The organism is Puniceibacterium confluentis (assembly GCF_007923445.1).
Lineage (GTDB): Bacteria > Pseudomonadota > Alphaproteobacteria > Rhodobacterales > Rhodobacteraceae > Puniceibacterium > Puniceibacterium confluentis.
In genome coordinates this window covers 1-55,628 of sequence record NZ_VOJI01000017.1, presented here as the reverse complement: position 1 = coordinate 55,628, position 55,628 = coordinate 1, and the positions used below count along the sequence as shown (strand labels likewise).

Below are 55,628 nucleotides of genomic sequence, written 5' to 3'. Positions count from 1 at the left end.
AGCGCGGCAAACATGCACCCGAACGGCAGCCAGACCTTGCGCGAGACCTGTTCGATCCGCCGACCCGCCACTGACGCGGCGACGTAAAGGCAGATGCCATAGGGCGGCGTGATCAGCCCGATGGACAGGTTCAGCGCGGCAATCACGCCGAACTGCACCGGGTCGATGTCGTAGCTCCGCGCCAAAGGCAGCAGGATCGGCAGCAGGATCAGGATGGCCGAGATGCTTTCCATGAACATCCCCACCACCAGCAGCAGCAGGTTGACGATCAGCAGAAAGACCACCGGGTTGTCGGTGAAGCCGGTCAGCCAGCCGCGCAGCATCGCCGGAAAGCCCTGTGTTGCGATGATCCAGGTGAACACCGAAGCCGTGGCGATGATGATGAGCACCGTGGCCGATAGGCTGATGGCGCGCAGCAGGATCGCGGGAAGGTCCGACAGCCTGAGTTCGCGATAGATGAAAAGCGTGACCATCAGCGTGGTGAACAGCGCCACGCAGGCGGCCTCGGTCGCGGTAAAGATGCCGCCGGTGATGCCGCCGATGATGACGGCCGGCACCAGCAAGCCCGGCGCCGCATCCAGAAAACCGGCGCGCAGCCGCGCCAGGGTGAATGCCTCCCGGTCGCGATAGGCCACGCCTCCCTGCCGGGAATAAATCCAGCACCCCAGCATCAGTCCCGTCATGACCAGCAGCCCCGGCACCACGCCGCCCAGGAACATCGCGCCGATGGACTGGTTTGCCGTGATGGCGATCACGATCATCACGATCGACGGAGGAATAATCGAGGCGAGCGAGCCGGATGCGGCTATGACGGCCGCCGCGAGGTCGATGTTGTAGTTCCGCCGCTTCATCTCGGGCGTCATCACGGCGCTGATGGCGGCCGTATCGGCCGACCCCGAGCCCGAGATCGCGGCAAGTCCGGTGCCGGTGACAATTGCGACAAGGTAGAGGCTGCCGGTGATCCAGCCCACCAGCGCCGTGGCCAGGTTGACAAAGCGGCGGGCGATGCCGCCGGCCTCCATCAACAGGCCGGAGGCCACGAAGAACGGGATCGCCATGAGGGTGAAGGAGTTGATGCCGCCATAGACCCGCTGTGCCACGATGGAGATCGGGGCCGTTGTCGTCATCTCGATCGCCACCAGCGCAGCAATGCCAAGCGCCAGCACGATGGGAATGCCCGAGATCAGGAGAAGCAGGAAACCGCCTGCTGCCCAGATCATGCCGCCGCCTCGCCCGGATCATTGGGGCCACCAGGTCGCAGGATGCGCGGCAGGCCGGACAGCGCAAATTCCAGCAGAAAATAGCCAAATCCGACCGGCAGCGCCATGTAGGGTACCGCCATGGGGATCCGCAGCGCCGGCGATTTCACCATGAACCCGATCGCCACCAGCGACAGCGACCCGATCACCACCACGCTCAGGAACCACGCCCCCAGAGCAAAGCTCGCCGCCGAGCACAACCGCTGCACCGGCGGTGGCGCCTTGCGGATCAGGAAGTCGACGCCGACATGCTGGTTGCTGCGCATGGCGATGCCCGCCCCCAGCAACGTCAACCAGACCTGCGCAAAGGTCGCGGTCTCCTCGCTCCAGGCGATGGAATAGTTGAAGACGTAGCGCCCGGTGATCTGCGCGAGGATCGCCAGCGCCATGTACCCAAGCAGCAGCAGCGCCACCCCATCCACCAGCCGCCGCAGCCCCCACAGACCAAGGGTCAGGACCCGGACCAGCCTGCTGTCTTTCCACGTTCGCGGGGCCGACACCGGGTCGGCGGAACGGGTCGTAGCATTTGTCATTGATGCGCCTTCCTGTTGAGCGGCGCGGGGTATGGCGGAGCCTTGCAACTGTCCATCCCGGGCCGTGTTGCGCTCAGGTTACCGGCAATGGCGGGCGGTTGAAGAACCGCGACTATAAGAAGACTGATACCAACTATTTATCCCGCACTTTTCCTGAATATTTCCGCGGAATCTGCATTACCTTCAAAACAGACGCATAAGGCCAATGACCGCAAAGTGAGCAATACCTGGTGAACCGAACAATTCTTGAGCACACGACAAATCCGGCCGCGCATCTCTGCGGCCTCGCCTTCTGTCTTCTTGGCCGCGCAGAGGCCGTTCTGCTGGCGCGCGGGGCGGGATTCGATTTCGTCGTCATCGACATGGAGCATGGGCCGCTGGGCCTCGGAGACCTGGGTCAGACGGCCGCGGCAGGGATCGCGGCGGGCATTCCGGTCTGGGGCCGGGTCACCGGACCGGGATCGGGCGACGTGGCGCGGGTGCTGGACTGCGGCGCCACCGCCGTCGTCGTGCCGCATGTGGACAGCGTCGCGGATGCGACCCGGATCGCCCGCGCCTGCCGGTTCTCACCGCGCGGCGCCCGCGCCCTGCCGGGACCGCTTCCGGGGCTGGACTACGCGCTGATCCCTGCGGCCGACCTGTGCGCCCGGACCGAAGTCGGCACACAGGTGATCGCGATGATCGAAAGCGCCGAAGGACTGGCAGAGGTCGAAGGGATCGCCGCGACCGATGGCATCGACATGCTGATGATCGGTTCCAACGACCTCGCCGACGGGCTGGGCCTGCGCGGACAACTGGATCATCCCCGCGTGCTGGCGGCCTTTGTGACGATCGCCGAGGCCGCCCGGCGCAATGGCTGCGGTTTCGGGGTCATGGGGCTGCCGGCGCACCTGTTGCAAAGCCATGCGCTCGCCCTCGGCGCCACCGCCATCGTGGCCACGAACGAGACAAACCTGATCGTCGAGGGCGGCGCCGCATTGCTGGCGCGGCTGCGGGAACGGCAGGTCAGTCCGGAAACCCGGGTCGATGCGTCGCGGCCCTGACTTCCGCGATCCGCAGCGCCGCGCGTTCGGTAAATGCCGCGATAAAGCGCCGGGTCTGCCGCGACGCGGTCTTGGCTCTGGGGACGGCCGCCGACAGCGCAAACCTCAGTTCCGGCGCATAGGGGCGCACGACAAGACCCGGCTTCAGTGCGGAAAAGGCCGAGAGTTCATCAACCAGCGTCACACCCCAGCCGTCTCGCACGATCCGCGCGGCGGCATTCATGAAGCGGGTTTCGATGGTGGGGCGGTAATCGTAGCCGTCGGCGCGAAAGCTTTCGGCGATCATCAGCCCGATGCGGTTGGCGACCTGCGGACCGACCAGCGGCCGTGTCGTCAGATCCTTTGGGGTGACCTGGTCAAGCTTTGCCAGCGGATCGTTCTCTGAACACAGGCAGACGGCGCGCAATTCATCGACCAGCTCGTATTCCAGCGCCTGACGTTCGTATCCGGCGATGATAAAGGCCACATCGGCCAGCCCATTTTCCACAACCTGCAACACGCTGTCGAGCGGGCGCGTCTCCAGGGATATCTGGATCTGCGGATATTCATTCGCGTAATCCGCAATCACGCGCGGCAGCACGGCCTCTGACAACTCGGCCGTAGAGGCCACGCGAATGCGCCCGATACGGCCCATGCGCAGATCCGTCGCACGCTGATTCACCGCGTCGCGCAGCAGGAACAGCGGTTCGGATTCCTCAAGCAGGATCAACGCTTCTTCGGTCGGCGTCAGACGGTTGCTGACCCGTTCGAACAACGGAAAGCCAAGCACGCTCTCGATATGGCGGATGGTGTTGGAAATCGACGGCTGAGACATGCCCAGACGTTCCGCCGCGCCGACCGTCGTGCGGTATTGCACCACGGCGCGGAGAATTTCGAGTTGCCTGAGATTGAGCATGTCGCGGCCCCGATCCATCCTGGCCGGTGCCTTCAACTCCGCGTCAGCCTGATGCGACGGAAGTTGCGGATCTTGTCCGTGAACGGCCCGAAGCCCTTGATAGCATTGAACTCCGGGGTTTCATAGGCTTCTGGCCCGCTGATCGTGTAAATTGCAACATGACGCGGCCCGCCTTCTAGGCACTTTTCCCGCCGCGCCGCCAGCCAGCCGGGGCAGGCCAGGATATCCGGCAGATGCCGGTTGTCGTACCATTCGTCAAAGGCGGCTTCGTGCGCGGGGTCGATGTCGACGAAAACGATGTGGGTCTGCGGCATCACGCAGCCTCCAGGCACGGGCGCAGCGCGGCCAGCAGGCGGTCGGCTTCCGCCGGTTCGATGCGTGGCGTCGGCGCGCGGCAGGCCGGCGTGTCGATGCGACCCAGCGCGGCAAGGCAGGCCTTGAGCCTGGCGGCCGCCAGGTGGCCAGGCGCGGCATAGACCAGCTTGGCAAGACCGAACAGCTTTTCATGGATCGCCAGCGCGGCGGCATGGTCACCGTTCAGCACATGGGCGTCCAGCGCCGAGATCGACTCTGGCACCAGCGCGGACAGGCTCACGGCGCTGCCGTCGCTGCCCAGCACGAAACAGGTGTAGAGATGCTCGTCGCCCGAGGCCATGACAGCCACTTCGGGGCGCAGTGCGCGGGCAATCCGGCGGGTTGTCTCAAAGGATTTCACTTCCCACGACCCCTCCTTGATACCGGCGACGGCGTCGATTTCGAGCAGGGCCTTCAGCACCTCAGGCTTGTAGCCAAGCCCGGATCCGACCGAGCCCTGAAACAGGTAGAGCGGCGCGCCGCCAACCGCCGCGGCAATGCCGCGATGATGGGCGACGATGGAACGGGCATCCGCCCCAAGCGCCCAGGAAAAGGGTGCAAACACCATCACCCCGTCCGCCCCGGCGCTGATGGCCGCCTGCGCGTCGGCGGCGGCGATGGCAGTGGCCTCGGCGCTGACAGCGGCCAGAATACGCTTTCCGCCCGCCGTCTGCCGCGCAATCCGCACCACCTCGGCCTGCTCGGCGCGCGACAGGAAGATCCCTTCACCGGCGTGACCGTTCAGCAGCAGCCCGCGCTGCCCGGGATCCGCCAGGACCGCAGCGACATGGCGTTCGAGACTGGCGTGATCCAGAGCACCGTTGTCCCGCATCGGGCAGATGGTGGCGGCGTAGAGACCGCCGTGGCTCTCGCGCGGGGTCATCACAGCACCTCTGCCGTGATCAGCGCCCTGCGGAGACCTTCGACGATCTCGGCCGATTGCGGCAACAAAGGAAGCCGCGGGTCGGCATTTTCGATGATCCCCAGCATCTGCAGGCCGTCCTTCATCCGGGTGTGCATATCAATCACCGGCGCGGGCCCGTAGACTGCGCGCACCACCGGGTACAGCCGGTCATTGGCCGCGCGCATCGCGGCGAGGTCCATGGCCTCGGACGCTTTCCAGAGATTCGCGAGCAGACCCGGCACAAGCGAGGCAAGGCCCGACAGGATGCCGTCGCCCCCCAGGGCAACCTGGGCAAAGAACCAGTGAAAGTTCGACGGCAGGATCGCGACATCGGGCGCCGCCGCCCTTATGGCCCGGCGGTTTTCGTCATAGGCCAGCAGTGTTGCGCTGCCTTCCTTCACGGCGATGACCTCGGGGATTCGTGCAATCTCGGCCAGAACCGGCGTGGAAAAGCCAAAGCCCGAGGCGATGGGAAACTGGAACACCGACAGCGGCATTTGCAGCGTACGGGCAAGCTTTTCCATCATTGCGACGGGCGCGCCGGTCGCGGCATTGCCACCCCCCAGGGCTTCCGCCGGAAAGATCACCGCAACGTCGGCCCCCGCCTCGCGCGCGGCCTCGGCCTGGGTCGTCGCATCGGGCAGACCGGTCGGCACGACCCCGGCGAGCAGCGGCCGACCCGCGCCGATATGGTCGCGGGTGAACCGGATGACCTCGGTGCGTTCGTGCGGAGTCAGCGCCGTCGCCTCGCCCGCGTGACCGTTGACAAAGACGCAGTCGGTCGTCTCGGGGCGTGCGCAATGTTCGAGCACGGCGGCATAGCCGTCCCAGTCGATGGCGCCCTCTGAGTCAAAGGGGAGCACGGTAGCGACGGTGATGCCGCGCAGATCCTTGCCGGTGAGGCTCATGTCGTGACCTTCTTTCTGGGAAATTTCAGGGTAGCGTCGGCCTTGAGCACTTCGGTGCCCGTTTCGTTTCGGGCAGAGGCCTGCCAGTCGACGGTGCGGTTGGCTTCGTCCTTGGAGGAAATCCAGATCTCGAACGTGATCGTGTCGCCGTAGCGCACCGCCCCGGTGAACCAGAAGCAATCGCGGATCGACACGCCCAAAGTGCCCACCAGCTCCGCCGTCAGGACCGAAGTGCAGATTCCCGCGACCAGAATGCCGGGCGCGAGCCGTTCGCCGAACCGGGTGTCGGCGGCATAATGCGCGTCCACATGGACCGGCCCGAAATCGCCGGTGGCGGCGATGTACATGGCGCAGTCCGCCTCGGTGATGGTCTTTGAGACCGACACACGGTCACCGACCTTCAGGGCGTCGATCTGGCGGATGTCATACATCGGCGGTCACGGGCACCAGCCGCGCCTCGCCCTCGATCACCTGTTCGCCATTCACGTCGCCCGTCAGCACACAGCCGAGCGCGCCGCTGGTCGCGCCGACCGTCGCAGTGGCGGCCAGTGTCTCGCCGAGGGTCAGCGCCCGCGCAAAGCGGAAAGAGATCGCCCCGATGCGCCAGCCCGGTCCGGCGAGGCGGCCAAGCGCGGTGGTGAACAGCGCGCCCGCGGCCAGTTCGAACACCACCATGTCGGGCAGGCCCTCTGCCTGCGCAGCACGCCGGTCGACGTAAAGCGGGCCAAGGTTGCCGGAAATCCCGGTAAAGAACCCCTGCTCGGCCACCGTCATGGTCTTGCGGAAGGTGATGGACTGGCCGGGCGCGGGAAGGTCTGGTGTCATCTGGATCTCTTCGTGTCTGGTGTAGCTGACTGGCGGAAAAGCGTCGGTGCGGCTTAACGCAAACTGCCCGGAGTTCCCGGCCGGGTTGCTGGGCGAGCGGTGGTCAGAGGGTCAGGCCGCGCTTGATCACCGATCGGGCGATCAGCATGCGGTGCACCTCGGAGGTGCCGTCGTAGATGCGGGTGACGCGGGCGTCGCGGTAGATGCGTTCGAGCGGGAGTTCCTTGGTGAAACCGTAGCCGCCAAAGACCTGGAGCCCCCGGTCGGCGACCCGTCCCAGCATTTCAGAAGCCTGTACCTTGACCATCGAAACCTTGTCGCGCGGGTCCATGCCGTGGTCGACCTCCCAGGCGGTGTTGAGCACCATCATGCGGGTGGCAAAGATCTCCATCGCGCTGTCGGCGATCATCTGCTGCACCATCTGGAAGTCGCCGATGGGCTGCCCGAACTGCTGGCGCGTCGCGGCATGGTCCCGCATCAATTCGAGCACCCGTGACGCCATGCCCACGGCCCGCGCGCCGATATGGCCCAGACGGATGCCGCCGACATTGGCCATCATGACCCGGAACCCCTCGCCGACAGGGCCAAGGACATTTCCCTTGGGGATGCGCACCTCATCGAAGGTCAGTTCGGCATGGCCATAGCCACGGTGCCCCATCATCTTCTGGTTGCGCACCACCCTGAAACCGGGGGTGTCGCTGTCCACAATCAGCAGCGTGATGCCGCCGCGGGCGCGTTTTTCGGCGTCGGTCACGGCCATGACGATGATGTAATCCGCAATGTCGCCATCCGAGATGAAGTGCTTGGTCCCGTTCAGCACCCATTCGTCGCCTTCAAGGCGGGCATGCGTCCGGATCGCGGCGGCGTCCGAGCCTGCGCCCGGCTCGGTGATCGCCATGGCGCAGATCTTGTCGCCCTTGACGGTGGGATAGAGATACCTGTCGCGGAGCGGACCCTCGAATGCCTCGAGCATCGGGTAGACCTGCCCGAAGATTCGCCGGATGAGCGCGTCCGAGGTCTGGCCCAGCTTTTCCTCGACCAGGCACATATCGAGAACACCGAGACCGCCGCCGCCGACCTCCTCGCTCATGTTCAGCGCGTAAAAGCCAAGAGCCTGTGCCTCGGCCCTGACCGTGGCGAGCCTGTCTGCCGGGATGGCTGCGGCCTCTTCGGTCTCGACCTCCAGCGGCTGCACCTTTTCGCGCACGAAGCGGCCCACCGCCTCGGTCACCATCTTCATCTCGTCAGAGATCGTGAAATCCATCTGCTCAGTCCTTTCGGCGGCTCAGCCGCGCATCCTGTCGGTCTCGACAACGGCGCCCGCTGCCAGAAGCGCGTCGATTTCGCCGTTGCTGAACCCTGCTTCGGCCAGCACCTCGCGGGTCTGCCGCCCCAGCGGTTGCGGTGTCAGACGCACCGGCGGGGTTTCACCGTCGTAACGGACAGGGTGCGACAGCAGGATCATCGGCGAACCACCCTGCGTGGTCGCCTCGGTGAAGGCTTTCAGGTGCTGCGCCTGCGGATTCTGACGCAGCGCGTCGTAGTCCTGCACGACCTCGTGCCAGACTCCCGCTGCTTGCAGTTTGCGGCTCGCCTCCTGCGTGGAATGGCGCTGCATGCCGAAGGCCACGGCGCGGGACACCTCGCCGCGGCGCTCAAAGCCATCCGTCGCGGTGAACCCGGCGACGTCGGGCAGGTCAAGGGCACGGGCCAGATCGGCGGGCGTGGACATCGAGATCATCACGTGCCCGTCCGTCGTGGCATAGATGCCATAGGGGGCCGGGCTGAACCAGTTCGCCATGCCGTCGCTGCCCCTGGGGCCCGCCCGGTCAGCACCGTTCATCCAGGCGGTGATCGACTCGCCCTGCAAATCCATCGCCGCCTGCAGCATGTTGACTTCGACCCGGCGGGCCTTGCCGGTGCGCTCGCGTTCGAACAGCGCCGCGACGATGCCCGCGACGGTCAGCGCCGCCGCGTGGTGGTCGATGGGAACCGAGCCTACCGCGACCGGCCCGTGCTCCATGCTGCCGGTATGGGCGGCAAGGCCCGACATCGCCTGCAGCAGCACATCCTGACCGGGGCGCTTGGCATAGGGTCCGTCCGCGCCGAACCCCGTTGTCGCGGCGTAGATGATTGCCGGATTGACGCCGCGCATGTCCGCCTCGGAAAGGCCCAGCTTGTCGAGCGTACCGGGGCGGAAGTTTTCCATCACCACATCGGCGGTGGCGATCAGCCGCTTGACGGCGGCGAGGCCCGCGGGTGCCTTCAGGTCCACGGCGATGGAGCGCTTGTTGCGCCCGGTCGTCATGTGGTTGACCGAAGTGTCGTCGACGAACCGGTTGCCCACGGCCCAGTTGCGCTGGAAGGCGCCGTTCAGAGGCTCCACGGCGATCACATCCGCCCCGAGGTCGCCGAGATGCTGCGCCGCGGCGGGCCCGGACAGAAAGTGATTGAAGCTCAGAACCCTGATGCCGTCGAGTGCGCCCATGATCATTCCCTTGCTGTGCTGCAGCAAGACTAGAGCGGGGACGGGCAGCTTGGAATATAGGCAACTATGCTAATTTGCCCGCCAAGCATTTGATAAACCTATAGTCTGGCTGTCTGTAACGGGCGTCGGCCAAGACTTGTAGTTGCCGCGGGGGAAGGCCTCAGGTCACGACATGCGGTTCGAACAGCGCGAACTGTTGCGCATCGGGTTCCCCGCGGGGAACCCTCGGGCAGGCGGGCCGCATTTGGGCAGGGATCGCAAGCCCCCTGCCCCCCTGATGCAGAGCCTATTCTTCGAGCCGATCAAGAAATGCGCTCAGGGCCTGTTCCAATACCCGGCGGTCCTTGGCGGAGAAATCCGTATCGAGACGCAGCTCCAGGCGGCCGGCAGAGGCCGTGACCCTGGCAGCCCCCCCTGCCCTTTCGATGCGGAACGTGGTGCGTGCCGGGCGCGGTTGTTGTGGGTTGCGCGGCAGTTGCCCGGCGGCCTCAGCCGTGCCGGACCCGGAGTGGCGCGCCAACGCCGAGAGTTCCGCTTCGGGCGTGCGCGGCGTCGGCAACGCAGCGAGGTCCCGCAGGATGGTTTCGGCCAGTCCCGGCTTGTCCTGCAGCCTCTTGCGCAGTTCCAGGCCCAAAGCCCGGGGGATTGCCTGGGGAAAATGCAGGCCGGAACCGATCTCTTCGAGCATCTGCGCAAAGGCCCGGACATAACTCCGCTTTTGCTTGTTCGCGGAGCGGTACAATTCCAGCACAGCCGCATCGACATCGTTGATCGCCGTGGCCGGATCGCCCGCATAATCCCGCGCCAACATTGCCATCTCGGCGAACGAGATGTCCTTGCGCACGAGGTTTTCGTCGACCATGCGACGATACAGTGTTTCGAGTGTTTCGCCCCGCGCCAGGATGGTGGCAGGCACCCGGCCCCACATCTGCGCATCGCCGGTTTCGGCGAGCAAAGCACGCCAGGCCGAAAGCCTCCGAAACCCCTGAATGAGTTCGTACTGGCCCTCACCCACCTGCTCGATCTGAATTGGGTTCGACAGACCGATGGCGCGAATGGACTCCTTGAGTTCCGCCAGATCGTCACGTCCGTCCTGGGCGCGGTCACGGATCAGCTTGGTGCTGGCGATGGACTCGACCGGCACCAGATCGGTGATCAGTCCGGCCTTCTTCAAACGGACATGCTCGTGTGCCAGGCGGTCGTTTTCGGCCCGGATCTGTGCCTCGATGTCCGCCCGCGAGGTCAGCGCTTCGGCGTTTTCGCGTACCGCCGACGCCATGGGACCGCGCCGGGCATCGGCGCTGGGTGTCGCGGCGGCTTGTTCCGGCTCATCATCGGGCAGGTCTATATCAAATATACGGCGCTTCTTGCTCATGCGGCGTCCTCCAGCTGGTCCCATGTGGCCAGGATGCTGTCACGGAACTCTTCGTAGGCCTGGTCAAAGGTGGCACGCGCCCGGCGCCAGGTTTCACGGGTCATATCGCGATAGTCGATCTCGTAAACCGACGACAGAAAGCGGCCCGATTGCTCGACAGCGCGGGTCATCTCGATCGGGTGTTCGGCAACGTGGCCCTCGAAGACCTTGCGAAAGGCTTCGAACATGGCGCGATGCAAATCGTTCCCCGGCTCGTATCGCGTCATCAGAAAGCGGATGTCCTGAAAGACCTTCGGGAGCGGCAGGTTCCCCGCGGGGAACCCCGCAGAAAGATCACCCAGAGCCTCGGACAACTGACCAATGAACGAGGTGGTGGAGTCGTATTCCCAATACCCGGGTCCGGAGGGAACATAGAGCATGTCAGCGGCGAACACCGCATTCATGCTCTGGTATCCGATGGCGGGCGGGCAATCAAAGATCACGAGGTCATAGGCATCCGCCGCGATACCGTCGAGAAAACGTGATACAGCCGCAAAGAACGACCAGTCGGGATTGAGGTGGCGGTACTGCGCCGAGGCAAATTCCACGAAGGCGGCATTGGCGCAGGAGGGCACGATGTCGATCGACGGCCAGGCGGTCGGGCGGATGAAGTCCGTGTTGCGCAGGCCGCCCAGCCCCATGTCGCGGATCGAGGCCGGCAACTGCCGCGTCGGCACCCGGGCCCCGGTTTCGGCAGCGACGGGGGCGGCGTTCATGCGGTCGGTCTCGCGGATCAGATCGCGGGCCATGATGCCCCAGACGGTGAAATCCTCGGCCACGTCCGACAGGCCCATGGAATGCGACAGGGTTGCCTGCGGGTCAAAGTCGACCACAAGCACGCGGTAGCCATCAAGCGCCGCCGCATGGGCAAAGTGCAGCGCGACGGTGGACTTGCCGGCGCCGCCTTTGAAATTGGCGATGGCGGCGCGAAAGGCACGTTTGTTCGCCGGACGCTTTGGCAGCAGCGAGCGGCGGTTGATCTTCATGCGGCGGCGGATCTCGTTGATCTCTTCGAGCGTGTACCAGCGCTGGCGGCCGTCTTCCTCGACCAGACCGTCGGGCAGCGAGGGATCGGCGGCCAGGCGCCCGCGAAAGGTCGACTGGTTCACCTTGAGGATCAGCTCGGAGACCTCCCAACTGGAAAAGCGGCGCAGTGTTTTTTCGTTCTCGGGAGAAAAGGTCTGCTTGCGGATGTGACTCTGCATCTTGAGCGATTTTGCCTGGAGTGCCGCCAGGTCTTCGTGGGTATATGGCAACGGCCTGTTTCCTGTCTTTATGGACGCTTAATCCTGCTGAACATTTATTTACGCTGATTTGATTGATTTGGCAAAAGCTAATACCGTGGAAGTCGGTGAACTATGGCAGCGGTAAAATGCGCTTAAACCCTGCGGTTCCCGTGCCTGGAGCGATTCGCAGCGACGGCGCGCAATCGCTCGGTCGCAGCGCCGGGTTTAGGGGACACCTCTGTGGGTGACCACCACCCATGGGGGGACAAAAACACCCGATAGGGGGACGCTCTGGGTGTCCCCCTATACCATTGAAACCGGATTTTCATTTTAGATATTGAGACAGCGAACGACCCAAGCCGGAATTGGCTTGACAGAATCGGTGATGCGGACGCTAATTAGGCCAAGCTGGCGAAGAGCGTTGGGTACCACCAACCGACAGACCGGCAACAGGCGCAGCAGACTGCGCCAAGAGGCAGTCAAGCGTTTCCGCGCTTCGAAGACAAGGACCGGACGAATGATCGTCACACAGCCTGTGGGTCGCAATGCGGCTTCGCGCAAATATGATGTGCTGACGGCTCTTGGTGCATATGCGCTGGCTCAGGAAAAGGGCACACAGCGACTGGTTTTGCGATTGCTGACGCTGATCACCGCGCGATACAACTGGAAATCCGATGAACTGGTCGTCGGGCGCCGCGAGATGGCCAGACTCTGGTGTGTGGACGAACGCACAGTCAAGCGCGAGACCGCCAAGTTGCGCGCCATGGGCTGGCTCGAAGTGCGTAGACCCGGCGCGCGCGGACGGATTACCGCCTATGGGTTGCGGATTGACCGAGTGCTCGAGGACACGCGTCCGGCCTGGGCCAATGTCGGCGAGGATTTTCAAGCACGCATGGGCATGAGTCTCGGAGAGGCACCACAACAGGGGGCCGTGGTCGCATTTCCGGGCCGGACACCTTCTGCGCCGCCGGATCTGAGCCGTGGTGACGTCTGGTCACTTGCGCAGGGGCTGCTCTATGCCGAGGATACACAAAGTTATGGTGCCTGGCTCGGTGCGCTGTCGGTGCACCGCCAGACCGGCGACCGGCTGTTGCTGATGGCGCCGAGCCGGTTTCATGCCCACTACGTGCAGACCCATCTTCTGGATCGGGTCACCCGGGCTGTCCGTTCGGTCGAGTCCGGAGTCGATCGGGTCGCGCTGCTTTATCCCGGGTCCGAGACCTGACACCAGAGAATTTCCTCGGGACATCTGCCACGCCCGTACTAGGTTGCTCGGCACTGGCAGGGAGCTCCTGGAATGTCCCGTTTACTATCACTGCTGGCGGTACTCTGGTTCACCGTTGCACCACAGGCAGGTGCCGCGCCATCTCCTGCGGACCGCGCCGCCTTTCTCAAGCTGGCGAAAAAAGGCTGGGTCTACGAACTGCGCACCGCGATCTGGAAAAGCGATCCGCTGATACCGCCCATTGTCATTAACGGGCGTGACCTGGCCGGCGCCTCTTTATGTGTCGTCGGCGAACTGCCGCATCCACAGACGCAGGCTGTCCTCAACACGTTCCGCGCACTGATGGCGGAAGTCTTTGGCAAACCGCTGCCGCTGCGCTACGCGGGGCAGGGGCTGGAGTTCTGCGGGACGGGGCGCAGTGTTTATCTGCGGCTGTATTCCGAACGACCGCCGCATGTGGCGTTCAACGAGGATCTGCGTCGGATGGACGAGGTGTTCCGGTTTGGCCTGCCATCGGGGCGCGAGCAGTTCGTCGCATCCCCGGCCCAGGCCCAGACGTTTTTCGGCCGTCGCGGGCGGACCACACATGTCATGGTCATGCAGCCCCCACCGGGCGAGACGACAGAGCTGGAGGCCGCGTTTTACGCCTCGATCCTGATCGAAGAACTGTACCAGAGTTTTTCCTTTGGCATGGACATCCTGCATTTTGACCGCGAGGCGGCGTTCCTGTCCAAGCTCGAAGAATTCCCGGTGAACCTGCGGCATCTGCCCTGGGGCTCCGCAGGATATATGCAGGCACTGCTGGGATCCAATCCTGCGGGGTTGTGCCAGTTCGATGTGTTCATGCTTCACGCGCTGGCCCAGGCGCCGGTTGAGCGAACCAATTCCGACGCCTTTCTCGAATTCATCAACTCGGATTTCGACCGACTTGAGGCGGTCAGCGATGCGACGCTGGCCAATCCGAACTATGCGCCAATTCTGGACGGAGCCTGCACGGTCAAGCTTCGATAACTCAGGGGCCGCGCCGCCCTGACTGATACCTTGGAACAGGTTTGTGCCTGGCGCGGGCTGCGCTACCTTCGAATGCAAAGCACGCCGGACACCGGCGACAGGGAGGAGACATGGACGCATCGACGGATCGGGAGCCCGGCGCGGTTGCCGCCCTTGCCGGACATCTGGCCGAAGGACTGATCGGCCACGAAGTGCTGATCGAACGGTTGCTGATCGGTGTGCTGGCAGGAGGACATATCCTGATCGAGGGCGCGCCGGGCCTGGCCAAGACCCGCGCCGTCAAGCGGCTGGCCGAGGCGATGGACGGCGGCTTTGCCCGGATCCAGTGTACGCCCGATCTCATGCCTTCGGATCTGACGGGTACGCCGGTGTTCCGCCCGCAGACCGGCAGCTTTGAATTCGTGCCCGGTCCGGTATTCCACAACCTCGTGCTGGTGGATGAAATCAACCGCGCTCCGCCCAAGGTGCAGTCCGCCCTGCTCGAGGCGATGGCAGAAGGTCAGGTGACGAGCGGCAACGAGACCATGCCGCTGCCGGACCCGTTTCTGGTGGTTGCGACCCAGAACCCCATTGAACACGATGGCACCTTCCCGCTGCCCGAGGCGCAACTTGACCGGTTTCTGATGCATGTTGTTCTGCAACTGCCAGATCCCGCGACCGAGCGGCGCATTCTGGATCTGGTCGAAGCGGAAGGGCAGGGGGTGCGCACCGCGCCGATGCAGCTGTCGCTTGCGGACATGCGTGCCGCGCGGCAGGTGGCGATGTCGGTGCATTTGTCGTCACCGCTGCGGGATTATATCGTCCGTCTGGTCACCGCGACGCGGGCGGATCCCTTTGCCCGCGACATTGATCATGCCGTGTCGCCTCGTGGGTCGCTGGCACTGGCGGCCGCAGCCAAGGCGCGGGCCTTTCTGCACGGGCGCGATTTTGCCCTGCCGGAAGACGTGGCAGAGGTGGCGGGCGATGCGCTGGCGCACCGCATGGTGATGACCTGGCGGGCCGTCGCCGAGGGCCGCACCGCCCGGGCATTGATCGCGGACGTGGTCGCGTCGGTGGAGCCGCTGTGAACCCGGCGCTGGAAGCCCCCGGCATTGCCCTGCGCGCCGGGGCGCTCATTGCGCTGCGGGGTTTTCTGGGGCAGGGCGGCGACCCGGCTCAGCTTTCGGCACTGCCCGGCGGGTTCGTGACCAAACGGCGCGGGCACGGTCAAGAGGTTGCCGACGTGCGCGAATATGTGGCCGGGGACGACATCCGGCACCTTGACCGCGGCGCAACAGCGCGCACCGGCACGCTGCATGTGCGTCGCTTTCAGGAAGAGCGCGACCGCGTCACGGTGCTGGTCGCAGATTTCCGGCCGTCGATGCTGTGGGGCACCCGGCGCGCCTTTCGTTCGGTGGCGGCTGCCGAGGCTCTGGCGCTGATCGGCTGGCAGGTGATCGAGGAAGGTGGCCGGGTCGGCCTGCTGGCCGTCGGTGCCGGAGAACCGGTTGCGGTGACGGTGCGAGGCCGTGCGCGCGGGATGTTGGCCGTGATTGGCGGTCTGGTGCGGGCCCATGAGGCAGCGCTGGAACTGGCACTGGCCGGGGTGCAGGAGGATCCGCCGCTGGATCAGAGCCTGTCCGGCCTTGGGCGTGTGGCGCCGGTGGGTGCGGAATTGGTCATCGCTTCGGGGTTTGACGTTCCGGGTGACGGTCTGCCTGACCGGCTCACCGAACTTGCGCGGCGGCGCAGCCCCAGGCTGATCTGGCTGCACGACGCATTGGCGGACAATTTGCCGCCGGGATCCTACCCGATCCGGCTGGCGGGGGGCGGGCGGACGCGGGCGCGGATTTCCGGCGACGGGCCGGCATTCGCGGCCACGCAGGACCGGCACATCGCGGGTTTCCCGGCGCTGGCGATCGACGCCGGTGCCGCGCCGGAAGTCTCTGCGCGGCGGCTGAGCGCCGCATTTCCGCCGGATCGGGAGCCCTGAGCCATGTCCGATCACGGCCTGAGCGAAGAGGCGATGCTGATCGGTCTGCGCGACATTCGCCTGCCGACCGAGGCACCGGGCGGCCTGTTTGCCGAGTTGCTGGTGGCCCTGTTCCTGGGGTTGCTGCTGGCGGTGGTGCTTGGCCTTGGCCTGCGGCTGGTGACGCGTCTCCGACCTGTTCCCGCTGACAGCAAGATGGACTGGCAGGCAATTCAGGCTCTGCCCGACGAGGCACAGCGCCTGGCGATGTTGCGCCTGCTCAAGAGCCGTGCGCCAGAGCGTTTTGCGGCGCTGACCCAGGCCCTGTACCAGCCTGACGGCCTGCCGGACATCGGGGTGCTGCGTGCCGAGGTGCAGCGGTGTGATTGAGCTGGCCACCCCCCTGGCCCTGTTGCTTTGGCCGCTGCCCCTGCTGATCCTGCGCCTTCTGCCGGCGGCGCCGTCGGGGGGGGCCGCGCTGGCGGTGCCGGACCGGATCGGCCAGGGCATTCTGGCCGGGGCAGGGCAGGGGGCCACGCCGGGCGCGCGGCGGCGCATCGCACCTTGGGCGGTCTGGCTGTTGCTGGTGCTGGCGCTGGCGGGGCCACGGCAGCTCGAGCCCATTCCCGCGCTCAAGGTGTCCGGTCGGGACCTGGCGATCGTGCTGGATCTGTCCGGCTCGATGGTGCGCGACGACTTTTTTCTTGATGGTGCGCGGATCACCCGGCTGGAAGCGGTGCAAGGGGTCGGCGCCGCCTTTGCACGCCGCCGCGCAGGTGATCGGGTGGCACTGATCGTGTTTGGTTCGGAAGCATATTATGCAGCGCCGTTTTCCTTCGATACCGAAGCGATTGCGCGGCGGATCGAAACTTCGGTGATCGGGATATCCGGGCGGGCCACCAACATTTCCGACGCGCTTGGCCTTGCCCTGAAACGGCTCGAGACCTCGACAGCGGCAAGCCGGGTGGTGATCCTGCTGTCTGACGGCATCAACAATGCGGGTGCCACCAATCCGCGCGGCGTGGCCGGGCTGGCCGCCGATCTGGGCGTGCGGGTGCACACCATTGCGCTGGGGCCAAAGGATCTGACGGATTCAGAGCCGGGCGAGAATGGCGTCGTGGACGCGGCAACCCTGCGGGCTGTGTCCGAACTGAGTGGCGGGACAAGTTTCAGGGTCCGCACAACCGAGGATCTGGTCGCCGTGACCGAGGCGCTGGACAAGCTCGAAGCCACGGACAGCGACGGGTTGTCCGCCGAGGTTTTCACCGAATACTGGGTCTGGCCCGCCGCGCTCGCCGCGGTTCTGTGTCTGTGGATAGCGTGGCGGGCCGAGTGATGGATGCGTTTTCCCTGCTGCGCCCGCAATGGCTGATGGTTCTGCCCGCGCTGGTCGCCTTGTGGCTCGTGATGCGCCGCCGCAGTGCCGGTCTGGGGGACTGGAACAGGGTGATGGATCCGGCGATGCTGCGCGCCCTGCGCGCGCTGGGGCGGGTGGACGAGGCGGGCGCCTCCCGGCGCGGAATATGCGCTCTGACAGCCGCGGGGCTCATCGTGCTGGCACTCGCCGGACCGGCGCTGGAGCGGCGGGACGCGGCGGCCTTCCGCAATCTGGACGGGGTGGTGTTTGTCATCGACGCGTCGCCGTCGATGACCGGCAGTGGCTTCTGGCCGGCTTTGCAGACAATGGGGCGTTTCGGCGTCGCGGCACTCGGATCGCGACCGGGGGCGCTGGTGATCTTTGGCGGCGACAGTTACGTCGGGGCCGAAATGTCCGGTGATCTGCGGCAACTGGGTCAGACTCTGTCGCTGGTCGACGCAGAGACCGTGCCCGACAAGGGCAGCCGCCCGGAACGCGGGCTGGCACAGGCGGCGATGCTGCTGCGCGAGGCCGAGGTGCTCGCCGGGGACGTGGTGCTGTTCAGCGATGGCGGCGGTTTGGGGCCCGCCGCCCTGCAAGAGGCCGGCCGTCTGGCAGAACAGGGCGCGCGGGTGTCGGTGATACACGTCGGTGACCCGAACCCGGAGTTGCAAGCGCTGGCGGCGACGGGGCAGGGCCGGATCTTCGGGCTGAGTGAAACCGATGCCTTTGCGGCATTTCTGGGTGAACAGGCGCGGGACCGGCTGGAGAAACAGGATTACCCGCTGTTGTTCTGGGCGGATTTCGGGCGCTTCCTGCTGCTGTTGGCTCTGTTCCCGGCTCTGCTCCTGTTTCGGCGCCGGGGTGTGACATGAGGTGGATTGCCCTCTCGGCCGCACTGTGTCTGGCGCTGTCGGCGCTGCTGGGCGGGGCGGCGCCGCTCGGGCGGGTATTGATGACCCTGGGATTGCCGGGGCTGGCTGCACCGCTGTTCTCTGATCCCGGCTGGCGCGGCGCGGCGTTGTATCGTGCACAGGATTTTTCCGCGGCAGAAGCCGCATTCCGCGAGGCGCGGATGATGCTGAACCTCGGCAATGCGCGGGTGCGGTCAGGGCAATACGCCGCGGCACTTGAGGCTTTCGATGCCGGCAGGATGACCGGCGATTCCGCAGCGGGGGCAAATTTTGACCTTGTAGCGGCGTTTTATGCCGGACTGTCGCTGGATCCGGAAACCGAAGTGTCCTGGTTTGCCAAAGAAGGGGACGAGAGCGAGGCGCAGCCGTCGTCCGTTGCGCAGGGCAGCGCCCGGGCCGCCGGAACCGGATCGGAGGTGACCAATGCCGGCGCGCTCATCGGCCTGCCGGAACTCGAGAGCCGCGGACGGCTGGGTGTGCGGCGGGTGTTCGATGACAAGTTCATCGTCGCCAACCGGCGCTGGCTGGCGACATTGCAGGATGTTCCGGGCGATTACATGGCCGCCCGCATCGCGTTCGAGCACAAGCGCCGCGAAAAGGCCGGATTGCTGCCCCCCGAGCCCGAGGATCCGTCATGAGAAGGCTGGCGCTGCTGCTGTGGTTCCTGACCGGCAGCGCCCTGTGGGCGCAGACCACGTCGGTGAACCCCTCGGACCTGACCCTGACGGTCACGGTGGCCAATGGCGATGTGGCCCCCTATGTGCAGGAAATGGTGTTGATCACCATCGAGGGGAAATACCGCAGGCACGTCACCCGCGAGATCATGGAGCAGCCTGACCTGGACGGCTTCAACTGGATGCAGCTGGGGCCGGATCAGTGGTATGACACCACCGAGCGCGGCAAGAAGGTCAAGAACCTGCGGCGGAGGATGGCGCTTTATCCCGCCCGGGCGGGGCGTCTGACCATTGGCGCCTTTACCCACCATCTGACCCTGACGGATGAGGGCGACGACTGGTTTGGCCATGACATCCAGTCCATGCCGATCACCATCGAGGTGCTGCCCGCCCCGCCGGTGGACGCCTGGTGGTTTCCGGTGCGCCAGTTGCAGGTGTCGGACACCTGGTCGAACGCTCCGGACCAGCTGCAACCCGGAGAAGGCGTGCTGCGCATGATTCGGGTCGAGGCGATCGGGGTTCCGCCCGACATGATCCCGCCGATGCCCGAACTGCGCTCGCCCTCGGCGATGATCTTTGCCCACCCGGAAAAGCGGCTGGTCGAACTGTCACCGGAGGGGCCGGTGTCGGTGGCGTTCTGGCGCTGGACGATCCGGCCGGGCAACGACACCTCGGCCATCGTGGAACCCTTCAGCTTTGACTATTTCGACACCCGCAACCGGGTGGCCCGATCGGTGACGGTTTCCGCGCAACGCGTCGCCATGGACGAATCGAGCCTGCCCGCGCCGGTCGAGCCGCCCGCGCCTGCGCGGCTGTCGGTGCTGCCGGTCGCGGCACTGTTTCTTGCGGCCTTTGTGGCGGGGCTTGGGGGGATCCTGTACGGGCGACAGTTTGCGGGGTTCGAACGGCTGCGCCGGCTTGCCCCCCTTGATCCTCTGCGGCGGCAAATGTCGCGTGCGGCGCGGCACGGGGACGTTGCGGCGCTGCGCCGGGCCGCGCAGGAACTGGCGCGGCGGGACGGTGTATCGAACGATCGGCGCCGCCTGCTTGAGGAACTGGACCGTGACGCCTTCGGGCGCACGCCGGGGCGAATGCCATTGCCTGATTTTGTACACCGCTTTCTGCGCGCAAGCTGATGCCGCGTTGCGACACGGGTTGCGCGTGCCGGGGAAAGCGGGAGGTGCCGGATCATCGCGGGGCGGAGGCGGCCAGCGGATCAGACCGATACCATTGGTTCAGTTGTCACAACGTCACCTGGCGGGCAGTCTTCGCACCATCGCGCGCAAGAAACAGAGCGCGGTCAAGGGAGGAACACGTTTCATGGGACTGTTTTCTAATCTTTTCGGCGGCGGTAGCTCGGGCTCGGGGCCCAGCACACCGCGTTACAGCAATGTGCGCATCCATCCAGCGGTGGACAATGGCGTCAAGGCAGGCTCTGCCAGCTTCTCGGGCGGCACGCTGAAATGCCATTGCGCCAGCGACAAGGTCGAAGTCGAGATTTCCGGTCAGACCGCGCACAATCATGTCTGCGGCTGCTCGCAATGCTGGAAGCCCAAAGGCGCGACCTTTTCCCAGGTGGCTGTGGTCGGCAGCGACAAGGTGACGGTGACGCGGAACGGTGAAAAACTGGACCGGGTCAATCCGCATGCAACGATCCAGCGCTATGCCTGCAAAGGCTGCGGCGTGCACATGTTCGGACGGATCGAGAACACCGCGCATCCATTTTATGGCCTGGATTTCGTGCATACCGAACTGTCGCCCGCCTCGGGCTGGTCGGAACCTCAGTTTGCGGCCTTTGTGTCGTCCATCATCGAATCAGGGTATGACCCCTCCAAGATGGACAGCGTGCGTGGCCGCTGCAAGGAACTGGGACTCGAGCCCTATGACTGCCTGTCGCCGACCCTGATGGACGCCATTGCCACCCATGTGGGCAAAGCCAACGGCAGCCTCAAGAGCTGACACAGGGCGCCGGGCCCCGGGGAGTGCGAAATTGATTGCTCCGCAGGGCTGCAAGGCACTGCACATCCGCGTGTGGGAGTTGCGCAAACGGGGCCTTTCTTGGTAGCATTCCGGCTGGGAGGACTTTGCTATGAAACACGATCCGGTGGCGCAGCCCGCTGGTCGCATACGATCCGTGGTGATCGTTGACGACCATCCGCTGTACGGAGACGCGCTTGCTTCGGCGCTGCGCCATGTTTTTCAGGACTGCCGCATCGAAACCGCCAAGTCACTGGGCGAAGCGATGGACCTGCTCGGGCGCGGTGCCGCGCCCGATCTGGTGATGTTTGATCTCAAGCTTCCGGATGTCACGGGAATCAGCGGCTTTCTTTCGCTGCGTGACCGCATCCCGGATACGCCGATTCTCGTCATCTCGTCGCTGACCTCGGTGGATGTGGTGCATGCGCTGATGGATGCGGGCGCAGCGGGCTTCCTGCCCAAGGACGCCTCGGCGCAGGTGCTGAAATCCGTGTTGTTCGATGTTTCTGCCGGGCGCAAGTACCTGCCCAAAGAGTACCAGAAGACCGGCAAGGCCGAGCAGGGCAGCCCGGATTGTCGGCAGGTGAACCAGAAGCTCGCGGATCTGACCCCGCAGCAGACACGGATCATGAAGCTGATCTGTGCCGGCAAGCCGAACAAGCAGATCGCTTACGAGTTGAATCTCGCCGAGGCCACGGTCAAGGCCCATATCACTGCGCTGCTGCGGCGGCTTGGTGTGCAGAACCGGACCCAGGCCGCGGTGCTTGTCGAAAGCGGCAACCTTGATGGGACGGTGGGCAGCGGAGATGCGGATGCCCGCGCGTTCCTGAGCCAGTAGGCGGGGGCGGTCCATGCTGCAACAGCCCCTGAATACGCCAACCTCGGTCGGGGTTGGCGTTTCACATCTGCGCGACGCCCGTGATGCCGTGGCGGAACTGGTCAGCCAGATAGATCTGCGCGAAGTCTGTTTTGCCCTGGTGCTTTTGCCCGAAGGTCTGGACCTCGCGGAGCTTGCGCATGAACTTGACCGGCAGATGCCTGGCCTGCCGGTCTTTGGCTGCACCACCGCCGGTCAGATCACGCCGCGCGGCTATGAAACCGGGGCGTTGCAGGTTCTGGCGTTTCCGAAACGGCATTTCCGCTGCGCCTCCATGCTGATCGACCCGCTGAAGCCGTTGTCGATCAAGAAGATCGCCGCTGATTCCCGTCGTCACGCCGCACAGTTTCAGCGCACCGCCGACTGGAACCGGCTGGCGCTGATCTTTGCCGATGGCTTGTCCAAGCAGGAAGACATGCTGGTAACGGCACTGGAACAGGGCCTGGGCGACATGCCGGTGTTCGGCGGCTCGGCCGGCAATGGACTGGATTTCCGCAAGACCTTTGTGCTGCACGGAGGGGCCTTTCACACCAATGCCGCGCTTCTGCTGCTGCTGGAAACCGACCTGTCGTTTACCGGTCTTGGTTTTGACCATTTCCTGCCCACGGAAAAGCAGATGGTGGTGACCCACGCGATACCCGAGGAACGGCTGGTTCTGGAAATCAACGGAGCGCCGGCCGCGGTGGAATACGCTCGGCTGGTGGGTGTGCCGGTGGATCAGTTGTCGCCGCAGGTCTTTGCCGAAAATCCGGTGCTGGTGCGCAATCATCACAACTATCACGTCCGCGCCATTCAGGAGGCGCCGGGCGCCCACGCGCTTTCGTTTCTGTCGGCGATCGACGACGGACTGCTGCTGACGCTGGGGCGGGGCAAGGAAATCCTGCGCACGCTCGAAGCGGGTCTGGACGTGCGTGGCCCGGCGGGCAATCCGCCGGATTTCATTCTCGGGTTCGACTGCGTGCTGCGCAAACTCGAGATTGAACAAAAGCAGCTGGGCGGCGCGGTATCACAGATCTTCCGTGACCGCCGGGTGCTGGGGTTCAACACCTACGGCGAACAGCATTGTGGTGTGCACGTGAACCAGACCTTTGTGGGCGTCGCATTCTTTGAACCAAGAACGAGGGATCTGCATTGATTGATCCGGATGATCCCCTTGACGTGCAGGTCGCCAAACAGGCCAAGATCATCGACGCGCTGATCCGCCGCACCGGACGGCAGCATGATGTCGGTCATTCGGCCTATGCGGCGTTTCAGTCGGCCATCGCACTTCAGGGTCAGGTCTGGGCCAAGACGCTGGATCTCGAGCGCACCAGCAACGAGTTGGAGCTTGTGCGCTATGACCGCGAGCGGACGCAGAAGAACCTGACCGACGCGCTGTCCGCGATGGAAGGCGGGTTCGCGCTGTTCAACGACGGCACGCTGCAGGTGTGCAATGACCTGTTCAAGTCGCTGTTGCCCGACATCACCGACCAGATCCATCCGGGCCTCGGGATGGACGAGTATTTCAGTGCCATGGGCCGCAGCGCCCATCTGGTGGACGCCGATGCCAAGCTGCTTGCCAACCTGGCCGAGGCGCGCACCGGTCCGGCAGGCGCGACGCTGTTGTCCTTTGTTGTCGCGCTTTCGGGGGACCGGTGGTTCCAGATCAGCCAGCAACGCACCAGCCTGGACAATGTGATCATCCTGCAGACCGAAATCACCGATGTCGTCCGGCAGAACCGGTCAGAAAAGGCGCATCTGATCGACATGCAGGCGCATTACCTGCAAGCGGCCTTTGACAACATGTCCTCGGGCATCTGCACCTTTTCGCGGGTCGGCATGGTGATGATCCACAACGACCGCTTTCGCGAGTTGCTGGGCCTGCCCTTCACCCTGATGCAGCAGGGAACGCGGTTCACCCAGATTCTCGGCTTCATTCAGAACAACGGACTGCTGATCGAGGCCGACATCACCGACATCGACCACTGGCCATACCGCCTGCGCACCGAGGGACAGTTGCGCAAGCGCCTGCGTCATGGCGGTGGCCGCGTGCTGGACCTGCAGGCCCATTTGCTGCCTGATCGCGGCTTTCTGGTGGACATCAAGGACGTGACACTGGAATCCCGCGCGACCGAGATGCTGGAAAAGCGTGTCGAAGAGCGCACATCCGAGCTCACCGCGGCGAACGTCCAGCTGACGGCGCAATACGAGACCCAGGCCCGGGTCGAGGAAGAGTTGCGGCTTGCAAAAGAGGCGGCCGAGGCGGCGGTGTCTTCCAAGACGCGATTTCTGGCGGCGGCCAGCCACGATCTGCTGCAACCGATCAACGCGGCCAAACTGCTGATTTCGACACTGACCGACATGTCGCGCGGCACCGCAACCGCACCGACGGTGGAGCGGCTGGACGGATCGTTCGCATCGATCGAATCGCTGTTGCATGCGCTGCTCGACATCTCGCGGCTGGAAAGCACCGACAGCGCGCTGTCGGTGACCGAGGTCTGTCTGGGGTCTCTGATGCAGGGCATCATCGAGGATCACGCGCCGGTGGCAGCCCGCAAGGGTGTGCGGCTGAGCGTTGTGCCCTGTTCGCTTTGGGTGCGCAGCGACCAGCGCTACCTCATGCGGTCGGTGCAAAATCTGGTGGTGAACGCCATTCAGTATACGGAAAATGGCCGGGTGCTGGTCGGTTGCCGACGCAGCGGTCCCAACGTGGTGCTGCAGGTCTGGGACACCGGCATGGGCATCTCGCACAAGGATCAGAAGCGGATCTTTGACGAATTCACCCGTGCCGACAATGTGCCTCCGGGGTCGGGCATGGGGCTGGGTCTGTCGATTGTCGACCGCACCTGCCGACATCTGGGCCACAAGGTCGCCGTGCGCAGCAAACCCGGCGTCGGTTCGGTTTTTTCGATCGAGATGGAGATGGTCGCCGGGCGTGCGCCGATGCCGGTCAACCTCGGGGCTGCTCAGGCCAGTTTCGACAATGACATGAACCTGATCGTGCTGGTTGTGGAAAACGACCCTTATGTTCTGTTCGCCACGACGCAGAAGCTGGAAACCTGGGGCGCGAGCGTTCTGGCGGCAAAGTCGACCGCCGAGGCGCTGACACTGGTGCGCGACATCGGCATGGCCCCGGATATCATACTCGCGGATTATCAGCTGGACGGAGACGATACCGGGGTGCAGGCGATCCGGCTGGTGCGCGAGGAAACCGCCACCCATGTGCCCGCGATCGTGATCACGGCGGACCGCGGCCCGGCGCTGGTGCAGATCGGTGCGCGCAACGATTTCACGGTACTGACCAAACCGGTGCAACTGTCGCGGCTGCGTCCGTTGATCGACTGGAAGACCCGCGAAAAGGCGTTGGCGTAACGACGGCGGACCCCGACAAAAGTAGCACATGACAGGGGGGACGCGCCCGGTAGGCTGCGCCCCGGGAGGAGACAAAAATGCTGAAATATCTAGCCTGCGCTGCGGTGGCTCTCGCCTTGACAGGGCTGCCCGCATCCGCGGCCAATGACGGGTCGGCCGACGGCACGGCCACCTATGATCTGCTGTTCAAGGAAGGCACGCTCAACACCGTCGGTATGGACCAGAAGCTGCTCTATGAACGCACGGTGACAAACACACTGGTGACGGATGCCGCGGCGCGCGACACCGGCGAAATCGAATTGTCGTTTGAGGACAGCACACCGCCACAGGCATCATTGCGGTTTCTGCGCGGCGAAAAACATCGCAACCTGGGGGTCTTTCCCAGAAGCGTGGGCAACCCGATCATCATGTACTTTGTGGAAACCACGGTGCGTGACATGGCGGAATCGGCGGGCGGCAGCCCGTTCTACATCCGCAACCGGGTGAAGGAAGCCTTGGTGACGCCGACCGAGGTGCAGGCCGGCGAAGCAACCTTTCAGGGCAGGTCCGTGAAGACACAGGTCGTGACGCTGCATCCCTTTGCGGACGACCCCAACCAGGACCGCATGAAAGGCTTTGGCGATCTGGCCCTGACCATCACCATGTCGGACGAGGTGCCCGGCTGGTACCAGTCTCTGGAAGCCACGGCGTCCGGTGCGGACGGACCGGTTTACAGTTCGCTGATGCGGTTCGAGGCGATGGAGGAGTCAGGGCAATGACGCGGCTTTTGCTGCCACTGGTTTTGCTGGCGGCGCCGGCCGTGGCCCAGACGGTCGAAGAGCGGCTGAACGATTACCCGACGGCCGCGCGGGCGGATTATGTCTTTGCCTGCATGGCGACCAACGGGCAGGGACGTGACGTGCTGGAAAAATGTGCCTGTTCGATCGACACCATCGCGTCGATCCTGCCCTATGACCAATATGTCGAGGCCGAGACGGTGCTGTCCATGCGCCTGACCGGGGGCGAGCGCATGTCGATCTTCCGTTCGGCCGCCTTTGCCAACACCATTGTCGCGGATCTGCGCCGCGCACAGGCCGAGGCCGAGATCATCTGTTTCTGATTTGGCGCCGCCGTGTCTTGGCACAACTGGCCCGTCTGCCGCATCAAGGGGCAGGCGGGCCGGTCTGTTCCAGGCTCAGCCCTGGGCGTCCTTGGGCAAGGTATGCTCGAACACATTGCCTTCGGTGTCGGTGGCCCGGACCCGCAGATCGGTCGCGCCGTTGTCATTGTACTGGAATCGGAACACCGGATTTTCGCTGATCGAAATACCGCCTTCCATTGTCCACAGCATGTCGTCGCCCTGAAACACCTCTATGGTGTCGATGAAATGCGCCGAGATGAACAACTGCGTGATCTGGTCACGCTGCAGACCGGAATAATTCGGATGGCGGATCATGATCTGCGCTTCGCGGCGCGGCATCGACATCTGGCCCGGTTTTTCAAACTGGCGCAGACGCATCTGCCCCATCGACGCCAAGGCCAGCTCCGGATTCTTCGACGCCGGGGCCGAGCAGCCGCCAGAGGCCTTGACGAAGCGGCCGTTCATCAGCAGACCCTCAGCGGTTTCGGCAATGACCCGCACGTTCGAGTACTGGTTGACCCGAACACGGACCTCCATGTCGAGCGGGGCCATTGCATCGCCGTAGACAAACTCGGCGGCCAGCGGGGCCGGGTTTTCGTCGATGACGATCTTGAGCCGCTTGATGTCCGCGCTCAGATCGTTCTGCACGATATGGATCGGCACTGTGGCCGCATCATCGGCGCGGTAGGGGGCATTGACAGCAAAGACGCCGCTGCCATCGGCCAGGGCAGCATCGCCCAGGATGTCGCCCCGCAGGTCCGTCCAGCTTTCGCTGTCGGTCAGGGGGTTCTGGGCGGCGTCGTTCGCGGCATGGGCCGGGCTGACGATCAGCGTGGCCAAGACGATGGCGTGCAGGATTTTCACGGTTGAGGTCCTCCTCCTGGGACGTACGACGGGTATATGCCACAAAATGCGGCAAATTGACATTAGATCCTTGGTCTGACTGGTTCACGCTTGTGTGCCCCTGCAGACTGCTGAAACGCCGGGGAGGGCGGGCCCGATGTTCGAAGTTGTCGTAACTCTGTGTCTGGTGGGGGCCGATACCTGCCGCGATGTCCTGTTGCCCGGATACGAGGCGGCAGAGATACAGGCCTGCGAGACCCGGCTGGCGGCGGTTCCGGCCGAACTGGGTCCGTTTGCCGATTATGATCTGCGTGCGGCGCCGCGCTGCGTGGCCCAGGGTGCGGCGCTGGAGTTTGCCGAGGCGGCGCCGGGCGTGTTTGTGCATCGCGGCATGATCGCCGAGCCGACAGCCGGGAACGGTGGCGATGTCGCCAATATCGCGTTTGTGATCGGTGCCGAGTCGGTCGCCGTGATCGATTCCGGATCGGCGCGCTGGATCGGGGAATCGGTGTGGCGGGCGATCCGGGCGCGCACGGATCTGCCGGTCAGCCATCTGGTGCTGACCCATATGCATCCGGATCACGTGTTGGGCGCCAGCCTGTTCGCCCAGGCGGACACCATCATCGTCGGACATGCCGGGCTTGAGCGTGCCTTGGCAGACCGGCGCGACAATTACCTTGAGAGCCTGCAAGGCCTGATCGGGGATGCGGCCTTTATCGGCACCGATACCGTGCGGGTGCATCAGCCGGTGTCCGATCCGGTCGAGATCGATCTGGGCGGGCGGCGCATCGCGCTGCACGCGTGGGCACCGGCGCACACCGGCACCGATCTGACGGCGCAGGATCTGGACTCCGGGCTGCTGTTCACCGGCGATCTGGTGTTTGACGTCCACACGCCCGCGCTCGACGGATCCGTCGTCGGCTGGCAGTCGGTGCTGGCCGAGATGGCGGCGCTTCCTGTGTCACAAGTGATGCCCGGGCATGGCGGCCCGCTTCTGGAGTGGCCGCAAGGGTCAGAGCCGATGCAGCGGTATCTCGAGGTGCTGGCCGCCGACACGCGCGCGGCAATCGCGGCGGGGCAACGGCTGGGCAATGCGGTTCAGGAAATTGCGCGCTCCGAGGCAACCCGCTGGCAACTGTTCGACGCCTACAACGCCCGCAACGCGACAGTGGCCTTTACCGAGCTGGAATGGGAGTAGCAGGGTTCGCCTGAGGTAGCTTTCCGAGCCGCACGCGCAGGCGGGCAGCTCGGGCCACTCAGTCCTTGCTTGCGTCAATCAGCATTTGCGCGATGGCATACAGCCTTTTTTCCAGCAGCACGGGAGTCTCGCAGATATAGGTGAGCGACTGTTGCCGGTCGGTATAGATCCGCTCGTCCCAGTCGATCTGTTCTTCCAGAGCGTCGACCTTGTCATAATCCGGCGCTTCTGCGGCCATCAGACTGTCCATGTCCTTGCGGGCATTGTCGATTCGCTCTGTCATGGCGATCTGCTTGAGCGAGAACTCTTCGATTCCCTTGATGATCATGCTGCGCCGGCTGGCCAGACGATCGAATGTCTTTTGAAAGACATGGCCCATCAAAACCGGATCACGGCCCTGCGCGGCGGCAAATTCGCTGACAAAATCCTGAGCCTGGTCCAGATCTATGCGCCGAAGGGCCAGACGCGCGGCCAGATCGTCGACCACCCTGGACAGCTCCGGGGTCATCTTGATGCTGGCGATCTCGCCCGGCCACATCAGGCCCAGCGACAGACCCTCGACCTTGCGCTGCACGCAGGGCCAGGTCGGATCGGCATAATCGGCAGCCGGTACAGGGGCTGCAAGGCTCAGGGAAACAAGGGCCATCGCCCAGGATTTGCGGTGTTTCATCAGCTCTCTCCCAATGGGCGGACTATGCGCGAGGGGTCCCTGCCTGTCCATCGCTCCCAATACCAACCATTGTCGCAGTTGTTCGGTGGATGCCCCGTTTTATAGTGCTTACAAACGCCATCAGAGCGAACCTAATAATTGGAGGAAAAGGCATGCGCACCCGTGCAGCCGTGGCCCTAGAGGCCGGCAAACCGTTGGAAGTCATGGAAGTAAATCTCGAAGGCCCGAAGGCCGGCGAGGTTCTGGTCGAGATCAAGGCGACCGGTCTGTGCCACACCGACGAATTCACCCGTTCCGGTGACGACCCCGAGGGCATCTTTCCCGCGATCCTCGGGCACGAAGGTGCAGGCGTCGTTCTGGAAGTGGGCGAAGGTGTCACCAGCCTGAAACCGGGCGACCACGTCATTCCGCTGTACACACCCGAGTGCCGCGAATGCGAATACTGCCTGAGCGGCAAGACCAACCTGTGCCAGGCGATCCGCGTCACCCAGGGCAAGGGCCTGATGCCGGACGGCACCACGCGTTTTTCGATGCTGGATGGCACGCCGATCTTTCATTACATGGGCTGCTCGACCTTCGCGAACCACACGGTCCTGCCGGAAATCGCTCTGGCCAAGGTGCGTCAGGACGCGCCGTTCGACAAGATTTGCTATATCGGCTGCGGTGTGACCACCGGCATCGGCGCTGTGATCAACACGGCCAAGGTCGAACTGGGCAGCCGCGCGGTTGTCTTTGGTCTGGGCGGGATTGGTCTGAACGTCATTCAGGGTCTGCGCCTTGCCGGTGCCGATCAGATCGTCGGCGTCGATCTCAATGACGACAAAGAGGAAATGGCGCGCCACTTCGGCCTCACCGATTTCGTGAACCCCAAGAAGGTTGACGGCGACATTGTTGCGCATCTGGTCGAGCTGACCAAGGGCGGCGCCGACTATACCTTTGACGCGACGGGCAACACGACCGTGATGCGACAGGCACTGGAATGCGCGCACAAGGGTTGGGGCACCTCGATCATCATCGGTGTGGCAAAGGCCGGTGCCGAGATTTCGACGCGTCCCTTCCAGCTGGTCACCGGGCGCAACTGGCGCGGCACGGCCTTTGGCGGCGCCAAGGGGCGGACCGATGTGCCGAAGATCGTCGACTGGTACATGGACGGCAAGATCGAGATTGACCCGATGATCACCCATACGCTGACGCTGGACGAGATCAATCACGGCTTTGATCTCATGCACGAAGGCAAATCGATCCGCGCTGTTGTGGTGTACTGACATGAGCCTGGAGGTCATCTCGGAAAACAGGTGCTTTGGCGGTGTGCAGGCGGTGTACTCGCACCCCTCCAACACCTGCGGAGTCGAGATGACCTTTGCGGCCTTCATTCCGCCGCAGGCCAAGGACGGCCCGGTGCCGGTGCTGTGGTACCTGTCCGGGCTGACCTGCACGCATGAGAACGCGATGACCAAGGGCGGGTTTCAGGAACACGCCGCCCGGCAGGGCATCGCGGTGATCTTTCCCGACACCTCGCCCCGGGGCGTCGGTGTTGCCGACGATCAGGCCTACGATCTGGGTCAGGGCGCCGGTTTTTACGTGAACGCGACTCGCGATCCCTGGCGGCCGCACTTCCGGATGTACGACTATATCGTGTCCGAGCTGCGGTCGGTTGTGGTGGACAATCTGCCGGTGCAGGATCGCCACGGAATTACCGGCCATTCGATGGGTGGTCACGGAGCTTTGACCATTGCCTTGCGCAATTCCGAGCTATTTGATTCTGTGTCGGCCTTTGCCCCGATCGCACATCCGACGCGGTCGGATTGGGGCCGCAAACAGCTGAGCGCCTATCTGGGCGACGACGAGACCGCATGGTCATGCCATGACTCGACCATTCTGCTCGAAGAGCATGGGTGGAAGGGCGATATCCTGATTGATCAGGGCGCAGCGGACCAGTTTCTGGACCTGCTGAAACCCGAGGCCCTGGCGGATGTCATGGCCAAACGGCGTCAGCCGGGACTGGTCAGGATGCAGAAGGGCTATGACCATTCGTACTACTTCATAAACACCTTCGCGTGTGATCATGTTGAATGGCACGCCGAACGGCTGCACCACACACGGCACTAGGAAAGGAACGACATGTTTGTCAAAATCTTCAGCACGGCCTGCCTTCTGGCGATGACGGCGGGATACGCCGCCGCAGAAAGCCACGCGCCGGCGATGGAAATCACCGGCGATGCGGCCAAGGGTGAAAAGGTCTTCCGCAAATGCATGGCCTGCCACGCCGTCGGCGCGGATGCCAAGAACAAGGTTGGCCCCGAGCTGAATGGTATCGTCGGCCGCGCCGCCGCCTCGGTAGAAGAGTTCGGTTACTCGGATGCGTTCAAGACCAAAGGCGAAGAGGGTCTGATCTGGGATCCTGAAACGCTGGCGGCTTTTCTCGAGAAACCGCGCGATTACGTGAACGGGACCAAGATGTCCTTCGCAGGTCTCCGCAAGGAAGACGAGCGTGCCGACGTGATCGCCTATCTGGCAACGTTCAACGCTGAAGGGGAGGGGTCCTAACATTTACAGGAGATTGCACTGACCGGTCGGAGGAAACAGGAGCCGGTCATCTGCACAAAGGCCCCTGGACAATTGCGCCCCCTTTTCGGGGCGCATCAGGGGGCCGCCACAATGGCACTACGTCAACAAGGGAGTTGGAAAATGAAAAAGCTATTCGCTTTGACTTCGGGTATCGCACTCTGCGCCGGCATGGCCGCCGCGAACGAAAGCCTGAAGGGGTTGATTGATGACCCGAACCAGTGGGCCATCCAGACTGGTGACTACAAGAACCAGCGCTATTCCAAACTGGACCAGATCACCAACGAGAACGTCGGCGACCTGCAGGTTGCCTGGACCATGTCCACCGGTGTTCTGCGCGGCCACGAGGGCTCGCCCCTTGTGATCGGCAACATGATGTACCTGCATACGCCGTTCCCGAACATCGTTTACGCGCTGGATCTGGACCAGGACGGCAAGATCGCCTGGAAGTACGAGCCCAAGCAGGATCCGGACGTCATTCCGGTGATGTGCTGTGACACCGTGAACCGCGGTGTGGCATACGCCGACGGCAAGATCTTCCTGCATCAGGCCGACACAACCGTTGTTGCGCTGGACGCCAAGACAGGCGAAGTCGCCTGGTCCGTCGCCAACGGCGATCCGTCCAAGGGCGAAACCAACACCGCAACCGTGATGCCCGTGAACGACAAGATCATCGTCGGTATTTCGGGTGGTGAATTCGGTGTGCGCGGTTCGGTGACCGCCTACAACATCGCCGACGGTTCGATGGCCTGGCGTGCTTACTCCATGGGTCCGGATTCCGACATTCTGATGGACCCCGAGGCGACAACGCATCTGGGCAAGCCGGTTGGCGCCGACTCGGGTACGAATACCTGGGAAGGTGATCAGTGGATGATCGGTGGCGGCACCACATGGGGCTGGTATTCCTTCGATCCCGAACTGAACCTCATCTATTACGGCACCGGCAACCCATCGACCTGGAACCCGGCACAGCGCCCTGGCGACAACCGCTGGTCGATGACCATCATGGCGCGTGACGCAGACACCGGCATGGCCAAGTGGGTTTACCAGATGACCCCGCATGACGAGTGGGACTATGACGGCATCAACGAGATGATCCTCTCGGAGCAGACCATTGATGGCACAGAGCGCAAGCTTCTGACCCACTTTGACCGGAACGGCCTTGGCTACACCCTGGACCGCGAATCCGGCGAACTTCTGGTTGCCGAAAAGTTCGACCCGGCCGTGAACTGGACCACTGGTGTGGTCATGGACAAGGAGTCCCCCGAGTATGGTCGTCCCCAGGTCGTCGCACAGTACTCGACCGAACAGAACGGCGAAGACGTGAACTCGACCGGTATCTGCCCGGCGGCTCTCGGCTCCAAGGACCAGCAGCCGGCGGCCTACTCGCCGGAAACCGAGCTGTTCTACGTGCCCACCAACCACGTCTGCATGGACTACGAGCCTTTCCGCGTGTCCTACACCGCCGGTCAGCCCTACGTTGGCGCGACGCTGGCGATGTACCCGGCACCGGACAGCCATGGCGGCATGGGTAACTTCATCGCATGGGACGGCAAGACCGGCGAGATCAAGTGGTCTCTGCCCGAGCAGTTCTCGGTGTGGTCGGGTGCTCTGGCAACCGCGGGCAACGTCGTGTTCTACGGCACGCTCGAGGGCTACCTCAAGGCTGTTGACGCAACGACCGGCGAGGAACTGTACAAGTTCAAGACGCCATCGGGCATCATCGGCAACGTCATGACCTATACCCATGCTGACAAGCAGTATGTCGGCATCCTGTCGGGTGTTGGCGGCTGGGCCGGTATCGGCCTCGCGGCTGGTCTGACCAACCCGAACGACGGTCTTGGCGCTGTGGGTGGTTATGCCGCTCTGAGCGACTACACCGCACTGGGTGGTCAGCTGACCGTCTTCGCTCTGCCGAACTAAGGTTCGACTGACCAAATGGGGGCCGGCACGCCAGACCGGGGTGCCGGCCCCTTTTACCTAATGTCCCCCAACCGAAAGGTCCGCCCGATGAAGCGTGCCGCTTCCACTTTTTTTGCCGCCGCAATTGTGGCACTTGGCCTTCCCGCCACCGTCAGCGCCCAGTCCTGGAGCGATCAGCCGGTCGACGTCGCCGCTGACCATCCGCAAGTTGCAGTCGCCTACGACGACGGCGGACGGTACTACACCGAAGACGACGTCCCGACCTTCAACGTTGGCGAGGACGGCTCGGTCGACTGGCTGACCTTCTCGGGTTTCCGTCGTTACCATTCCGAATGCCATGTTTGCCACGGTCCCGACGGCGAAGGTTCGACCTATGCGCCGAAGATCAAGAACTCGGCCGTCAACATGGATTATTACGACTTCGTCGATACCGTCGTGAACGGTCGCGCCAACGGAAACTCGGTGATGCCGCACTTTGGCGACAACCAGAACGTTATGTGCTACCTCGACGACATCTACGTCTATCTCAAGGCGCGCGGCATGGAAGCCATCTCTCGTGGCCGCCCGGCCAAGAAAGAGGCGAAATCCGACCTGATCCAAGAGAATGAAAATGCCTGCATGGGCTCATAGATCTCTGGCCCTCGCCACGACCGCCGCGGCCCTGCTGTTTTCGCATGCAGGGCCGGGTGTGGCGCAGACTTCCGACCTTGTGTCGAAATCCGCCTTCAGGGTGTGCGCCGATCCGGCCAACGCGCCGATGTCGGCCAAAGACGGGTCAGGATTCGAGAACAAGCTGGCCGAACTGTTTGCGGCCAAGCTGGAGCTGCCGCTCCAGTACGAATGGTACCCGATGGCCACCGGGTTCATTCGCAATTCATTGGGGGCCAACAAATGTGACGTCGTCATCGGGTATGCGCAGGGCCATGAACTGGTGCTGAACACCAACCACTACATGACGTCGGCGTTTACGCTGGTGGTCCCGGCGCATTCCGATCTGGCCAGCGTGACGGACCTGTCAGACCCGCGTCTGAAAGAGGTGGACATCGGCATCATAGCGGGCAGTCCGCCAGCCACGCACATGGCGCGCAATGGTCTGCTGAAAAATGCCAAGGCCTACAATCTGGTGGTTGACCGGCGCTTTGAATCGCCAACTATCGACTTGCTGAACGATGTGCACAACGGCACGACTGGTGCAGCAATTCTGTGGGGGCCGATTGCCGGCCCGCTGGTCAAGAGCAACTACCCGGACATGGTTGTCATCCCGCTGCTGAAAGAGACCCTGCCACCCCGGCTGTTCTTTCGGATCACGATGGGTGTGCGGATGGGCGAAAAGGTCTGGGAGCGTAAGCTGAATTCCCTGATCCGCCGCCATCAGGATGAAATCAACGCCATCCTGGTCGAGGCGGGGGTGCCTCTTGTCAATGACATGGGGACCGAAGTGATGGTGGTGGCGCAGTGATATCGCGTCTGGTTGCGGCGGTCCTGTGCGTCGCAATGCCCTTTGCCGCGCTGGCGGTCGAAGAACCCGACGATTACCGGATGGATGATTTCCGCGCCCCGGTGCCCACCACGCTGAACGGCGGCACGGTTGTCGGTCCCGAGGCGGCGCATGATCTGTGGACTTCCGGCACGGTCGCCTTTGTCGATGTGCTGCCGCAGGCGCCAAAACCGGCTGGCCTTCCGGACGGTACGATCTGGCGCACCAAGAAGCGCCAGTCGATTCCGGGGGCGGTCTGGCTGCCGAATGTCGGGTATGGCGCGCTTGCCGACAGTTACCACCAGTACTTTCGCAACGGGCTGGCGACGGTCACCGGCGGAGACCTGACCCACCCTCTGCTGTTCTTCTGTCTCGAAGACTGCTGGATGTCGTGGAATGCGGCCAAACGCGCATTGGAATACGGATATGTCACCGTCTACTGGTTGCCGGAAGGCACCGACGGCTGGGCGTTGTGGGATTACCCGCTGGAAGAAGTCCTCCCCCAACCTGAACCGCAAGCGCAGTAGTGCAATCTGTTCCGGCGATCCGCCACCTCGAGAACTGTGTGATCAATACCCGGTGAGACGCTTGGTTGCATGGGTCACTGTACCGTCGGTATCAGTCATCGTGACGTCCACCGATTGGGTCTGTCCGGGGATTCCCAGACTGACGCGGGGATTTTCGGACAGCGAAATGCTCCCGGTGATGTCGACATAGCCGGTGCCGTCCAGATCGACTTCGACATTTTCGACGTAGCGCATCGGCACAAACAGCAGGGTAATCTGGTCCATCTGCATACCCGAGTTGCTGGGGTGAGAGATATCCAGGTCCAGACGCCGCTGCCGCAGGGACAGGGCACTCAGCTTTTCGCCTGCGGTGCCGGAACCCAGCAACTGGTCGATGCCGATGGTCATGTCCCCCAGAGTGGCCAGGGCTTCCTCCAGGTCACTGCCCGGGGGGGCAGAGCAGGCGCCCTGACCCGAGGTTTTCACAAAGGCCTCGGCGACGAAAAGCTGGCCGTCCGTGGTTTCGGCCACCACGTGCATCGGGGTCGGCCCGTTGATCCGCATGGTCACGTCAAAGAAGAAACGCGGTTGCGGCTGATCCAGATTGAACACCGCTGACACCGGCATCGGATTTTCGTCCAGGATCAGGGTGACACTGCCCAGCAACAGGCCATCGGGCGCGGAAATCTGCGCGGCCACCTGGGTGCGGGCATCGTCGCCGGTGCGATAAGGCACATCTATGGAAATGTAACCTGCGCCGTCATTGAGCGTCCGGCCGTCGTAAAGTGCCTGTGACAGGTCCGGCCAGGACGGTTCATAAGCCCGGGCGGGCAGGGGCAGCGCCAGCAGAGCGGTCAGGATCAAAGCTTTGGATGTCATTGTCAGTTCCTCTGCTGGATGAATGTGCCAAAGGCGCGCGGACCATCCGCGGTCTCGATCTCGCCCACCACTGTCATCGTCGCCGCATCAATCAGGCTTACGGTGTTGGAAAACCAGTTCGCCACCACAACCGTCGTGCCGTCGGACGTGGTGTCGATGCCCTCGGGGTATTCACCCACGTCCAGGGTCTCGATCACCGCAAGGCCGGCAAGGTCGATCACGCTGACAGTATCAGCATACTGGTTGGTGACAAAGGCTCTTCCCCGCGCGAAAGCCACGCCGTACGGACGTTCGCCCACGGGGACGGTTGCGAGGGTTTCGCCGGACTGCGGATCAATGACGGTGACATCGTTGGTGCCGACATTGGCGACAAACAGTCGGCCGTCCGGGGCAAAGCGCAAACCGAAGGGCCGGGTGCCGACGGTCGGGCGCCTGTGCAGTGTCAATCCTTCCAGAGCGTAGATCGACACCTGATCGGAATCCCGGTCCGCCGAAGCCAGCCACCGGCCATCCCCGGACACCGACAATCCCGCCGGGGCGCTGCCGGTTTCCAGCATCCGCAACACCCCGAGCGTCCGGGCGTCCAGCACCCATATCCGCGCATTGTACCAGTCCGAGACAAATACTCTGGAATGATCGGCATCATAGGCGACGCCGATCGGCCCGCCATCGAGCTGAACTTCGGCCAGCACCGCACCGTCAGAGTCCAGGCGGCGCACGACCTTGCTATCGGGGGAAACGGTGTAGACATGGCCCGCGCCATCAACGGCCACACCGGCCGGTTTGCCCGGGATCGGCACGACGGACACCGGCTTGCGGGCATCCAGATCCAGGATGCTCAGCTCTTCGCTGTTCTGGTTGGTCACATAGGCAAAGTCCCCTGCCGCGACCGTGGTCGCGCCAAGGGCAAGGGCGGCAACAATCCCGAAGGCGTGGCTACGGTGCGCCAAAACGTTCGACTAGGGCGGCAAAACCGGCCTCATACAAGCTGGTGACGGCGGCGACAGCCGCTTCGTCATTCAGTTCGGCGGGCGGGTCGTTGTTGGGATACCCACGATAGAACGCGCCGCGCCACTCAACCAGCGACCCGCCGCCATCGCGCGGCTTGACCGTCAGGTGCGACGAATAGTTGGTGACCGGCAGAACCTCGACGGCGACATCGTCGATGCGGTAGGAATAGGTCATCTTGTCGGCGTCGTATTTGTAAAGCGACTCGGTGACGGTGGGGCCGCCTGCCTCAGCCAGCACCAGTGTGCGGATTGAATCGATGGCATTGCCGCCGTCGCCCTGAGTCTCGAAGACTGCCGGGTGCCAGTTCATGTCGTGAAAGTTGCCGATAGCCTCCCAGACTGCGGCGGGGTCGGCGGCAACTTCTGTTGTCACGGTGACCTTCTGACGGGACGGCCCATGGGCCAGCGTCATGGTGGGCAGGATAAGTCCCAGCACCACCAGTATGTTTCTGAGTTGTCTCATCGGGTCCTCACGTTTCGAAGATATTGCAGTGCATGTGGCCGCACTGGTCTACGCTGCATTGCTCCCGGTCGTCGATAGCCTTTGGGCATCGGGGAGGGAACACGAAACCGCGGCGCGCTCCACCGGTCTGCACCGCCAAGCGCGCAAGGCGCCGGAAAGGTTCCGGCGCTGAGCAGTGACAAGGCGGTCAGAGTGGTGCGTGACATCGCTGTAAGGTGTGGCACAGACGAGGGGGCGGCAATGATCCAAAAGTATTGGTATGGGCAGGGCGGCATCTCTGGCAGTCTCCGCTCAACGCTCCGGAACAGGGGCAGGGAGGACACCTTGAAACTTTTGCGGATCATGCTGTTTTTCGGCATGCTTTCATGGACGGCCGGAGAGGCCATGGCGGTAGAGGTGCGCGCGGCGGTGTTCCGGATCGACTATCCGTCGCTGGCGCCGATTTCGCGCTATGATCTTGTACCCGAGGACATCGGATTTGCCGGTGCCCTGCTTGCGCAAGAGGACAACATGACCACGGGCGCGTTTCTGGGTCATACCTACACGCTGGAAACAATTGCCGTCCCGCCGCAGGATGCCGATGACGCCTTTGACGCCCTGCTTGCGGGCGGTCAGTCGCTGATCATCGTCATGGCCAACCAGGACGACCTGCTGCGCCTTGCCGACCGGGCGGGCGACGGTGTGCTGGTCCTGAATGCGACCGCGCATGACACTGCGCTGCGCAACGACGCGTGCCGCGCCAACATGGTGCACATCGCACCCAGCCGGGCGATGCTGACCGACGCGGTTGCGCAGTTCGCGATGTGGAAAAAGTGGCCCGAGTGGTTCCTGGTCCACGGGTCCAACCCTGCCGACCAGCTGCTGGCCGAGTCGTACCGCACCTCTGCGCGCAAGTTCGGCGCCAAGATTGTCGAGGAGCGCGCATTCGAGGACACCGGCGGCTCGCGTCGCACCGATACCGGCCATGTACTGGTGCAGAAACAGATCCCGGTGTTCACCCAGGATGCCAAGCGCCATGATGTCGTGATCGCGGCGGACGAGTCGGACGTGTTTGCCCCCTACCTGCCGTTCCATCTCTGGACGCCGCGCCCGACGATGGGGTCGGCGGGGCTGCGTCCGGTGACCTTTCACGCCGCGCACGAAGCCTGGGGCGCGACCCAGTTCCAGCGCCGGTTCGAGGCGCTGACCGGGCGCTATATGCGGCAAGAGGATTACCAGGTCTGGCTGGCACTTCGGGTGATCGGCGAGGCGGTAACCCGTACCTCGGGCAATGACACGGGCGCCCTGCGCACCTATATCCTGTCTGACGACTTCGAACTGGCGGCCTTCAAGGGCGTTGCCGTGACCTTTCGCAGCTGGAATGGCCAGATGCGGCAGCCGATCCTGTTGTACGATGGCCGCATCACTGTCAGCGTGTCGCCACAGGACGGCTATCTGCACCAACGCTCGCCGCTGGATTCGCTGGGGTTGGACGAACCGGAATCCGCCTGCGACGCCTTTGACTGAATTTATGGAGCCTGCAATGCACCGACTGATCCTGACGACAGCGCTTGTGGGGGCACTGGCGACACCCGCCGTGGCGAACAAGGTCTATGTCAGCAACGAAAAAGGCAATTCCGTCACTGTGATTGACAGCGAGACCTGGGAAGTCATGACCGAGTTCGACGCCGGCAACCGCCCGCGCGGCATCACGATCTCGCCGGACGGCAAGCTGCTGTACGTCGCGGCGAGCGATGACGATCAGGTCAAGGTCTTCGATGCCGAGACCTATGAAGAGCTCTATGCCCTGCCGTCGGGGCCCGACCCCGAACTGTTCGTCCTGCATCCCTCGGGCAACCCGCTCTACATCGCCAACGAGGATGACAATCTGGTCACCGTCACCGACACCGAAAGCCACAGGGTGCTGGCCGAGATCCCGGTGGGGGTCGAGCCCGAAGGCATGGGCATCAGCCCGGATGCCAAATGGGTGGTGAACACGTCCGAAACCACCAACATGGCGCATTTCATCTCGACCGGGGATTACAAGATCAAGCACAATGTGCTGGTCGACCAGCGGCCACGCTATGCACAGTTCACCGATGACGGCAGCCTGCTGTTCGTGACGTCGGAAATCGGCGGCACGGTCAGCGTGATGGATATTGCGGCGGACGGCACGCCGACCATGCGCAGCAAGATCGGATTCGAACTGCCCGGCGTGCTGCCCGAGTGGCTGCAACCGGTGGGGCTCAAGGTCACAAAGGACGACAAATACGCCTTTGTGGCGCTGGGGCCGGCCAATCGTGTGGCGGTGATCGACGTCGAGCGGCTCGAGGTTGTCAAGTATATCATCGTCGGGCAACGGGTCTGGCAGATGGCCTTTACCCCGGACCAGAAATACCTGATCACCACAAATGGCAATTCCAACGACGTGACCATAATCGACGTGGCTGACCAAGAGGCCATCAAGTCGGTGCAGGTGGGGCAACAGCCCTGGGGTGTCGTTGTCGCGCCGGACTGATCCGGCCGGAACTTCCTGGGGAGGGAAAAATGAACAAGACGCTGAAACTCGCAAGCCTGATGGTTGTCGGCCTGATCACCACCAGCAGTGCCTGGGCACAGGACCTGCCGGTGATCCGCGCCGCCGTTCTGCAGATCGGCACGGTAAACTGGGAATTGAGCAGCATCACCCAGAACGGCTTTGACACCGAACACGGCTTCAGCCTTGATGTGCAGCCCTATGCCGACAATGGCGCTACCCGCGTTGCCGTCGAAGGGGACGAGGCGGATGTGGCGGTGGCCGATTGGATCTGGGTCGCCCGGCAACGGGCGGCTGGCAAGGATTATGTCTTTGTCCCCTATTCCAAGGCAGTCGGCGGCGTTGTCGTGCCCAAGGACAGCACGGCGCAATCGCTGCGGGATCTGGCCGGTGGCAAGATCGGCATCGCCGGCGGGCCGCTGGACAAGAGCTGGCTGATCCTGCGCGCCTATGCGCAACAGGAATATGGCATGGATCTCAAGGCCGAGACCGAACAGGTGTTCGGGGCGCCGCCGCTGATCTTCAAGTCCGGCCTGTCCGGCGAACTGGCAGGAGCGATCAATTTCTGGCACTTCCTGGCCAAGATGAAGGCCGCAGGAATGCGCGAGCTTATTTCGGTGGAAACTGCCGCCACGGCGTTGGGGCTGAACCCAGACACACCGCTGCTGGGCTATTACATGAAGCAGAGCTTTATTGACGCCAACCCCGGCATCGCACAGGCGCTGTACGACGCCTCGCAGGACTCCAAGGCACTGTTGGCCAGCGATCCCGCAGCATGGGAGCCATTGCGCCCGGACATGAATGTGCAGTCAGACGCCCAATTCGAGACCTTGAAGGCCGACTATGTCGCAGGATCCCCGGCACGTGGTCCCGTTGATCTGGACGGGGCGGACAGGTTTCTGAAACTGATGGCCGAACTGGGTGGCGAAGAGCTTGTCGGGGAGGCGACGACCCTGCCCGAAGGCCTGTTCGCGGATGTGAAGTGACAGGTGGCTTCCGATGACCGGCAAGGCCCTTGTGACGGCATTCTCGCTCATCGGATTGCTTGGGCTCTGGATCGTCGCGGCGACACTGACCGCCGATGCGACGATCCTGCCGACGCCGCTTGCCCTGGTCGGCCCCTTCCTGCAGGAACTGCAATCCGGAGAGCTGCTGTTCCACCTCGGACAGACCCTGCTGCGGGTTGTCTGGGCCTTTGTGCTGGCGATGGGTATCGGTCTGGCCCTCGGTCTGCTGATGGGCCGGTTTCCGGCTGTTGACCGCTGGCTCGATCCCTGGCTGGTGGTGTTCCTGAACCTGCCGGCACTTGTGCTGATCGTGCTGTGTTATCTCTGGATCGGGTTGAACGAAACCGCTGCGATCCTGGCCGTGACGCTGAACAAGGTGCCCAATGTCACCACGATGATCCGTGAAGGGGCGCGGTCTTTTGATCCCAATCTCGATGCCATGGCCAAGGTCTATCGGATGCCCGCCAGCACCCGGCTGCGCCATGTCCTGCTGCCGCAACTGGCCCCATTTATCGCCGCCGCCGCCCGTTCCGGCATCGCGGTGATCTGGAAGATCGTGCTCGTCGTCGAATTTCTGGGCCGCTCCAGCGGCATCGGGTTCAAGATCCATCTCTATTTTCAACTGTTCGATGTCCGCATGGTGCTGATCTATGCGCTGTCCTTCATCATCGTCATGCTGGTGGTGGAATGGTCGCTGCTGCAACCCTGGGAGCGGCGCGTGCGGCGCTGGCGCACCGCATGATCCGGGTCGACATCACGCGCAAAGCCTATGGGCGCACCCCGGTTCTGGGGCGCATCGCCTTCGAAATCCGGCGCGGTGAGACGGTGGCGATCCTCGGGCCTTCGGGGATCGGAAAATCGACCCTGCTGCGCCTGATTGCAGGCATTGACAGCAAATTCGACGGCCACATCGAGCGGCCCGACAAGATGGCGATCGTCTTTCAGGAACCCACTTTGCTGTTGTGGCGCTCGGTCCTGCAGAATCTCACACTGGTGCATCCGGACCTGTCCGAACACGCGGCTCTGGCGATGCTGGACAAGGTGGGAATTGCCGGCAAGGCGGAAATGTTCCCCGGCCAGTTGTCGCTTGGTCAGCAGCGCCGTCTGGCGCTGGCACGGGCCTTTGCCGGCGATCCGGCGTTCCTGATCATGGACGAGCCCTTTGTATCGCTGGACCCGAAAACCGCCGAGGGAATGCTGGCCCTGACCGAGGCGCTGATAGCGGAAGTGCGCCCGGCCACGCTGTTCGTGACCCATGCGCGCAGCGAGGCAGAGCGTCTGCACGCGCGGATACTGGAACTGCGGGGCACGCCTGCGGCGCTTGCCCCGAGACTCGTCACTGGAAAGGAAAGACCATGAAGAAGATTTTGATGTCTGCGGCTCTTGCGGCCGGACTGGGCGGTACGGCGGGGGCGCATGAGCTGGGCTTTGCCGGATTGCTGTCCGCCTCCAATATGGAAGAGTTGCCCGACATCACGCTGGGATCGGGCAAACCGCTGGCCGAAGCGCCGATGGTTCTGAAATCCGGCACCGGATACGAGCTGGAAATCGTCTCGGACGGGTCGGGCGAGCTGGGTCTCGAAGGGCCGGGGTTCTTCCGTGCGATCTGGATCAACGAAATTGTGGTGAATGACCTTGAAATTCGCCCGCTGGGGTTGGATTCGGTCGAATTCGACGATGCGGGCACGATGGAAATCGAATTCATCGCGATCAAACCCGGCCAGTATTTCCTGCGCATTCCGGGGTCGAGCGGTGACAGCCAGCGGGTCGAGATCACGATCCAGTAGACGGCCCCTCAGCCAAAAATTGTCCTCCGACAATTTTGGCGCTCTGCCCCGAACGTTGCACCAGCCGCGACATGGCCGGGCGCACAAAAAGCCAGAACGCCGCGGCGGGCGTTCTGGCCAGACAGGTGCGACCGTAGGGAGAGTCCGGTTACGACACGGGGTTGGGCACCGGTTTCCCGGAAAAGAACGCGTCCAGATTGTCGGCGACCATGTGGCCCATGTCCTCGCGCGTCTCGGTGGTGGCACTGCCCAGATGTGGCAGCAGAACGGTATTTTCCAACGCGATCAGCTCGGCCGGGACATCCGGTTCGCCCTCGAACACATCCAGACCGGCGCCGCCCAGCTTGCCGGTCTTCAGCGCGTCGATCAGGGCTTTCTGATCTATGACATCACCGCGGGCAGAGTTGATCAGCATGCCGTTGGGTCCGATCAGCGCCAGACGTTCGGCGGATATCAGATGGGTGTTCTCACCCCCGCCCGGCACATGCAGCGACACGACATCAGATGCCTTCAGCACGTCCTCGATGGTATCCAGGCGTCTGGCCTCCATCCCGGCGACCAGGTCCTCGGGGACATCCACAAGGTTGAAGTACACCACCTTCATGCCAAAGGCCGCATGTGCCCTTTTCGCGGTGGCAATGCCGATCCGGCCCATGCCGATGATACCCAGTGTCTTGCCGCGCAGGCGGGTGCCCATCATGTGGGTCGGGCGCCAGCCGGTCCAGTTGCCGGCGCGCAGTTCGCGTTCGCCTTCGCCGGCCCGGCGCGCCAGCATCAGCATCAGGGTCAGCGCCGTATCCGCCGTGCAGTCGGTGAGGACTCCGGGCGTGTTGGTCACGGTCAGTCCGGCGCCCTGCGCCGCGGCGATGTCGATATGGTTGAAGCCGACGCCGAAATTGCCAAGGATCCGCGCCCGGTGATTGCCGGTAAAGATCGCCGCCGGCAGTTTGTCGGACACCGTCGGACAGACAGCGTCGTAGTCGTTCAGCGCCGCGCCGATCGCTGCCACGGTCATCGGCACGTCGTCAGTGTTCAGCGTGGCGTCGTAGTCGGCGGAAAGCCGTTTTTCAACGGCTTCCGGCCAGCGACGCGTCAGCAGGATCTTGTGTTTGGTCATGCAGCCACCTTCTTGCCCGACAGCACGGCTTCGACGGTTTCGCCAAAGGCTGCGGGGTGCGGAATGATGGTATGGCCAGCCTCGCGGATGATCTCAACCTTTTCCTGAGCCGATTCACCAAAAGCCGAGACGATCGCCCCGGCGTGGCCCATGCGCTTGCCCTTGGGCGCGGACAGACCCGCGACATAGGCCATCAGCGGCTTCTTCATGTGCGCGCGGGCCCATTCGGCGGCTTCGGCTTCCTGCGGGCCGCCGATTTCGCCGATCATTACCACGGCATCGGTTTCGGGGTCGGCCTCGAACAGTTCGAGCACGTCACGGAAGGAAAAGCCGTTGATCGGATCGCCACCGATCCCGACCGAGGTCGAGACGCCGATGCCACGTGCTTTCATCTGGCTGGCCGCCTCGTAACCCAGCGTTCCCGAACGTCCGACGATGCCGACACGGCCCGGCATGTAGATCGACCCGGGCATGATGCCCATCATCGCCTCGCCGGGGGTGATGGTGCCGGCGCAGTTCGGTCCGGTGAGGATCATCCGGTCCTCGCGCCGGTAGCGACGCATGTACCGTTTCACCCGCATCATGTCCTGCGACGGGATGCCGTCGGTGATGCAGACGCAGTACTTGATGCCTGCATCCGCCGCTTCCATGATCGAATCCGCGGCAAACGGCGGCGGCACAAAGACGATCGAGGCCTCGGCCCCGGTTTCGGCAACCGCGCCCTTGACCGTGTTGAACACCGGAAGATCCAGATGCGTGCTGCCGCCCTTGCCGGGGGTGACGCCACCAACGACATTGGTGCCATAGGCCTTCATCTCTTCGGCGTGAAAGGTGCCGATGCGTCCGGTAAAGCCCTGGACGATGACGGGTGTGTGCTTGTTCAGAAGAATGGACATTGTGCGACCCCCTCAGGCTGCGTTTTTCTGGGTTTGCTTCAGGGCGGCGACGGCGGCGACAGCAGCATCCTTCAGCGTGTCCGCCGTGATGACGCTTGGGGCCTTTTCCCTCAGGATCGCCTTGCCCTCGTCGACCTTGGTGCCCGAAAGACGCACGATGAGCGGCATGTTCACGCCGACCTCCTCGATCGCCTTCACCACGCCTTCGGCGACCCAGTCGCACCGGTTGATGCCGGCAAAGATGTTCACCAGGATCACCTTGACGTTCTTGTCCTGCAACACGGCGCGGAAGGATTTTGCCACCCGGTCGGGTGACGCGCCGCCACCGATGTCAAGGAAGTTGGCCGGCTCTCCGCCTTCCAGCTTGATCATGTCCAGCGTGGCCATGGCGAGGCCCGCGCCGTTGATGATGCAGCCGATGTCGCCGTCGAGGCCGACATAGGACAGACCGCGGTCAGAGGCGAAGGTCTCGCGGGCGTCCTCTTGCGACTTGTCGCGCAGTTCGGAAATTTCCGGCCGACGGAACAGGGCGTTTTCGTCAAAGGACATCTTGGCGTCCAGCGCGATGACCTCGTTCTTGGACACCACCAGCGGGTTGATCTCCAGCATCGAGGCATCGAAGTCGCGGAACACCCGGTAGCACCCGAGGATCGTGTCCACCGCCTTGCCGATCAGCGCACCGTCCAGACCAAGACCAAAGGCGATCTCGCGTGCCTGGAATTCGCGCATCCCGAGGCCCGGATCGACACTGGCCCGGACCAGGGAATCCGGCTCCTGCTCGGCGATCTGTTCGATCTCCATCCCGCCCGAGGAAGAGGCGACGATCATGATCCGCTCTTCCTTGCGGTCGAGCACAAACCCAAGATAGAGCTCTTTCTCGATCGGCACGGTTTCTTCGATGTACAGCCGGTTGATCAGCTTGCCGGCCGGGCCTGTCTGGTGCGTGACCAACTTTTGTCCCAGCAACTTTTCGGCGGCCGCAGCCACCTCCTTGTCGCTCTTGCACAGGACAATGCCGCCGGCCTTGCCACGGGCGCCAGAATGCACCTGCGCCTTGACAACCCAGGCATCGCCGCCGATTTCGGTGGCCCGGTAGGCGGCCTGTTCCGGGCTGTAGGCCAGGCCGCCGCGGGGCATGCGGATGCCATGCGTGGCCAGAAGTTCCTTGGCCTGATATTCGTGGATATCCATCTTGGTCTCCTCCCTTGTCCTGATTACGCCGCGCGGGCCTTGAGCACCTGCTGAACCGCAAGCACGTTGTTGGCCATCTTTTCCGATGCGGCGTCGATCATCTTGCCATCCAGACTGGCGGCACCCTTACCTTGCGCGGCGGCTTCCTTTAGCGCGACAAGAATTCGCTCGGCACGCTGCACCTCGGCGTCGGTCGGCGAATATTCTTCGTTCGCCATGTCGATCTGGCTGGGGTGGATCGCCCATTTTCCTTCGATCCCCAGCGCCGCGCCGCGCTTGCAGGCATCGCGGAAGCCGTCGGGATCGGAGAAATCGCCGAAGGGGCCGTCGATCGGGCGCAGGCCGTAGGCGCGGCAGGCGGTGGTCATGCGCGACAGGGCGGCGTGCCATTGGTCGCCGGGATAATTCGGGTTCAGGCCGCCGATGTTGACGGTGCGGGCCTTGTGGAAGGCGGCATAGTCAGCGACGCCGAAGTGCATCGCCTCGAGCCGGGAAGGGGCGGCGGCCAGCGCTTCGACGTTCGCCATGCCGAGGGGGGTCTCGATCAGGGCTTCGAGACCGACCTTGCGGGTGTACCCCATCGCCATTTCGATCTGGTTGCACATGGCCTCGACCATGTAGACGTCCGCCGGCAGACCGACCTTGGGGATCAGGATCACGTCCAGCTTCGAACCCGCCTGTTCCATCACATCGACCACGTCGCGGTACATGTAGTGGGTGTCGAGGCCATTGATCCTTACCGAAGTGACCTTGTTCTTGCCCTTCCAGTCGATGTCGTTGAGCGCTTCGATGCAATTCTTGCGCGCCTGTTCCTTGTCGTTCGGGGCAACCGCGTCCTCGAGATCAAGAAAGACCACATCGGCGTTGGAATCGGCGGCCTTCTGGATCATTGCAACGTTGGAGGCCGGAACTGCGAGGGTCGAGCGTTGCAGGCGGGTGACGCGCATGCCGTGTACTGTATGTGACATATCTTCTTCTTTCCTGTCGGCAGAGCCGGTTATTCCGCAGCGATGGCGCTGGATTTGATTTGGTTCTGGGTGAAATGGGTGATGGCTGCTCCGGTGCCGGATCCTGCCTTGATGTCCATGCCGCAATCGATCATCGACATTTCGGCAATTGAAAGCGCGGTCATCACCATGCCTTCGTTCATCCAGCCCAGATGGCCGATGCGGAACACCTTGCCCATGACCTTGGACAGTCCCGATCCCAGCGAGGTGTTGTAGGCCTCGTAGGCGCGCGAGATCACCTTGCGGGCGTCCATGCCCTCGGGAACGAGGATGGCGCTGACAGTGTCGGAATGCCACTTGGCTTCCTTGGCGCAGAGCTTGAGGCCCCAGGCATCGACCGCCGCCCGCACACCGGTGGCAAGACGATTGTGGCGTGCCCAGATATTCTCGATCCCTTCGGCGAGGATCATGTCGCAGGACTTGTCGAGACCCTTCAGCAGCTGGGTTGCCGGAGTATAGGGAAAGTAGCCGTTGTCGTTGTTGGCAATCATGTCTTCAAAGCTGAAGAAGGTGCGCGGATATTCGGCGTGCTTGTGGGCCTCGAGCGCCCATTTGCTGACCGACAGAATGCCGAGGCCGGCGGGCAGCATGAAGCCCTTTTGCGACCCGGAGACCGCGCAATCGACGCCCCAGGCATCCTGATCGAATTCGATGGAGCCAATCGAAGACACGCCATCGACCATCAGCAGGGCCGGATGGTTGGCGGCATCCAGTGCGCCGCGCACGCCCTTGATGTCCGAGGTCACGCCGGTGGCGGTTTCGTTGTGGGTCGCAAACACCGCCTTGATTTCGTGCGCCGTGTCAGCCTTCAGCCGGGCGGCATATTTCTCGACCGGCACGCCTTCGCCCCATTCGCAGTCGATCACTTCGACATCCAGCCCCAGACGCTGCGCCATGTCGACCCAGAGGTGCGAGAACTGGCCAAAGCGGCTCATCAGCACCTTGTCACCGGGGGACAGGGTGTTCTGAATCGCCGCCTCCCAGGCGCCGGTGCCGGACGAGGGGTAGAGGAAGACCCGCCCGGTGGTGTTCTTGAAGACCTTCTGAACCTTCTGGAAAAGCGGTTTGGTGAAGTCCGGAAAATCCGGTGCCCGCATATCCTGCATGCAGACGTTCATCGCCATGCGGACCTCTTCGGGCACGTTTGTCGGCCCCGGGATATAAAGGTGATTGTAACCGGCCATTGGTGTTTCCTCCCTGCGGAAATCCTGTGGATGTGCAATTCGCTTGGCATGAGGATGCCAGCGGGCGGCGCGACTCAGAACACCTTGCAGGATAGGAAAGCATCCCTTGGGGATGGGTTTCGGCCTACCCGATGGGGGCACCAAGGATACGCAGGCAAATACCTGCACTTCTTGACATGCAGGCATTTACCTGCATAATATGAGACTCAATCAGAAAGGAGCACTATGGATCAGGACGAGGTCTTCAAGGCGCTGGCCGATCCGACGCGCCGCCGCCTGCTGGACCTGCTGTGTGAGGAGAACGGGCAGACACTGCGCCGACTTTGCGAGGATCTGGACATGACCCGGCAGTCTGTAACGCAGCATCTGGGGCTGTTGGAGGCCGCCAATCTGGTGACGACGACAAAGCGGGGCAGGGAAAAGCTGCACTTTATCAACCCGGTGCCGCTGCAGGACGTTTACGAGCGATGGATACGGAAGTTTGAAACGCAGCGGCTGAGCCTGCTGCACGATCTCAAAATCCAACTGGAAAAGAACGAGTCATGACTGCGGAACGAACCAGCTTTGTCTATGTCAGCTATATCGCCAGCACGCCGGAAAAGGTGTTCGAGGCGATCACCCGACCCGAAATCACCCGGCGTTACTGGGGACATGAGAACGTGTCGGACTGGACGCCCGGCGCCAGGTGGCAACATGTCCGCGACGATGACGCGCGATCCGTGGACCTGGTGGGCAAGGTGGTCGAGGTGACCCCGCCCAACCGCCTGGTGATCACCTGGACCGGTGCGTCGCAGGAAGCCGAGCCAGACAGCTACAGCCGCGTGACATTCGAAATCGAACCGGACGCCTATGGTGTCCGCCTCTGCGTGACCCACGACGATCTGATCGTCGGCAGCCAGATGGAGGCGGGGGTCAGCAAGGGCTGGCCGCTGGTGCTGTCGAGCCTGAAATCCTGCCTCGAAACCGGCAAGGGCTTTGACCTTTCGGGGCGCGCAAAGGCCGCCTGAGGCAGCGGCTCCGTTGCGGTTCCCTCGATTACGAACGACATCCCGGCGACTTGCAGTCAGGCCGCCGGATTCGTGGTACGCTACGGCTTTAGCCGATGGAGGACGGGATGAGTTACATCACAATCACCACCTGGGAAATCGCCGACGGCGAGGACTACAACATCTCCCTGCGTGCGATCGAGGAAAAACGCCTGCCTGCGCTGAAGGGATTCGGGGCGACCCGTATCACCGTGGTGCGCACCAGCCCCAGGACAAGCGCGGCGATCACCGAATGGCCGGACAAGGCCACCCGGGACGCCGCCCAGCTGAAGATCGACGAGGTCCGCAGATCGGTCCACAAGGAGGACCGGACCAGGATGACCGGCGAGATGATGGGCCAGGTCGTCGCCGAAGTCTGATTTCAGTCCTCGGCCTCACGCGAATAGACCGCGACCGCCATGGCGCGGTTGCGCACCTCGAGTTTGTCGTAAAGGTTCTTGAGGTGGTATTTCACCGTGTTTTCGGAAATCCCGGTGCGGTTGGCGATCTGCTGGTTGGTCCAGCCGCGTGCCAGTACCGCCAGTAGTTCACGTTCCCGCACCGTCAGCTGCGCCAGCGGCGTGTCGTTGATCTGCGTCACGTCTATGTAGGGGACGCAGAGACGCCCGTTGGCCACCGCATGGAGCGTGTCGAACAGCACCGACGGGTCGTCGAACTGATAACAATATCCCAGTGCGCCCAGCCGCACGGCCTGTCGCACATGGCCCAGATCGCGGCTGTTGGAAAAGATCGTCGTGCGCACCTTGCTCTGGCGCGCTTTCAGCGCCCGCAGCACATCCGGGGCGCCCATATCCGCCAGCTGCCAGGACAGAACGACGACATCGGCGTCCTCTTCGGCCATGGCCAGAACGTCGGCGCCGTTTTCCGTGCTGGTCACAAGCCGGAACCGGGGATCCCCCTTGAAACACATGCCCAGGGCCGAAACTACCAGCGGATTCGGTTCGGCCAGAACGACACGAATCTGAGCCTCCACGCAGCCCGTTGCATTCTGCATGGTTCTCCTCCCGTCCCCACGGCGATGATGATTTTTTCATCGCTCGCCAAAGCTGGACTGACGGGTGCACCCGAGTCTACCTATTCTTTCGGCTGCGTGACATTTCGCGCAACTTTCGAAAACCCGCCCGTCCGGGTAGGCGCTGTTTGCCGTCAGGACGAAATCTCGTCGCGAAACGGCAATTCAGCCTTCAGTCTTGTTGCCCGATCTCTATGATCCGTGGCACTCGCTGGGGGATACCAAGGACTTGGGAGGAAACACCATGAGCCACAAAACAGATATCCAGATCGCCCGCGAGGCCGCCAAGCGGCCCATTCAGGAGGTCGGAGCCAAACTTGGGATCGGCGGCAGCGACATGCTGCCCTATGGCCACGACAAGGCAAAAATCAGCCAGGAGTTCATCAATTCCGTACAGGATCGCCCGAACGGCAAGCTGATCCTGGTGACGGCCATCAACCCGACGCCCGCAGGTGAGGGCAAGACAACCACCACTGTCGGCCTGGGCGATGGTCTGAACCGGATCGGCAAGAAGGCGGCGATCTGTATCCGCGAGGCGTCGCTGGGTCCGAACTTCGGCATGAAAGGCGGGGCTGCGGGCGGCGGCTATGCGCAGGTTGTGCCGATGGAGGACATGAACCTGCATTTCACCGGCGACTTTCATGCGATCACCTCGGCGCACAACCTGCTGAGCGCGATGATCGACAATTCGATCTATTGGGGCAATCCACTGGAGATTGACCCGCGCCGCGTCGTCTGGCGGCGGGTTCTGGACATGAACGACCGCGCCCTGCGGGACGTGGTGACATCGCTGGGTGGCGTTGCCAACGGCTATCCGCGCCAGACCGGTTTCGATATCACCGTGGCCTCCGAGGTCATGGCGATCCTGTGTCTGGCCCGCGATCTGGCGGATCTGGAAAAGCGGCTTGGCGACATGATCGTCGCCTACACCCGCGAGAAAAAGCCGGTCTATGCGCGGGACATCAAGGCGGATGGCGCGATGACCGTGCTGCTCAAGGATGCGATGCAGCCGAATCTCGTGCAAACGCTGGAAAACAACCCGGCCTTTGTACATGGCGGGCCGTTTGCCAATATCGCCCATGGCTGCAATTCGGTGATCGCGACAACCACGGCGCTGAAGCTGGCGGACTATGTGGTGACCGAGGCGGGTTTTGGCGCCGATCTGGGGGCCGAAAAGTTCATGGACATCAAGTGTCGCAAGGCGGGAATCGCGCCGGACGTGGTGGTGATCGTGGCCACGGTGCGCGCGATGAAAATGAATGGCGGCGTCGCCAAGGCGGACCTGGGCCGTGAGAATGTCCAGGCGGTCGAGGCCGGCTGTTCCAACCTCGGGCGGCATATTGCCAATGTCAAAAGCTTTGGCGTGCCGGTGCTGGTGGGGATCAACCATTTCTCGGGTGACACCGATGCCGAAGTCCAGGCAGTTACGGACTATGTCGCCGGGCAGGGGGCCGAGGCGATCCTGTGCAAGCATTGGGCCGACGGTGGCGCCGGTATCGAGCAGATGGCGCAGCGGGTGGCCGAGGTGGCGGACAGCGGTGTCGCCAACTTCAAGACGCTCTATCCCGACGACATGCCGCTGTTTGAAAAGATCGAAACCATTGCCAGGAACATCTACCACGCCGATGGTGTCGATGCGGACGGCAAGATCCGGGCGCAACTGAAGGAATGGGAAGACCAGGGCTATGGCGGCCTGCCGATCTGCGTCGCCAAGACGCAATATTCCTTTACCACGGATCCGACACGGCGCGGCGCGCCCACAGGTTTTACCCTGCCGGTACGCGAAGTGCGGCTGTCGGCGGGGGCCGGGTTTGTCGTCGCCATCTGCGGGGAAATCATGACGATGCCGGGCCTGCCCCGGGTCCCCGCGTCCGAAACGATCCGGCTGAACGACGATGGGCTGATCGAAGGCCTGTTCTGAATGTGACCACCCCGCGTGATCGCTGCGAGGCGTCTGGCGGGATCTTATTGACCCAGACATGGGGACAGGGTGGTGCCCCGTCCCCGGTTCTTGACGAATGGAGTTCCGATGACGGCTACACTGATTGATGGCAAGGCGTTCGCCGCAAAGGTACGTGCGCAGGTCGCCGCGCATGTCACCACGCTGAAGGATAAACACGGCATCACCCCGGGTCTGGCGGTGGTGCTGGTGGGAGAGGATCCTGCCAGCCAGGTTTATGTCCGCTCGAAAGGCAGGATGACCGTCGAGGTCGGCATGAACTCCTACGAGCACAAACTGGACGCTGACACCTCGGAAGCCGATCTTCTGGCGGTGGTGGAAAAGCTCAACAACGACCCGGACGTGCATGGTATCCTGGTGCAGTTGCCGCTGCCCAAACATCTGGATTCGGATCTGGTGATCAATTCGATCGACCCGGCCAAGGATGTGGATGGCTTTCATATTTCCAACGTCGGGCTGTTGGGCACCGGACAGAAGTCGATGGTGCCCTGCACGCCGCTGGGATCGCTGATGATGCTGCGCGACCATCATGGGTCGCTGTCGGGGCTGAACGCCGTCGTGCTGGGCCGGTCGAACATCGTCGGCAAACCCATGGCGCAGCTGCTGCTGAACGAGAGTTGCACGGTGACAATCGCGCATTCACGGACCCGGGATCTGGCCGATGTCGTGCGGCGGGCGGATATCGTTGTTGCCGCGGTGGGCCGTCCGCAGATGGTGCCCGGCGACTGGATCAAGCCGGGGGCGACGGTGATCGACGTCGGCATCAACCGTATCGACGCGCCGGAAAATGGCCCGGGCAAGACCAGGCTGGTCGGCGACGTGGATTTTGACTCCTGTGTCGAGGTGGCCGGGGCGATCACGCCGGTGCCGGGCGGCGTCGGGCCGATGACCATCGCGTGCCTGCTGGCAAATACCGTGACGGCCTGCTGCCGCGCCAACGGGTTGGACGAACCGGAGGGGCTGACGGCCTGATGGTCTGACAGTCCCCGCACGAGGTTGCCCTCAGCGCCCGGCGAAGCAATTCGGCGGGCGTTGCTTCGTGACGGATCAGACAAAGGCCCGGGTTTCGAACTGTGGCCGGGCAGCGCCCGGGACAGGGCGACTGTACCGCTGACAGGCACCTGGACTGTGGCTGACACTGGTAGCATTCTTGCGGCCTCGCGATCCAGCAAAAAGAGACGGCCACGAACGGGGCTTGGCATCCCGTTCGTGGCCGCAACGTGCCTGCCGGTTCGAGCGGCGTATCGGCACGTATGGCGCTTGCCCCCCGAAAGTCTTCGAGAGCTAAATTTCCGATGCGGTCGCGGCTGTTCCGGGGATGGCGTCCGCGACCGCACCATGCCGCGCGCTCCGGGAGAGAGCGGCAGGCATGGTTGCCGTGACTCAACCGTAGAGCGGGAACTCTTTCAGCAGGGCCGAAACCTTGTCGCGCACCGCGGCCTCGACAGCGGCATTGCCGTCCTCGCCATGGGCGACCAGGCCATCGACCACTTCCAGGATCAGCTTGCCGATCTGGCGGGTTTCCACGTCGCCAAGTCCGCGCGTGGTGATTGCCGGAGTGCCCAGACGGATGCCCGAAGGTTTCATCGGCGGCGCGGGATCAAACGGAATGCCGTTCTTGTTGCAGGTGATGTGGGCCCGGCCCAGCGACTCCTCGACCACCTTGCCGGACAGGCCTTTTGGACGCAGGTCAGCCAGCATGAGATGTGTATCGGTGCCCCCGGACACGATGTCGATGCCGCCGTTCTGCAGGGTCTCGGCCAGCACCCTGGCGTTGGTCACCACCTGGGCGATGTAATCCTTGAAGGCCGGTTGCAGCGCCTCGCCGAAAGCCACCGCCTTGGCGGCGATCACATGCATCAGCGGACCACCCTGCAGGCCCGGAAACACGGCGGAATTCAACTTCTTGCCAAGGTCGAGATCGTTGGACAGGATGATGCCGCCACGCGGACCGCGCAGGGTCTTGTGGGTGGTCGAGGTGACAACATGGGCATGTGGCAGCGGTGAGGGATGCGCGCCTCCGGCCACGAGTCCGGCAAAATGCGCCATGTCGACAAACAGCTTGGCACCGACGGAATCGGCGATGGTGCGGAAGGCGGCAAAGTCGATGTGCCGGGAATAGGCGGATCCGCCGGCAACGATCACCTTGGGTCTGTGTTCATCCGCCAGCCGCGCGACCTCGTCCATGTCCAGCAGGTGATCCTTTTCGCGCACGGAATAATGCACCGCATTGAACCATTTGCCCGACTGGTTGACAGAGGCTCCGTGGGTCAGGTGCCCGCCCGCGGCCAGGTTGAGGCCGAGAAAGGTGTCGCCCGGCTGCATCAGCGTCATGAACACCGCCTGATTGGCCTGTGAGCCGGAATTCGGCTGCACGTTGGCATATGCGCAGCCAAAGATCTGCTTGATCCGGTCGATGGCGATGTTCTCGGCCTCGTCGACGTACTGACAACCGCCATAATAGCGCCGTCCCGGATAACCTTCGGCATACTTGTTGGTCATCACCGAGCCCTGCGCGTCCATCACGGCCTGGCTGACGATGTTTTCCGACGCGATCAACTCGATCTCATCGCGCTGACGGCCAAGTTCGCGGGTGATCGTCCCGAACAGCTCGGGGTCGGTCTCCGAGACGGGACTGTTGAAAAAGGCCGCGCGGCCGGTCAGGGATTTGGGTGCGATGTTCATTGGGGTCTCCCGTTTCATGGTGTGTATGAATCAGCCGGTCCAGCCGAGACCGCTGGAAATGACATGGATGGTCATCAGCAACGCGTCGACATCCGCAGGGTCGGCCTGTTCGGCACCCCCCGCGCCGCGCACCTGGCGCAGCAGGTCAACCTGAAGCCGGTGCACGCCCGCCATCTGCGGTGCAATGCTGTGCGCCTGTTCGCGGAAGGCCGGAAACCGGTCCGACAGTGACCGCCCGCCTGCCACGGCGAGGATCATGTTGCGGGTCAGGTCGTGTTCGGCCTGCACCTTGTCAAAGATCGAGGCGCGGGTCTGGTCGTTCTGCACAAGCGCGGCATAGCTTCGGGCGATGTCCATGTCCGACTGGAACAGCACCTTTTC

Annotated in this window: 60 protein-coding genes (1 of these 60 running past the window's edge); 35 read left to right on the top strand and 25 right to left on the bottom strand. The window is 63.4% G+C overall.

The features are described from left to right. Both FOY53_RS17225 and FOY53_RS17220 read right to left on the bottom strand, forming a co-directional pair. Positions 1-1,220, bottom strand: the 5' portion of a protein-coding gene (locus FOY53_RS17225; RefSeq protein ID WP_146591146.1) for a TRAP transporter large permease. Its footprint begins 61 nt before the window's first position; the window shows 1,220 of its 1,281 coding nt (coding positions 1-1,220); it begins with the start codon at positions 1,218-1,220; its stop codon lies beyond the left edge, outside the window. Next, a complete protein-coding gene (locus FOY53_RS17220) occupies positions 1,217-1,792 on the bottom strand; it encodes a TRAP transporter small permease (RefSeq protein ID WP_146591144.1) in 576 nt (191 codons plus the stop codon). Before FOY53_RS17220 ends, FOY53_RS17225 begins: the two co-directional genes overlap by 4 nt. 230 nt (positions 1,793-2,022) lie before the next feature. On the opposite strand from FOY53_RS17220, the gene FOY53_RS17215 reads away from it, so the two are divergent. Continuing rightward, the gene (locus FOY53_RS17215) at positions 2,023-2,835 is read left to right on the top strand and encodes an HpcH/HpaI aldolase family protein (RefSeq protein WP_246107447.1); all 813 of its coding nucleotides are present in this window, start codon (positions 2,023-2,025) and stop codon (positions 2,833-2,835) included. Here FOY53_RS17215 and FOY53_RS17210 read toward each other — a convergent pair. The 10 genes from FOY53_RS17210 to FOY53_RS17165 form a co-directional block, all read right to left on the bottom strand. Next, complete coding sequence (locus FOY53_RS17210) at positions 2,798-3,730, bottom strand: LysR family transcriptional regulator (RefSeq protein WP_246107446.1); 933 nt, start codon at positions 3,728-3,730, stop codon at positions 2,798-2,800. The genes FOY53_RS17215 and FOY53_RS17210 overlap by 38 nt on opposite strands. A 32-nt stretch (positions 3,731-3,762) precedes the next feature. After that, complete coding sequence (locus FOY53_RS17205) at positions 3,763-4,044, bottom strand: DUF4286 family protein (RefSeq protein WP_146591140.1); 282 nt, start codon at positions 4,042-4,044, stop codon at positions 3,763-3,765. Continuing rightward, positions 4,044-4,967 (bottom strand): dihydrodipicolinate synthase family protein, encoded by a 924-nt coding sequence (locus FOY53_RS17200; RefSeq protein WP_146591138.1) that lies wholly within the window; start codon positions 4,965-4,967, stop codon positions 4,044-4,046. The genes FOY53_RS17205 and FOY53_RS17200 overlap by 1 nt, the downstream gene beginning before the upstream one ends. Further along, positions 4,967-5,896 (bottom strand): dihydrodipicolinate synthase family protein, encoded by a 930-nt coding sequence (locus tag FOY53_RS17195; RefSeq protein WP_146591136.1) that lies wholly within the window; start codon positions 5,894-5,896, stop codon positions 4,967-4,969. Before FOY53_RS17195 ends, FOY53_RS17200 begins: the two co-directional genes overlap by 1 nt. Then, entirely contained in the window at positions 5,893-6,327 is a 435-nt protein-coding gene (locus FOY53_RS17190; protein WP_146591134.1) for a MaoC family dehydratase, read from the bottom strand. The genes FOY53_RS17195 and FOY53_RS17190 overlap by 4 nt, the downstream gene beginning before the upstream one ends. Beyond that, positions 6,320-6,721, bottom strand: coding sequence for a MaoC/PaaZ C-terminal domain-containing protein (locus FOY53_RS17185; RefSeq protein WP_146591132.1), 402 nt, complete (start codon positions 6,719-6,721; stop codon positions 6,320-6,322). Before FOY53_RS17185 ends, FOY53_RS17190 begins: the two co-directional genes overlap by 8 nt. A gap of 103 nt (positions 6,722-6,824) precedes the next feature. After that, entirely contained in the window at positions 6,825-7,985 is a 1,161-nt protein-coding gene (locus FOY53_RS17180; protein WP_146591130.1) for an acyl-CoA dehydrogenase family protein, read from the bottom strand. 21 nt (positions 7,986-8,006) lie between these two features. After that, positions 8,007-9,209: a CaiB/BaiF CoA transferase family protein gene (locus tag FOY53_RS17175; RefSeq protein WP_146591128.1), complete on the bottom strand. Its 1,203-nt coding sequence runs from the start codon at positions 9,207-9,209 to the stop codon at positions 8,007-8,009. 286 nt (positions 9,210-9,495) lie between these two features. Then, entirely contained in the window at positions 9,496-10,584 is a 1,089-nt protein-coding gene (locus FOY53_RS17170; RefSeq protein ID WP_146591126.1) for a ParB/RepB/Spo0J family partition protein, read from the bottom strand. Beyond that, positions 10,581-11,828 carry an AAA family ATPase gene (locus FOY53_RS17165; RefSeq protein ID WP_146591187.1) on the bottom strand — a complete coding sequence of 416 codons (1,248 nt, stop codon included), beginning with the start codon at positions 11,826-11,828 and terminating at the stop codon, positions 10,581-10,583. The genes FOY53_RS17170 and FOY53_RS17165 overlap by 4 nt, the downstream gene beginning before the upstream one ends. Before the next feature lie 538 nt (positions 11,829-12,366). On the opposite strand from FOY53_RS17165, the gene FOY53_RS17160 reads away from it, so the two are divergent. From FOY53_RS17160 to FOY53_RS17090, 15 genes are all read left to right on the top strand, one after another. Beyond that, positions 12,367-13,074, top strand: a complete 708-nt coding sequence (locus FOY53_RS17160; protein ID WP_146591124.1) for a hypothetical protein — start codon at positions 12,367-12,369, stop codon at positions 13,072-13,074. Between the two features lie 72 nt (positions 13,075-13,146). Continuing rightward, positions 13,147-14,085, top strand: coding sequence for a hypothetical protein (locus FOY53_RS17155; RefSeq protein WP_246107445.1), 939 nt, complete (start codon positions 13,147-13,149; stop codon positions 14,083-14,085). A gap of 110 nt (positions 14,086-14,195) precedes the next feature. Next, a complete protein-coding gene (locus FOY53_RS17150; protein ID WP_146591122.1) occupies positions 14,196-15,152 on the top strand; it encodes an AAA family ATPase in 957 nt (318 codons plus the stop codon). Next, positions 15,149-16,057 carry a DUF58 domain-containing protein gene (locus FOY53_RS17145; RefSeq protein ID WP_146591120.1) on the top strand — a complete coding sequence of 303 codons (909 nt, stop codon included), beginning with the start codon at positions 15,149-15,151 and terminating at the stop codon, positions 16,055-16,057. Before FOY53_RS17150 ends, FOY53_RS17145 begins: the two co-directional genes overlap by 4 nt. Before the next feature lie 3 nt (positions 16,058-16,060). Beyond that, on the top strand, positions 16,061-16,426 hold the full coding sequence (locus FOY53_RS17140) for a hypothetical protein (RefSeq protein WP_146591118.1): 366 nt from the start codon (positions 16,061-16,063) through the stop codon (positions 16,424-16,426). Next, positions 16,419-17,372, top strand: a complete 954-nt coding sequence (locus FOY53_RS17135; RefSeq protein ID WP_146591116.1) for a VWA domain-containing protein — start codon at positions 16,419-16,421, stop codon at positions 17,370-17,372. Before FOY53_RS17140 ends, FOY53_RS17135 begins: the two co-directional genes overlap by 8 nt. After that, a complete protein-coding gene (locus FOY53_RS17130) occupies positions 17,372-18,268 on the top strand; it encodes a vWA domain-containing protein (protein ID WP_146591114.1) in 897 nt (298 codons plus the stop codon). The genes FOY53_RS17135 and FOY53_RS17130 overlap by 1 nt, the downstream gene beginning before the upstream one ends. Beyond that, the gene (locus FOY53_RS17125) at positions 18,265-18,945 is read left to right on the top strand and encodes a hypothetical protein (RefSeq protein WP_146591112.1); all 681 of its coding nucleotides are present in this window, start codon (positions 18,265-18,267) and stop codon (positions 18,943-18,945) included. The genes FOY53_RS17130 and FOY53_RS17125 overlap by 4 nt, the downstream gene beginning before the upstream one ends. Further along, on the top strand, positions 18,942-20,117 hold the full coding sequence (locus FOY53_RS17120) for a BatD family protein (RefSeq protein WP_146591110.1): 1,176 nt from the start codon (positions 18,942-18,944) through the stop codon (positions 20,115-20,117). Before FOY53_RS17125 ends, FOY53_RS17120 begins: the two co-directional genes overlap by 4 nt. 184 nt (positions 20,118-20,301) lie before the next feature. Then, positions 20,302-20,940: an S-(hydroxymethyl)glutathione synthase gene (gene gfa, locus FOY53_RS17115; protein ID WP_146591108.1), complete on the top strand. Its 639-nt coding sequence runs from the start codon at positions 20,302-20,304 to the stop codon at positions 20,938-20,940. Between the two features lie 130 nt (positions 20,941-21,070). Then, complete coding sequence (locus FOY53_RS17110; protein ID WP_146591106.1) at positions 21,071-21,796, top strand: response regulator; 726 nt, start codon at positions 21,071-21,073, stop codon at positions 21,794-21,796. Between the two features lie 13 nt (positions 21,797-21,809). Beyond that, positions 21,810-22,970, top strand: a complete 1,161-nt coding sequence (locus FOY53_RS17105) for an FIST N-terminal domain-containing protein (RefSeq protein WP_146591104.1) — start codon at positions 21,810-21,812, stop codon at positions 22,968-22,970. After that, positions 22,967-25,186, top strand: coding sequence for a PAS domain-containing hybrid sensor histidine kinase/response regulator (locus FOY53_RS17100; protein ID WP_146591102.1), 2,220 nt, complete (start codon positions 22,967-22,969; stop codon positions 25,184-25,186). The genes FOY53_RS17105 and FOY53_RS17100 overlap by 4 nt, the downstream gene beginning before the upstream one ends. A 77-nt stretch (positions 25,187-25,263) precedes the next feature. After that, a complete protein-coding gene (locus FOY53_RS17095) occupies positions 25,264-25,944 on the top strand; it encodes a hypothetical protein (protein ID WP_146591100.1) in 681 nt (226 codons plus the stop codon). Continuing rightward, a complete protein-coding gene (locus FOY53_RS17090; protein WP_146591098.1) occupies positions 25,941-26,285 on the top strand; it encodes a hypothetical protein in 345 nt (114 codons plus the stop codon). The genes FOY53_RS17095 and FOY53_RS17090 overlap by 4 nt, the downstream gene beginning before the upstream one ends. A 75-nt stretch (positions 26,286-26,360) precedes the next feature. Here the strand turns inward: FOY53_RS17090 and FOY53_RS17085 are convergent, their stop codons facing one another. After that, positions 26,361-27,170, bottom strand: coding sequence for a quinoprotein dehydrogenase-associated SoxYZ-like carrier (locus FOY53_RS17085; protein ID WP_186766648.1), 810 nt, complete (start codon positions 27,168-27,170; stop codon positions 26,361-26,363). A gap of 136 nt (positions 27,171-27,306) precedes the next feature. Here FOY53_RS17085 and FOY53_RS17080 point away from each other — a divergent pair, with 136 nt between their 5' ends. Continuing rightward, positions 27,307-28,347 carry a quinoprotein relay system zinc metallohydrolase 2 gene (locus FOY53_RS17080; RefSeq protein WP_146591095.1) on the top strand — a complete coding sequence of 347 codons (1,041 nt, stop codon included), beginning with the start codon at positions 27,307-27,309 and terminating at the stop codon, positions 28,345-28,347. A 58-nt stretch (positions 28,348-28,405) separates the two neighbouring features. Here FOY53_RS17080 and FOY53_RS17075 read toward each other — a convergent pair whose 3' ends face one another. After that, positions 28,406-29,017: a hypothetical protein gene (locus FOY53_RS17075; protein ID WP_146591094.1), complete on the bottom strand. Its 612-nt coding sequence runs from the start codon at positions 29,015-29,017 to the stop codon at positions 28,406-28,408. A gap of 152 nt (positions 29,018-29,169) precedes the next feature. Between FOY53_RS17075 and FOY53_RS17070 the strand changes: the two genes are divergently transcribed. The 7 genes from FOY53_RS17070 to FOY53_RS17040 all read left to right on the top strand — a co-directional run bounded on the left by FOY53_RS17070 (position 29,170) and on the right by FOY53_RS17040 (position 35,509). Then, positions 29,170-30,282 (top strand): S-(hydroxymethyl)glutathione dehydrogenase/class III alcohol dehydrogenase, encoded by a 1,113-nt coding sequence (locus FOY53_RS17070; RefSeq protein ID WP_146591093.1) that lies wholly within the window; start codon positions 29,170-29,172, stop codon positions 30,280-30,282. Between the two features lie 7 nt (positions 30,283-30,289). Further along, on the top strand, positions 30,290-31,126 hold the full coding sequence (gene fghA / locus FOY53_RS17065; RefSeq protein ID WP_146591183.1) for an S-formylglutathione hydrolase: 837 nt from the start codon (positions 30,290-30,292) through the stop codon (positions 31,124-31,126). Between the two features lie 12 nt (positions 31,127-31,138). Further along, the gene (locus tag FOY53_RS17060) at positions 31,139-31,564 is read left to right on the top strand and encodes a c-type cytochrome (RefSeq protein ID WP_146591092.1); all 426 of its coding nucleotides are present in this window, start codon (positions 31,139-31,141) and stop codon (positions 31,562-31,564) included. A gap of 141 nt (positions 31,565-31,705) precedes the next feature. Next, positions 31,706-33,505, top strand: coding sequence for a lanthanide-dependent methanol dehydrogenase XoxF5 (xoxF5, locus tag FOY53_RS17055; RefSeq protein ID WP_146591091.1), 1,800 nt, complete (start codon positions 31,706-31,708; stop codon positions 33,503-33,505). 87 nt (positions 33,506-33,592) lie between these two features. Then, the gene (locus FOY53_RS17050; protein WP_146591090.1) at positions 33,593-34,135 is read left to right on the top strand and encodes a c-type cytochrome, methanol metabolism-related; all 543 of its coding nucleotides are present in this window, start codon (positions 33,593-33,595) and stop codon (positions 34,133-34,135) included. Beyond that, complete coding sequence (locus tag FOY53_RS17045) at positions 34,116-34,964, top strand: substrate-binding domain-containing protein (RefSeq protein WP_146591089.1); 849 nt, start codon at positions 34,116-34,118, stop codon at positions 34,962-34,964. The genes FOY53_RS17050 and FOY53_RS17045 overlap by 20 nt, the downstream gene beginning before the upstream one ends. Next, entirely contained in the window at positions 34,961-35,509 is a 549-nt protein-coding gene (locus FOY53_RS17040; protein WP_439332548.1) for a PQQ-dependent catabolism-associated CXXCW motif protein, read from the top strand. Before FOY53_RS17045 ends, FOY53_RS17040 begins: the two co-directional genes overlap by 4 nt. Before the next feature lie 42 nt (positions 35,510-35,551). Here FOY53_RS17040 and FOY53_RS17035 read toward each other — a convergent pair whose 3' ends face one another. The 3 genes from FOY53_RS17035 to FOY53_RS17025 are packed head-to-tail and all read right to left on the bottom strand — an operon-like array spanning position 35,552 to position 37,840. Further along, on the bottom strand, positions 35,552-36,367 hold the full coding sequence (locus tag FOY53_RS17035; protein ID WP_146591088.1) for a quinoprotein dehydrogenase-associated SoxYZ-like carrier: 816 nt from the start codon (positions 36,365-36,367) through the stop codon (positions 35,552-35,554). Positions 36,368-36,369: 2 nt separating this feature from the next. Beyond that, a complete protein-coding gene (locus FOY53_RS17030) occupies positions 36,370-37,317 on the bottom strand; it encodes a YncE family protein (protein WP_222435283.1) in 948 nt (315 codons plus the stop codon). After that, positions 37,304-37,840 (bottom strand): SRPBCC family protein, encoded by a 537-nt coding sequence (locus tag FOY53_RS17025; RefSeq protein WP_146591087.1) that lies wholly within the window; start codon positions 37,838-37,840, stop codon positions 37,304-37,306. The genes FOY53_RS17030 and FOY53_RS17025 overlap by 14 nt, the downstream gene beginning before the upstream one ends. 342 nt (positions 37,841-38,182) lie before the next feature. Between FOY53_RS17025 and FOY53_RS17020 the strand changes: the two genes are divergently transcribed. From FOY53_RS17020 to FOY53_RS16995, 6 genes are read left to right on the top strand one after another with little or no spacing between them, the layout of a single operon-like run. Next, positions 38,183-39,346, top strand: coding sequence for an ABC transporter substrate-binding protein (locus FOY53_RS17020; protein WP_372833448.1), 1,164 nt, complete (start codon positions 38,183-38,185; stop codon positions 39,344-39,346). Positions 39,347-39,362: 16 nt separating this feature from the next. Beyond that, positions 39,363-40,337: a YVTN family beta-propeller repeat protein gene (locus FOY53_RS17015; protein ID WP_146591085.1), complete on the top strand. Its 975-nt coding sequence runs from the start codon at positions 39,363-39,365 to the stop codon at positions 40,335-40,337. 29 nt (positions 40,338-40,366) lie between these two features. Next, positions 40,367-41,341, top strand: coding sequence for an ABC transporter substrate-binding protein (locus tag FOY53_RS17010; RefSeq protein ID WP_222435282.1), 975 nt, complete (start codon positions 40,367-40,369; stop codon positions 41,339-41,341). Positions 41,342-41,354: 13 nt separating this feature from the next. Next, positions 41,355-42,104: an ABC transporter permease gene (locus FOY53_RS17005; RefSeq protein WP_146591083.1), complete on the top strand. Its 750-nt coding sequence runs from the start codon at positions 41,355-41,357 to the stop codon at positions 42,102-42,104. Then, complete coding sequence (locus FOY53_RS17000; protein ID WP_246107443.1) at positions 42,050-42,721, top strand: ATP-binding cassette domain-containing protein; 672 nt, start codon at positions 42,050-42,052, stop codon at positions 42,719-42,721. Before FOY53_RS17005 ends, FOY53_RS17000 begins: the two co-directional genes overlap by 55 nt. Further along, the gene (locus FOY53_RS16995; RefSeq protein ID WP_146591081.1) at positions 42,718-43,149 is read left to right on the top strand and encodes a hypothetical protein; all 432 of its coding nucleotides are present in this window, start codon (positions 42,718-42,720) and stop codon (positions 43,147-43,149) included. The genes FOY53_RS17000 and FOY53_RS16995 overlap by 4 nt, the downstream gene beginning before the upstream one ends. A gap of 148 nt (positions 43,150-43,297) precedes the next feature. On the opposite strand, the gene FOY53_RS16990 is transcribed toward FOY53_RS16995, so the two are convergent. The 5 genes from FOY53_RS16990 to FOY53_RS16970 are packed head-to-tail and all read right to left on the bottom strand — an operon-like array spanning position 43,298 to position 48,544. After that, positions 43,298-44,266 carry a 2-hydroxyacid dehydrogenase gene (locus FOY53_RS16990; RefSeq protein WP_146591079.1) on the bottom strand — a complete coding sequence of 323 codons (969 nt, stop codon included), beginning with the start codon at positions 44,264-44,266 and terminating at the stop codon, positions 43,298-43,300. Next, the gene (sucD, locus tag FOY53_RS16985; protein WP_146591077.1) at positions 44,263-45,162 is read right to left on the bottom strand and encodes a succinate--CoA ligase subunit alpha; all 900 of its coding nucleotides are present in this window, start codon (positions 45,160-45,162) and stop codon (positions 44,263-44,265) included. The genes FOY53_RS16990 and sucD overlap by 4 nt, the downstream gene beginning before the upstream one ends. A gap of 12 nt (positions 45,163-45,174) precedes the next feature. Next, the gene (locus FOY53_RS16980) at positions 45,175-46,353 is read right to left on the bottom strand and encodes a malate--CoA ligase subunit beta (RefSeq protein WP_146591075.1); all 1,179 of its coding nucleotides are present in this window, start codon (positions 46,351-46,353) and stop codon (positions 45,175-45,177) included. Between the two features lie 23 nt (positions 46,354-46,376). Then, entirely contained in the window at positions 46,377-47,321 is a 945-nt protein-coding gene (locus FOY53_RS16975) for an HpcH/HpaI aldolase/citrate lyase family protein (protein WP_146591073.1), read from the bottom strand. A gap of 29 nt (positions 47,322-47,350) precedes the next feature. Continuing rightward, positions 47,351-48,544: an aminotransferase class V-fold PLP-dependent enzyme gene (locus FOY53_RS16970; RefSeq protein WP_146591071.1), complete on the bottom strand. Its 1,194-nt coding sequence runs from the start codon at positions 48,542-48,544 to the stop codon at positions 47,351-47,353. 225 nt (positions 48,545-48,769) lie between these two features. On the opposite strand from FOY53_RS16970, the gene FOY53_RS16965 reads away from it, so the two are divergent. The 3 genes from FOY53_RS16965 to FOY53_RS16955 all read left to right on the top strand — a co-directional run bounded on the left by FOY53_RS16965 (position 48,770) and on the right by FOY53_RS16955 (position 49,949). Next, the gene (locus FOY53_RS16965) at positions 48,770-49,090 is read left to right on the top strand and encodes an ArsR/SmtB family transcription factor (RefSeq protein WP_146591069.1); all 321 of its coding nucleotides are present in this window, start codon (positions 48,770-48,772) and stop codon (positions 49,088-49,090) included. Next, positions 49,087-49,551, top strand: coding sequence for an SRPBCC family protein (locus tag FOY53_RS16960; protein ID WP_146591067.1), 465 nt, complete (start codon positions 49,087-49,089; stop codon positions 49,549-49,551). Before FOY53_RS16965 ends, FOY53_RS16960 begins: the two co-directional genes overlap by 4 nt. Positions 49,552-49,658: 107 nt before the next feature. Beyond that, positions 49,659-49,949, top strand: a complete 291-nt coding sequence (locus tag FOY53_RS16955) for a hypothetical protein (RefSeq protein ID WP_146591065.1) — start codon at positions 49,659-49,661, stop codon at positions 49,947-49,949. Positions 49,950-49,951: 2 nt separating this feature from the next. Here FOY53_RS16955 and FOY53_RS16950 read toward each other — a convergent pair whose 3' ends face one another. Then, complete coding sequence (locus tag FOY53_RS16950) at positions 49,952-50,584, bottom strand: LuxR C-terminal-related transcriptional regulator (protein ID WP_146591063.1); 633 nt, start codon at positions 50,582-50,584, stop codon at positions 49,952-49,954. Between the two features lie 262 nt (positions 50,585-50,846). Here FOY53_RS16950 and FOY53_RS16945 point away from each other — a divergent pair, with 262 nt between their 5' ends. After that, positions 50,847-52,523 carry a formate--tetrahydrofolate ligase gene (locus FOY53_RS16945; protein ID WP_146591061.1) on the top strand — a complete coding sequence of 559 codons (1,677 nt, stop codon included), beginning with the start codon at positions 50,847-50,849 and terminating at the stop codon, positions 52,521-52,523. 108 nt (positions 52,524-52,631) lie between these two features. Then, positions 52,632-53,534 carry a bifunctional methylenetetrahydrofolate dehydrogenase/methenyltetrahydrofolate cyclohydrolase FolD gene (folD, locus tag FOY53_RS16940; protein ID WP_146591059.1) on the top strand — a complete coding sequence of 301 codons (903 nt, stop codon included), beginning with the start codon at positions 52,632-52,634 and terminating at the stop codon, positions 53,532-53,534. Positions 53,535-53,945: 411 nt separating this feature from the next. Here folD and glyA read toward each other — a convergent pair whose 3' ends face one another. Further along, entirely contained in the window at positions 53,946-55,247 is a 1,302-nt protein-coding gene (glyA, locus tag FOY53_RS16935; protein WP_146591057.1) for a serine hydroxymethyltransferase, read from the bottom strand. A gap of 30 nt (positions 55,248-55,277) precedes the next feature. Then, positions 55,278-55,628: phosphoenolpyruvate carboxylase (locus tag FOY53_RS16930; protein ID WP_146591055.1), on the bottom strand; the 351-nt coding region annotated here is incomplete at its 5' end.

Bases quoted from the DNA above. Each gene is read 5' to 3' on its own strand.
- FOY53_RS17090 (WP_146591098.1), top strand. From the start codon at position 25,941: ATGACGCGGCTTTTGCTGCCACTGGTTTTGCTGGCGGCGCCGGCCGTG.
- FOY53_RS17140 (WP_146591118.1), top strand. From the start codon at position 16,061: ATGTCCGATCACGGCCTGAGCGAAGAGGCGATGCTGATCGGTCTGCGC.
- FOY53_RS17210 (WP_246107446.1), bottom strand. From the start codon at position 3,730: ATGCTCAATCTCAGGCAACTCGAAATTCTCCGCGCCGTGGTGCAATAC.
- FOY53_RS17125 (WP_146591112.1), top strand. From the start codon at position 18,265: ATGAGGTGGATTGCCCTCTCGGCCGCACTGTGTCTGGCGCTGTCGGCG.
- FOY53_RS17195 (WP_146591136.1), bottom strand. From the start codon at position 5,896: ATGAGCCTCACCGGCAAGGATCTGCGCGGCATCACCGTCGCTACCGTG.
- FOY53_RS17200 (WP_146591138.1), bottom strand. From the start codon at position 4,967: ATGACCCCGCGCGAGAGCCACGGCGGTCTCTACGCCGCCACCATCTGC.
- FOY53_RS17110 (WP_146591106.1), top strand. From the start codon at position 21,071: ATGAAACACGATCCGGTGGCGCAGCCCGCTGGTCGCATACGATCCGTG.
- folD (WP_146591059.1), top strand. From the start codon at position 52,632: ATGACGGCTACACTGATTGATGGCAAGGCGTTCGCCGCAAAGGTACGT.
- FOY53_RS17180 (WP_146591130.1), bottom strand. From the start codon at position 7,985: ATGGATTTCACGATCTCTGACGAGATGAAGATGGTGACCGAGGCGGTG.
- gfa (WP_146591108.1), top strand. From the start codon at position 20,302: ATGGGACTGTTTTCTAATCTTTTCGGCGGCGGTAGCTCGGGCTCGGGG.
- FOY53_RS17105 (WP_146591104.1), top strand. From the start codon at position 21,810: ATGCTGCAACAGCCCCTGAATACGCCAACCTCGGTCGGGGTTGGCGTT.
- FOY53_RS17120 (WP_146591110.1), top strand. From the start codon at position 18,942: ATGAGAAGGCTGGCGCTGCTGCTGTGGTTCCTGACCGGCAGCGCCCTG.
- FOY53_RS17095 (WP_146591100.1), top strand. From the start codon at position 25,264: ATGCTGAAATATCTAGCCTGCGCTGCGGTGGCTCTCGCCTTGACAGGG.
- FOY53_RS17155 (WP_246107445.1), top strand. From the start codon at position 13,147: ATGTCCCGTTTACTATCACTGCTGGCGGTACTCTGGTTCACCGTTGCA.
- FOY53_RS16945 (WP_146591061.1), top strand. From the start codon at position 50,847: ATGAGCCACAAAACAGATATCCAGATCGCCCGCGAGGCCGCCAAGCGG.
- FOY53_RS17025 (WP_146591087.1), bottom strand. From the start codon at position 37,840: ATGAGACAACTCAGAAACATACTGGTGGTGCTGGGACTTATCCTGCCC.
- FOY53_RS17020 (WP_372833448.1), top strand. From the start codon at position 38,183: ATGCTGTTTTTCGGCATGCTTTCATGGACGGCCGGAGAGGCCATGGCG.
- FOY53_RS16990 (WP_146591079.1), bottom strand. From the start codon at position 44,266: ATGACCAAACACAAGATCCTGCTGACGCGTCGCTGGCCGGAAGCCGTT.
- FOY53_RS17080 (WP_146591095.1), top strand. From the start codon at position 27,307: ATGTTCGAAGTTGTCGTAACTCTGTGTCTGGTGGGGGCCGATACCTGC.
- FOY53_RS17205 (WP_146591140.1), bottom strand. From the start codon at position 4,044: ATGCCGCAGACCCACATCGTTTTCGTCGACATCGACCCCGCGCACGAA.
- FOY53_RS17035 (WP_146591088.1), bottom strand. From the start codon at position 36,367: ATGACATCCAAAGCTTTGATCCTGACCGCTCTGCTGGCGCTGCCCCTG.
- FOY53_RS16975 (WP_146591073.1), bottom strand. From the start codon at position 47,321: ATGTCACATACAGTACACGGCATGCGCGTCACCCGCCTGCAACGCTCG.
- FOY53_RS16995 (WP_146591081.1), top strand. From the start codon at position 42,718: ATGAAGAAGATTTTGATGTCTGCGGCTCTTGCGGCCGGACTGGGCGGT.
- FOY53_RS16970 (WP_146591071.1), bottom strand. From the start codon at position 48,544: ATGGCCGGTTACAATCACCTTTATATCCCGGGGCCGACAAACGTGCCC.
- FOY53_RS17075 (WP_146591094.1), bottom strand. From the start codon at position 29,017: ATGAAACACCGCAAATCCTGGGCGATGGCCCTTGTTTCCCTGAGCCTT.
- FOY53_RS16950 (WP_146591063.1), bottom strand. From the start codon at position 50,584: ATGCAGAATGCAACGGGCTGCGTGGAGGCTCAGATTCGTGTCGTTCTG.
- FOY53_RS17175 (WP_146591128.1), bottom strand. From the start codon at position 9,209: ATGGGCGCACTCGACGGCATCAGGGTTCTGAGCTTCAATCACTTTCTG.
- FOY53_RS17045 (WP_146591089.1), top strand. From the start codon at position 34,116: ATGCCTGCATGGGCTCATAGATCTCTGGCCCTCGCCACGACCGCCGCG.
- FOY53_RS17050 (WP_146591090.1), top strand. From the start codon at position 33,593: ATGAAGCGTGCCGCTTCCACTTTTTTTGCCGCCGCAATTGTGGCACTT.
- FOY53_RS17165 (WP_146591187.1), bottom strand. From the start codon at position 11,828: ATGCAGAGTCACATCCGCAAGCAGACCTTTTCTCCCGAGAACGAAAAA.
- xoxF5 (WP_146591091.1), top strand. From the start codon at position 31,706: ATGAAAAAGCTATTCGCTTTGACTTCGGGTATCGCACTCTGCGCCGGC.
- FOY53_RS17070 (WP_146591093.1), top strand. From the start codon at position 29,170: ATGCGCACCCGTGCAGCCGTGGCCCTAGAGGCCGGCAAACCGTTGGAA.
- FOY53_RS17000 (WP_246107443.1), top strand. From the start codon at position 42,050: ATGGTCGCTGCTGCAACCCTGGGAGCGGCGCGTGCGGCGCTGGCGCAC.
- sucD (WP_146591077.1), bottom strand. From the start codon at position 45,162: ATGTCCATTCTTCTGAACAAGCACACACCCGTCATCGTCCAGGGCTTT.
- FOY53_RS17160 (WP_146591124.1), top strand. From the start codon at position 12,367: ATGATCGTCACACAGCCTGTGGGTCGCAATGCGGCTTCGCGCAAATAT.
- FOY53_RS17005 (WP_146591083.1), top strand. From the start codon at position 41,355: ATGACCGGCAAGGCCCTTGTGACGGCATTCTCGCTCATCGGATTGCTT.
- FOY53_RS17220 (WP_146591144.1), bottom strand. From the start codon at position 1,792: ATGACAAATGCTACGACCCGTTCCGCCGACCCGGTGTCGGCCCCGCGA.
- FOY53_RS17060 (WP_146591092.1), top strand. From the start codon at position 31,139: ATGTTTGTCAAAATCTTCAGCACGGCCTGCCTTCTGGCGATGACGGCG.
- FOY53_RS16965 (WP_146591069.1), top strand. From the start codon at position 48,770: ATGGATCAGGACGAGGTCTTCAAGGCGCTGGCCGATCCGACGCGCCGC.
- FOY53_RS17130 (WP_146591114.1), top strand. From the start codon at position 17,372: ATGGATGCGTTTTCCCTGCTGCGCCCGCAATGGCTGATGGTTCTGCCC.
- FOY53_RS17010 (WP_222435282.1), top strand. From the start codon at position 40,367: ATGAACAAGACGCTGAAACTCGCAAGCCTGATGGTTGTCGGCCTGATC.
- FOY53_RS17190 (WP_146591134.1), bottom strand. From the start codon at position 6,327: ATGTATGACATCCGCCAGATCGACGCCCTGAAGGTCGGTGACCGTGTG.
- FOY53_RS17170 (WP_146591126.1), bottom strand. From the start codon at position 10,584: ATGAGCAAGAAGCGCCGTATATTTGATATAGACCTGCCCGATGATGAG.
- glyA (WP_146591057.1), bottom strand. From the start codon at position 55,247: ATGAACATCGCACCCAAATCCCTGACCGGCCGCGCGGCCTTTTTCAAC.
- FOY53_RS17185 (WP_146591132.1), bottom strand. From the start codon at position 6,721: ATGACACCAGACCTTCCCGCGCCCGGCCAGTCCATCACCTTCCGCAAG.
- FOY53_RS17015 (WP_146591085.1), top strand. From the start codon at position 39,363: ATGCACCGACTGATCCTGACGACAGCGCTTGTGGGGGCACTGGCGACA.
- FOY53_RS16980 (WP_146591075.1), bottom strand. From the start codon at position 46,353: ATGGATATCCACGAATATCAGGCCAAGGAACTTCTGGCCACGCATGGC.
- FOY53_RS16960 (WP_146591067.1), top strand. From the start codon at position 49,087: ATGACTGCGGAACGAACCAGCTTTGTCTATGTCAGCTATATCGCCAGC.
- FOY53_RS16955 (WP_146591065.1), top strand. From the start codon at position 49,659: ATGAGTTACATCACAATCACCACCTGGGAAATCGCCGACGGCGAGGAC.
- FOY53_RS17150 (WP_146591122.1), top strand. From the start codon at position 14,196: ATGGACGCATCGACGGATCGGGAGCCCGGCGCGGTTGCCGCCCTTGCC.